Origin of the sequence: Gardnerella sp. 26-12, assembly GCF_001660745.1 — a bacterium.
GTDB lineage: Bacteria > Actinomycetota > Actinomycetes > Actinomycetales > Bifidobacteriaceae > Bifidobacterium > Bifidobacterium swidsinskii.
The window spans coordinates 1-57,504 of record NZ_LWSR01000001.1; the positions used below are offsets into that span (position 1 = coordinate 1).

Consider the following 57,504-nt stretch of genomic DNA (forward strand, 5'->3'; position numbering starts at 1 on the left):
AAATTCTCTTCTTCGGAACTTAGTTGGTCGAAAGTATCTTCAGTATTTTTTGAATCTTTCTTTATTTCTGTATAAAGTAAAGAAGAAACGGAATTCTCCCAATTAATAAAGTCTTCTACAGTTTTAACATGATGCAAGTCAATGCTTGCTAGCATTTCTTGAAAATTTTCTGCGTCAATATTTGATTGAGCACTTTGAGCTAGCTTATCATTATTAGCGTCACCTTCATACGTAGACGAAAACATTATACGCATATTATTTTCGATAGATTGTTGCATACCGTTGCTAAAAGTTTTGAGAATCTTTCTCTTTTTTAATTCGCCAAATTCAAGTTGAGACAGCAAGATTCCTAATTTTGCAGCATCAACATCACCAAAGCACAAATCATCTACAGTTACGCCTAAATCCAAATCGCAAACTAAAGCATTAACTTTACGGTTTAAACGAACTTGATCAATATTTTCTCTTAAAGCTTCTCCCTTTTTACCGCTAATCTCATTCGAATGTTCAATAATATTTTCTAGGCTGCCGAATTGATTAATCCATTTAGCAGCGTACCCATCTCCAACACCTGGAACTCCTGGAATATTATCTGCAGTTTCTCCTCTTAACGCTGCTAGATCAGGATATTGCTTAGGCGTAACATGATATTTTTCATAAACAGCATTCTTATCCATTTCTTTTAAGTCTTTAAAATGCTGTCCTGGATATAAAACAGTAATATTGTCATCTATAAGTTGGAATGCATCACGATCGCCAGAAAGTACTAAAGTTCTATAACCGGCATTCGAACCCATTACTGCAAGAGTGCCAATAACATCATCACCTTCATAACCGGGTTTCTCAATATAAGTGACACCAAGAGCTTTAAGCATCTGTTGAATGATAGGAAGCTGCGAAAGAAGCTCCTGTGGAGCAGCATCACGAGTACCTTTATATTGAGGCAGCATAGTATTTCTAAAAGTTCCACCTTTAACGTCAAAAGCAATAGCTAAGCGGTCAGGCTTCTCTTTTTTTACAACCTGTGAAAGCATAGTAATAAATCCCCAAATGGAATTTGTTGCTTGCCCAGAGCGAGTAGAAAAATTATCCGCAGATATTGCAAAAAAAGCACGGAACGCAAGAGAATGGCCNGATATAAAACAGTAATATTGTCATCTATAAGTTGGAATGCATCACGATCGCCAGAAAGTACTAAAGTTCTATAACCGGCATTCGAACCCATTACTGCAAGAGTGCCAATAACATCATCACCTTCATAACCGGGTTTCTCAATATAAGTGACACCAAGAGCTTTAAGCATCTGTTGAATGATAGGAAGCTGCGAAAGAAGCTCCTGTGGAGCAGCATCACGAGTACCTTTATATTGAGGCAGCATAGTATTTCTAAAAGTTCCACCTTTAACGTCAAAAGCAATAGCTAAGCGGTCAGGCTTCTCTTTTTTTACAACCTGTGAAAGCATAGTAATAAATCCCCAAATGGAATTTGTTGCTTGCCCAGAGCGAGTAGAAAAATTATCCGCAGATATTGCAAAAAAAGCACGGAACGCAAGAGAATGGCCATCGACAACCAACAACGTTCCTTTCTCATTCTTAAGTTCCGAAGAATGTTCTTCAACGATGTCGGTATTCACTGTTGACTACTCACCCACGTTCCGTAATTACTAATAAATAACTATGCACTTATATAAAAATGAATAAATATAACCCTACTAATTTTCAGATGAAGATTCTACTTTATCATCGCTATACTTTGCAATAATAGCCATTGCAAGACGCTTCTTAGGGATACGCTGATCCATAGAAGTTTTTTGAATCCAGCGGAAAGCACCCTGCTCAGAGAATCCAGCCTTATCCATAAGAAGACCTTTAGCACGGTCTACAAGCTTACGTTCTTCTAAAGTATCTTCAGCTTTCTTCAACTTTTCTTCTGTTTTCTTCAACTGATCTTCAGCATCGTGTAACTTGTTTTCTGCACGCTCAACACTATCTAATAAATCGTTGATTTCACTAAAGCGACCCATAGCAACTTCCAAAGCAGGAAGAAGTTTAGATTCTTCATATGGCTTAGTAACGTACGCCATCGCTCCAGCACCAGTTGCTTGTTTTACTAAATCTGACTGTGAAAAAGCAGTGAGCATTACTACAGGAGCAATATTCTCATCACAGATTGTTGCAGCGGCAGTAATGCCATCCATAACAGGCATCTTAACATCCATGCATACAACATCTGGATGATTTTCACGAGTCAACTCAATAGCTTCTTGACCGTTAGCAGCCTGACCTATAACTTGATATCCGTTATCTTCAAGCATTGCAACTAAATCCATACGATTAACTGATTCATCTTCTGCAACTACTACAGTACGAATATGATTGGCCTTTTTTTCTTTAGCTTCTCGCTGAACAGCTTCATCATCTGCAGCTTTGCGCAGCTCATCATCAGTAAGTACCTCAGGCATTGCTGGCTCTGTCCCTTCATTTTCATCCATACCTGGCATATCCAAAACCTCACTTCATTGCCACACATTCACAGGACAACATCGCCATGCATCTTTAACATGGCGTTCGCGCAACGGCACACTCACAAACACTAGCGAAAATTGCGCATCATAACACAATCTGCAAGTCATTAAAATACCGCATGCGCACCATGTTCGTGTCAATTAATAATATCATAAGAATTGCAAGACGCGCGAACAAGCACATACAATTAGCACTATTTTGCTTATTTTATATAATCGCAGATAATAATACAGCCAACGCACCAAGTATTGCCTGAGCAACGCACATAGGAAAAGCATCCTTATAGTCACCCATAAGCACACATTTAGTAAATTTATAGGCTTTAATAATAAGCGATAATAATAAACTTTTAAGCTGGCATAGTAATTAAACTACTGCAAGGATAATCGCATAACTCACTCATTCCACTAATACCAGTAAGTTCAATAACAAAACTAAAACCTGCAACTATTCCTTGAGCGCGCTTGACAATATTTGCAGCAGCTTTTGCAGTGCCTCCAGTTGCAATAAGATCGTCAACAATAAGCACACGTTGACCTGGCTTAATAGCGTCGCTTTCAATTTCAATACTTGCCTGACCATACTCAAGCATGTATGACTCAGTAATAACTGGAGGAGGTAGCTTACCAGCTTTACGAATAGCAAGAAAACCTTTGCCTAACCGAGATGCCAACAATGGTCCAAAAAGAAAACCTCGAGCTTCAAGCCCAGCAATCAAATCAATTGAATCAGCTGGCACAGGCAAGGCATCAATTAAAGAATCAATAAGAATTCGCGAAGAGCGCGCATTTGAAAATATAGGAAGAAAATCACGGAATATAATACTAGGATTGGGGAATCCTGGAACGGTACGAATCAAAGAAGCAAGATAAGCGGCATCATCGTTGCTTACTGTTTTCAACGTTTTCACTGTAATATCCGTTGCTGTCATAATCCTAACGTTCTTTTCTTCACAAGACTTGTTATTGGAATATGGAAAGAATGTCACATATTCGCGTGATGCGTGAGACATGTGCTGACTCACACATCACGACTTAAGTATTAAATTATAAATTTATGAGATAAAAGTTATTACTTTTCAGATTCTGCAGATTCTGATACTGGCTCGTTATCTTCGCTTACAGATTTATTTGCATCATCTTGCTTAGCTTCTTCAGCTTGTGCAGCTTCTTCTGCTTCTTCATCGCTAATAAACGCTGGACGCACATACAATCTGTTCACAGCGCGGAAAGATACTCGCATCAAACTACCTTCTGAATCGATAACAATCTCTTCATATTGAGTATCTACGCTTACAATCTTGCCGATAATGCCGCCGATTGTAATAATTTCAGTACCTGGTTCCAAAGATTCATGGAAGGAACGCATTTCAGCTTGACGCTTCTTAGCATTGCGAGTCTGGAACATCATCATGCAAACCATTGCTACAACGAGAATAATAAGCATGCCATACTGCTGGAAAAATTGAGGCAAAGTAAACTCCTTAAGTATCCAACCCTAAGACGGTCGAAATGCCGTCCAAGTTAATTATTTTAAGCTAGCTCACTGACATTACTAGGCTCTTTAAAGCCCAAATGTTTCCAAGCTTTACTAGTTGCAACACGACCTTTAGGAGTGCGAATTAAGAATCCTTCACGCACTAAATATGGTTCACATACTGTTTCAACAGTTTCAGCTTCTTCACCAACCATTGCAGCTAGATTATTAAGACCAACCGGTCCACCGTTAAACTGACAAACCATAGCCTTCAAAACTGCAATATCAAGTCGATCAAGACCTTGTGTATCAATCTGGTATAAAGCTAACGCTTCAACAACAGCTTCATGATTTACTTCTGACAAATCATGCACAATAGCCCAATCTCTGACACGTCTCAACAAGCGATTCGCTATACGAGGAGTGCCACGAGAGCGTAACGATAGCTCTTTAGCAGCTTGATCTATAAGGCGAATTCCTAAGACTTTAGCAGATCGCTCAATAAGTTTTTCAAGCTCTTCGTGAGGATAAAAATCAAGGTGAGCAGTAAAACCAAAACGAGCGCGCAATGGAGAAGGCAACATTCCTTCCCTAGTGGTAGCTCCAACTACAGTAAAACGAGGAAGAGTTAGCGGTATTGATGAGGCACCAGGACCTTTACCGACCATAACGTCAACGCGAAAATCTTCCATAGCAATATAAAGCAACTCTTCTGCAGCACGAGGCAAACGATGGATTTCGTCAATAAACAACACCTCACCTGCGTCAAGCGCACTTAGTATAGAAGCTAAATCTCCAGCATGCTGGATGGCAGGACCTGAAGTAATTCGAATAGGAACTTGCAATTCATTAGCAACAATCATTGCTAATGTAGTTTTTCCCAATCCAGGAGGGCCAGCCAATAACATATGGTCAGGCGCAACATCACGCTTTTTAGCAGCATCTAAAAACAGTTGCAATTGCGCTTTTAAAACTGGTTGACCAATAAAACCTTCTAATGCGCGAGGACGAAGTTCCTCATCACTGAGTTGCTCATTTCCTAAAGGCGTTGAAGAAACCATGCGTAAGGATTCTTCAGCAACACCAGTATTTAGCGCAGAAGTATACTCTTCACTCACTTCAACTCCCCCAATACTAGATTCTTTACAAACATGATTACCTACCCCTATCAAGTGAAGCTAATGCCATTCGTAAAACATTAGGCAAATCTGCATCAGATATAGGAGTAGAAATATTATTATCTGCACAAACTTGCTCAACTGCTCTTTGAGCGTCAACTTGTCTCCAACCCAATGAAACAAGACCCTCTATTACGCATTGCACGCTAGAATCAACAATCTGCTTATTAGATTGAGTAGAATCATTAGAACTATCTGCCAGTATTGAAGAATCAAGAGAACCCTTCAATTCCAAAATAATCTTCTGCGCACCCTTTTTCCCTAAACCAGGAGCAGAAGAAAGAGAAGTTACATCTCCCTCAGAAATAGCTTGTAAAAGACGATCAACATTCAAAGTTGAAAGCATAGAAAGAGCAACTTTAGGACCAATTCCACTAACTTTTTGCACTTGCAAAAACATTCGTTTAGCAGCTTGAGTTGTAAAACCATAAAGAGTTAAAGCATCTTGCGAAACTTGAAGCGACGTATAAACGCGAGCTTCCTGGCCTTCATGCAAAGAAGACAAATCTTGAGAAGGCATATAAGTCTCATAGCCAACTCCAGAAACAACAATAAGAGCAGAACGAGCATCAATTGACGCAACTTGTCCAACAAGCATTCCAATCATAAACTCACTCCCACTTAACAAAAACTCATAGCTTAAAGCACATAAAGTCAAATACAATTATAATAGAACATCTGTTCTATTAATATCCTACATGCCTCGAACGACAGAAGAAGATTTACGCGCCTGAGCTTGAGCTAAAGCCCACTGTTTCTGCGCAGCAGTTAGATGCTGCTCGCGCTCGCCACCTTGTAAAGCACCAGAAGGACGAAGAGCATGACAAATAGCTTGAGCTAAAGCGTCGGCAGCATCAGCAGGAGTAGGCAAAACATTAAGTCCAAGTAGTCGCGCGACCATGCGCTCTACTTGAGGTTTTTGAGCTTTTCCGTTTCCAGCTACAGCAAGTTTAACTTCAGTAGGAGTGTGTAAAGCAACAGGAATATTGCGCTGAGCTGCAGCAAGCATTGCAATACCTGCAACCTGTGCAGTGCCAAGAACAGTATTTCGATTTTCTTGCGCAAAAACACGTTCAATAGACACAGTATCAGGCGAAAAACGCTCAATTTTTTCAACTAATCCATTATAAATCTTTAAAAGTCGCAAATCTTGCGAAAGATCAGGCTCAGACCTCAACACATCGACGTGAATAAAAGAAAGCCGACGCGAGACGCCGGCTTCAATCACGCCGACCCCGCAGCGAGTAAGCCCGGGGTCAACGCCCAAAATCATCATAGGAGACTATTCATCTTCCTCAAGCTGAGCCATAACTTCATCTGAAGCGGTCCAGTTGCTGTAAATATTCTGAACATCGTCCAAGTCATCGAGATTATCGATTAAGCGAGAAACCTTTTGAGCATCTTCGAAGCTCAATTCAACCTCATTATTTGGATGCATAATGATATCTGCAGAATCATAGTCGAAACCAGCTTCCTGCAAAGCCTTACGCACAGTTACCAAATCACTGGAATTGGTGTAAACAGAATAAACATCGCCATCATCAGCAACATCTTCAGCTCCAGCTTCAGCTGCAACTTCGAAAAGCTTATCGTAGTCAACACCTTCGGATGGAACTTCAATCAAACCTTTACGTTCGAAGTTGAAGCTCACGGAACCGCTTGTTGCCAAAGAACCGTTGCCCTTAGTAAGAGTTGAACGCACATCAGCAGCAGCACGATTACGGTTATCAGTAAGGCATTCAATAATCAATCCAACACCTGCAGGAGCGTAACCTTCGTAAACAATCTCTTCATAGTTTGCGCCGCCAGCTTCTTCACCAGAACCACGCTTTACAGCGCGCTTGATGTTGTCAGCAGGCATGGAAGCCTTTTTAGCTTTAACGATGGCATCGTACAGCGTAGGGTTACCATCAGGATCGCCACCACCCAAACGTGCAGCAATTTCAATGTTCTTAATAAGCTTGGCAAAAAGCTTGCCACGCTTTGCGTCGATAGCGGCCTTCTTGTGCTTTGTAGTCGCCCACTTGGAATGACCTGACATGATACTCCTAAAACGTACAGTTAATCAAACGAAACGATTTTATTGCGCTTTCGCGACAAATTTTATTTATCTTTTATATCAAGCCCATGCTTTACTTCAAAAATACGCTGGAAAACTGTAATAATACCGCCAATAGCAAGCAGAATCATAGCAAAACTTAACCAAAAAAGTTGATTTGTAAGACCAACAAGCCCCATAGCAACAAGAATCACAGCAACTCTATCTGCACGAGTTATTAAACCTTTTTTAGAATCTACATTTATTGACTGACCGCGAGCGCGAGTGTATGAAGTTACGAAAGCTGCCATAAGAGCAACCAAACAGCTTAATAATCCTACACACTTTATTGCATTGCCATTCAAAGTTGAAATCCAAGTGCACATATCTTTTTCGTGAGCTTCATACAAACAAATGCATACAGAGGAAAATAATGACCAGTCTGCAATGCGATCGAGAGTTGAGTCAAGAAATGCACCAAATTTTGTGCCGCCTGTTGTCAAAGCAGCAACAGAACCATCTAAACTGTCCGCAAGCACAAAAATAGTTAAAAATATAGTGCCAACAACAAACTGTTTAGTAAAAGCAGTAACAAAAGCAATAATAACTACAGCTATTGTTCCGACAATTGTTACACAGTTAGCACTTATGCCTAATCGGACTAGCAATTTTGCAATTGGAGAAATAGTGCGCTTAAACCCGCTGCGTAATGATTCCAACATTGAATGCAACCTTCCTAGCGTAATCAAGCAAATAAAACTTGGGTTCAATAAACAATCTCATATTAGTCAATCGGCTGTAATACACACAAAAGCCCACACAACGTTAAGAAGTGTGGACTTTTGCTTATTTCGTTTATTTATTGCAATTTAGTTTTCAAGCGAAACTGTGCTGCTTAAGTAACGTTATTTAAATTACATAACTTAAATAGCTTATGCTACTTAGTGTAGCGCTCGAAATCTTCTGCAGTATTGACCTGAACGCGCTGCTTAATGATGAACAAAATCCACTCTTTAGCTTGCGAAACAGGAACGCCATTCAATTGGCTGCCATCGCGGAAGCGGAAGCTCACAGCATTGTTGTTCACATCCTCTTCGCCAGCAATCAAAGTGAATGGCACCTTAGACTTAGAAGCGTTACGAATCTTCTTGCCGAAGCGATCGTCAGAGTTGTCCATTTCGCAACGAACCATATTCTCTTCCAAATCGCTAATCAATTTTTGCAAGTGTGGAGCGAACTCGTCTGCAACAGGAACGCCAGTTACCTGAACTGGAGCCAACCATGCTGGGAACGCGCCCGCGTAATGCTCGAGCAAAATAGCGAAGAAACGCTCAATAGAGCCAAAGAGTGCGCGGTGAATCATCACAGGACGCTGGTGGCTACCGTCAGCCGCAATGTACTCCAACTTAAAGCGCTCAGGCAAGTTGAAGTCGAGCTGAATAGTAGAAACCTGCCAAGTGCGACCGATTGCGTCTCGAGCTTGCACGGAAATCTTCGGGCCGTAGAATGCAGCTCCACCTGGATCGTCCACGAGTTCCAAACCAGACTCTTTAGCAACCTCTGCCAAAGTATTAGTTGCTTCTTCCCAAATCTCGTCGGAACCGACGAACTTATGCTCATCCTTAGTGGAAAGCTCCAAGTAGAAGTCGTTCAAACCGAAGTCTTTAAGAAGACCAAGCACAAAGTTAAGCAAGCTCTTCAACTCATCGCGCATCTGCTCGCGAGTGCAGTAAATGTGCGAATCATCCTGAGTCAATCCACGAACACGAGTTAAACCATGCACAACGCCAGACTTTTCGTAGCGATACACAGTACCAAACTCAAACAAGCGCAAAGGAAGCTCGCGATAAGAACGCTGGCGAGACTTGAAGATCAAGTTATGCATTGGGCAATTCATTGGCTTCAAGTAGTAGTCAGCACCTTGGCGAGTTACGTTACCATTTTCGTCGCGCTCTTCGTCAAGCTTCATTGGAGGATACATGCCATCCTTGTACCACTGCAAGTGGCCGGAAGTCTCATATAAGCCACCCTTAGTAATGTGCGGAGTTTGTACGAAGCTGTAGTGATGCTTTCTGTGCTGCTCGCGCGAATAATCTTCCATTGCGTTAATAATTGCAGCACCCTTTGGATGGAATACGGCTAAGCCTGGGCCAATCTCGTCTGGGAAGGAGAACAAATCCATCTCTTGACCAAGCTTGCGGTGATCGCGCTTAGCAGCTTCTTCCATGCGAGTTGTGTAAGCTTTAAGCTCTTCCTTGCTAGGCCAAGCAGTGCCGTAAATGCGCTGAAGCATAGGATTCTGCTCCGAGCCACGCCAGTAAGCTGCAGCCACACGCTCAAGCTTAAAAGCCTTAATGTAACGCGTGTTTGGAAGGTGAGGTCCGCGGCACAAATCGCTCCAAACCTTGTTTCCTTCGCGATCTACATTGTCGTACATGCTAAGCTCATGCTTGCTGATTTCGCCAGAGGCAGCAGGATCAAGAGCTGCTTCCTTATCCCCAATCAACTCCAACTTATAAGGTTGATTTGCTTCTTCTTCGCGCGCTTCGTCCTCTGTTACAACGCGACGACGGAAGCTTTGAGACTCTTTAATAATGTGCTGCATATGCTTTTCGATTTGCTTCAAATCGTCTGGCGTAAATGGAGTATCAACATCGAAATCGTAGTAAAAGCCGTCTTTAATTACAGGACCTACGCCCAACTTTGCGTCTGGTCGAATTTCTTGAACAGCTTGAGCCATCACGTGAGTAGCGGAATGACGCATGATTGCGATGCCATCTTCACTATCAAGGGCCACTGATTCCACGGTATCGCCGTCATGAAGAGACGTGTACAAATCACGCAACTCGCCATTTAAACGCACAGCAATAATATTCTTATCTTCCGCGAAAAGTTGGGCGCCAGTGAAGCTTGCATCCACCTCCTTGCGTTCCTCGTTTACGGTGATGGAGATGGTATTTTCAGCCATAATTGTCCTTTTCTATCGGGGTCTTGCGTTACTAATGTGCAGACCTGGACTTGTGTGGCGTCGATAAACTTACGCGATTAAACAATCAACAAAACGCGCAAAAACGACGTCAATCGCGCGCATTTTTCACGCGCAATTCGTTGACATTCTAGGACAACAGAGCGACTTTTAAAACTCTTTTGCTAAATAGCGTTTTCGGCTACTTTTTCTCGCCTTGCATGCAATCTTGATGAAAAATCATTAATTTTTATAAAAATGCTTTCGCCAATCTTGACTATTAAGAAGAAAGCTCCAGCGCAAATAGCAATAGTGCCACCGGCAGAAAGCTTCAGTATTACAGCTAAAGCTAGTCCAATTAAAGCAATTGAAACAGCAGTAATTACGCATGCAAGTACGAATTTATTTATAGAAGCAATTCTTCCCTTTAATGCTGCAGCAGGAGCAGCAATAAGAGATACTGAAACAACTGTACCAACTGCTGGAATAATAACGGAAACAGTAATAATAATCAAAGCAAGAACCATGCCCTGTATAAAACCTGATCTTCCGCCTGCAGCACGGTAATTAATAGGGTCAAACGAGCAATGCACAAGATTAGCAGAATTAAAAATCCATAATCCCAAAACAAGCAAGAAAGCAACAGAGGCTGAAATTACGTCTGCAGGAGTGCAATTAAGCAATGATCCAGTTAAAAATCCCTCAATACGCAATGGCAATGGAGCAAACCACTTATTTAAAAAGTATCCACTAGCAAAGCCAACAGTTAAAGTAATACCAGCTGCAGCTTGCGAAGAAATGCCTTTAAGATGCGAAAGTGCATACATTACTAAAGAAAGTACAACACACGCAACAGCAGCACCGACAAAAAGCCCAAGCGACAAAATATTTTGATCTATTGTATAAGCAGAAGTTAAAACTACACCTAATACTGCTCCAGGAAAAGCAGCATGAGTAATAGATTCAGTAAAGAATATTCGCTGATTAAGAAGCGCGAGAGAGCCAACAAAACCACATAGAGCACCTACAACAATTGCTTCAACTATAGGTAGAGCAATAATTTGCCAAATACTTACCATCTATTCCCTACCTTTACAAGATTTTGCTAAAACATGCATATCGGTACCGCTTGTATGAGTTTTATGCGCAAAAACTATAGATGAAATGACTTGGAATAGCCAGCGTACAATAAGCACAACTACGAACATTGCACACATGCTTAATGCAATTGCAGCTTGAGGAGAAATAGGATGATCAAGCTCCAAATTCATAACGTACATACCAAGAACAACTCCAGCAATACCAACAAAGATACCAACTGCAACCATACGCCCAACTGTTCTAGACACTAAACGAGCACTAGCTCCTGGAATAATAAGGTACCCGATCACAAGAAGAACACCAACAGCTGAAGATGCAGAAACAACAACCGCAGCAATGCCAACGTTAAGAACAATATCGACAAAAAGAGTATGCACTCCCATTAATGGAGCACTTGCTCGATCGAAAGCAACAATAATCTGCTGTTTCCAAGTTGCCAAAAGCACAATAATTGCAAACAAGCAAATCCACATTGCTTGAGTCATTCGCTCATCAGTGACATCAAGCAGCCTACCAAACATCAATGCCTCGAGCTGACCTGACATATCACCTTTTTTTAGTGAAATTACTACACCAAGAGCAAAGAAAGTAGTTAAAACAGTTGCGATAATCGATTCATTTATGCGAGTTGAACGAGAAGCCCACACTAATGCAGCAACTAAAAATACTGAACAAATTGCAGCACCAGGAATAATTTGATCTATGCCACCGTATAAAGCGCCTACAACAATTCCAGGAAATATGCCATGCACAATAGCTTCCGCATTAAATTCAGCACATCTCAAGTTCACAAATACACCAACGATTCCGCTAGCTATAGATAGAACTATAAGTAAGCAGAACGGGCGAAAAATATAAGGAGCAGAAGCAATAAAATCAAAACCAGGAATTGGTTCCAGAACTTTTCTTAATGACTCAACTAATTGGGCAAGCATTGAAAATCAGCCTTCCGCAATTTCCGAAAAAGTAAGACCTGCAGAAGCAGCAGGCATGCTTCCACCATATGCACGAGTAATATTTTCTTTAGTCATTACTTCTTTAAGCGCGCCAAAAGCAATCTGCTTGCCAGCTAAAAGTAGCGCTTTTTCACAAATAGCATCTGCAATAACTAAATCGTGCGTAGATACAACAAAAGCAATACCTTCTTGCTTTGCTGATTTCATAATATTAAGAAGTTCTCGGCGATTCGGTTCATCAAGACCATTAAAAGGTTCGTCGAGCAAAATAAGCGTTGGCTTTGCAACAATCGCGCGCGCAAGAAGAATGCGCTGGCGCTGACCGCCAGAAAGGTCACCAAATCGCACATCTGCGCGATTGAATAAACCAACATGATTAAGAGCATCCTCAACAGCTTTTTTCTGATCTTTTTTAAGCAATCCAAGAAAACCTGTCTGTCTACTTAAGCCCATTGCAACAACTTGCCGTGCAGTAATCGGGAACGTTAAATCCAAATCAACCTGCTGTGGAACATATCCAATAGACAAAGCCTTAGGCATTTTCAGTTCACCGCGACTTACGCGCACGATACCAATAATAGCCTGCAAAAACGTTGTTTTCCCAGAACCATTTGGACCTATTAAAGCCAAAGCTTCCCCGGCTTGCACACTGCCATTAATACCAGTCACTACAGTTTTATAACCGTATGCCAGGTCGCAATTTTTCATTGCAAGGACGCTCTTATTCACTATATTTCCAGTCTTTTCAGTTTATTAATAAGTATTCGTAACAGTAACTTCTTGCTTTCGCTATTAAACTTTCGCTATTAAAGTTACTGTTACGATACTATTATTTTKAYTTATTGCTTAATGCTGAAAAATATCACTTTTTTGAGCTTGTTCAGCCATCCATGCTTCTACATCATCGATTTGCTTTGGAATGTCAATAGAAAGCCACTCTGGACCGCTTTCAGTCATTAGCACATCATCTTCAATACGAATTCCAATTCCGCGCATTTCTTCAGGAAGCATCAAATCGTTAGCTGCAAAGTATAATCCTGGCTCAATAGTGAATATCATTCCTGGAGTAATTTTTGCGCCCTGATAAGACTCGTAGCGTGCTTGTGCGCAATCGTGCACATCCAAACCAAGATGATGAGCAACGCCGCAAGCGTGCCAACGACGATGCTGTTGACCTTCTGGCGAAAGTGATTCTTCAACGCTAACTTTCAAAATTCCCCATTCGTGCAAGTGTTCGGCTAGAACGCGCATGCAAGCATGGTGAATATCGGAGTAGGTTGCACCTGGTTTAGCAGCCTCAAAACCGGCTTGCTGAGCGTCAAGAACGCACTGGTAAAGCTTCTTTTGTAAGTCAGTGAATTTGCCGTTCGTTGGGAAAGTTCGTGTAATGTCAGCAGTGTAGAGGCTGTTAACTTCAACGCCGGCATCAATAAGTAGCAATTCTCCGCTGGAAACAACGCCAGTGTTGCGCATCCAGTGCAAAATTGGCGCGTGCTTGCCTGAAGCAACAATAGTGTCGTAGCCTACTTCGTTGCCTTCTTCGCGAGCAACAGAATTAAAAGCACCCTCAATCATGCGCTCGGAATGCTCATGACCCAAAGCATTAGGCAAACGCGTAAGCATGCGGTCAAAACCAAGTTTTGTGGCGGCAATAGCTTTGCGCATTTCGCGAATTTCGTAGTCGTCCTTAAGCATTCGTGCTTCTGCAGCGAATTCGTGCAATTTATCGTCTGCGCAAGTGTTTGCATCTTCATCAGTAAATCCACTTGCTTCTCGCATTGTTTCAACTTTTGCAGTAAGCTCAGGATCGGTTTCTCGAACAATTCGCACGCGAATGCCTTCGCCATTAGCGTCGTCGCTTACGTTCTTTGCAATAGCGTCGTCAAGTTCTGCAATATCGCGCGTTTCAATGCCGGTCATTGCTTTAAGTTCTTTTAAGCCTGCGCGAGGACCAACCCAATATTCTCCGTAGTGAGGATCCTTGTAAAATGCTGAAGTGCTGTTATCTGCGCGTGGAGCTACAAAAAGTTCTGGCGTATGATTTTTACCGGCTTTTGCTTCTTCGCTATCTTTTTCAACCGGTTCCATAACAAGCACAGCACCAGCCTCATAGTCTTGACCTAAGCCAGTGTAGTAAGCAAATGTAGTGTCTGGACGGAAAGCATAATCGCAGTCGTTATTACGCACCTTTGGTTGTCCTGCAGGGATAACTAAACGTTCGCCTGGGAAACGCTTTGAAAGAGCCTCTAAACGAGCTGGAATGTACTTGCTAGATTCAAGAGCCTTAACTTCTGGCTCCTGGTTATCCCAGTTATTCGTCATAAAATCTTTAAAAGAATCACTGTTTGGACGAAGTGAACGGTTATTTACGCGATCTTCTGCCTTTTGTGTGCCGTCAGCTTTTAGCTCTTCGCCGTGCTCAGTTGGCGTATATTCTGCCATTATGAGACTCCTTAATTTTTGCTTGTTAATTTTTGCTTGCGCAAATTATACAAATAGTAAATAAACAGTCAATAAACTAACATAGTCTTATTTAGTGTTTTATGCGAGTTTTTTTTTAGTGCAAAATAGCAAGATTTTATACGCAATTTACAAAGTGCGTTTAAAACGCTTTTGCTATGTGAATATTGTCACAACATATTTATATGCGTGTGTTGTTGGTATCAACTAATCTAGATAGTTGGAAAATGAGTAAGCGAGCGTAAAAATTAGGGGGAGTAGTTATGTCTATTGAAAATCCAAATCGCAATAATGAGCGAATTGTTGATATCGAACGCAATATTATGAGTCGAGCTCCAGAACACAATAAAACTAATCTCGACTTGGATCGCATGCGTCTTATTCTCGATATTTTAGGTCATCCAGAGCAGTCTATGCGTGTTATTCACATAACTGGTACGAACGGCAAAGGTTCTACTGCTCGAATGGCTGAGTCGATTTGTCGAGCATACGGTTTGCGAACCGGATTATATACTTCTCCACATTTGGAGCGCGTAAATGAGCGCATTATGATTGATGGACAGGAAATTAGTGACGATCAGTTCGTCGATGTGTGGGATCAAATGAAAGACATTATCGACATGGTTGATGCTCGCATGGAAGCTGACGGTAAGCCAAAAATGAGCTTTTTTGAAGTGCTTACAGCCATGGCAATTTGGGCTTTTGCGGACGCTCCTGTTGATGTTGCTGTTATGGAAGTTGGCATGGGGGGCGAATGGGATGCCACTAATGTTATGAATGCTGATGCTGCAATTATTGGGCCGGTTGATATGGATCACATGCAATGGCTTGGAAACACTGTTGAAGAGATTGCGCGTACGAAGGCTGGTATTATTAAGCCAAATTGCACTGTTATTTTGGGTCCTCAGCCGCATGAAGCTAAGGTTTTGCCAATTATTAAGGAAGTTGCGGAGCGCAACCATGCTACATTATTGCGCGATTCTTCTTATGGCGATGGCGAACTTGAAGTTGTGTCTCGTACTCCTGCAGTTGGTGGACAGGTTGTTACTTTGCGTACGCCTCTTGGCACTTATGAGGATGTTCCGGTTGACAAGTTTGGCAAGCATCAGGCTCATAATGCTTTGGCAGCTCTTGCTGCTGCGGAGGTTGTGCTGCCTGTAAGTGGTGCTTTGGATGGCGATTTAGTTGCAGAGGCTTTAAGTCAGGTTAAGGTTCCTGGGCGTATTGAGCAGGTTCGTACTTCGCCGACAATCATTATTGACGGTGGACATAACGTGAATGCTGCCGAGTCTCTTCGTGAAACTATTGAAGAAAACTATCATTTTGAGCAGCTTATTGGCGTTGTGGCAATGATGGCAGATAAGCAAGTTGAAGAATACTTGGGTGTTCTTGAACCTATTTTGACGAAGATTATTGTTACGCGTAATTCTTGGCGTGACCGTGTAATGGATCCAGAAGAGCTCGAAAAGATTGCTGAAGGCGTATTTGGCGAGGATCGCGTAATTCGTGTTGACGAGTTGCCGGATGCTATTCAAACTGCTGTTGATTTAGTTGATGAAGACGATGAGCTTGGTGTGGGCTATGGTCACGGAGTGCTTATTTGCGGTAGTTTCGTCACTGCAGGAGACGCGCGCACAATGCTTGTTGAGCACGTGAATCCGGATTTAAAAAAGCCTAAAGATCAGCGCGTAGCAATCCACCCAAATATTGACGAATCTTGAAAATTAAGCTATTTGTGCTACTTAATTCGCAAAGATTTAGCTTTTTCTACAGTATTTTTTACAAGTACTGCTTGAGCGTCAACTAACGGTATTTGCGGAAGAGGAAAAGCTTCATTAAGTACGCTTAATTCTGTGCAACCCAAAATAAGTGCGTCGCAACGGCACGTTCCTGCAGGGTCGAGCATGTCGCTTAAAACGGACTCGTAACGGCGTAAATTAAGATTGCCTGTGCCTTTTACATCATCATAAATAAGTGATGTAATGCGTTTTTGCAAATCGTCGTCGGGTGCTACGAATGTGTATCCTGCTTCTTCTATAGCGCGCTGATACACTCCAGCTTTACGCGATCCTGCAGTACCTAAGAATCCAATACGGTTACATTTAGACTTTGGGTAACGTTTAGAAACTTCAGCTACAGCACCACGCGGCATATGTATAATTGGCACGTCGGTGAGTGCTTGGAACTTATCGTAAAAGTAATGCGCAGTATTGCACGTGAGCACAATAAATGAAGCACCTATTGCAGTTGCTTTAGCTATGTCGTCTGCAAGAGTAGGGAATGGGCTTTCGGATGATTCGCCAACAATATATGCTGTTCTATCTGGCACAGAAGCATCATTGAATACCACATAATCTAAAAACTCTTGATCGTTATGTGCATGCGTTTCTTTATTAAGTAAACGAATATAGCTTTCTGTTGCAAGTGTGCCCATGCCGCCAAGTACAGCAAAAAACGGACGTTTCATTGTCTCATATTCCCTTCAAAGTTACGTAATAATTTTCACGCTTTATTGCGGAAAAATTCTGCGTAACGCCTTGTGTAAATTGAAAACATATGACGAATCATCAACCAGCGTAGCAGATTCATATCTTTTTTATATTCTAGCGTAGTGCCCCAATCGCTGCGACGAATCATATTAAGACCGCGCTTCTTTTCATCGCCTTCTGCTACATAATTGCAAAATATCGATCGCGGAATCTCCATCCACAACTTTTCTCCACGACCGAACACAGTATTTCCGTCAAAAGGCTTATGGTCAATTAAATCTTCAACAAAATATTTAGCAATATTAAATCCGTTTAAAGTGACGAAATAGCTTGAACGGCCTTGGCGTAAATTGATTTCAAAAAGCTTATATTTTCCGTCTCTCTCATCGTATTTCATATCAAAATTAGCTACGCCAACGTAATGTATATCTTCCAAAAATGCTTTAATATTTTGGAAAACTTCTTCATTGTAGTCTGGAATAATAGCTGCATAATTTCCGATTGCTTCTGGAGTTGGATCCTCTAGTAGAGGGTGTCCTAGAAACATCATGCGCACATGATGATCGCTATCAACGTAAGCATTTAGCACACGCATGCGGCTGTCGTCTCCAGGAATAAAGTCTTGCAAAATCATTTCGTCATCGTAGCCAGCTTTGTACGACCGTTGAATAAGAGTATCAAGTTCTTGCGGAGTATTGATAATAAAAGCTTTTTTACGTCCCTCAAAATCAATATCAAGCCATTTAGTGCTATTCGCTGGTTTCATAGCAATAGGGAAGCTGAATGGCAAATCTTCATAAGCGTGCGCTGCTACTTCTTGAGCGTTTACAACTTTAGTTTTTGGATGAGGAAGATTGTATTTTTCACAAGTTTTATAGAATGAGCTTTTAAGGCTAAGCTGGCGATTGAGCGAATTTGGCAATGTGTGGAAAGCAAAATATTCGTGCAATTCATCACCGCATTGGCTTAGAAGGTTCGCATATACGTCGCCGCAAGGAATAAGCAGAAGTTTGGTATTAGGATGCTCTTGATGCCATGATTTAGCAAAATTAAGCATTGTATTGCGGAATGTAGGAAGTTCTCCAAAGCCTGGAACAATTCTCACATCGACAATTTTGCTAAATTTCGTAGGTGAAAGTTGGAAGTGCGCAAAAGCAATTGAAGTAATGCCATATTCTTCATGGAATGCTCGAGCCATGCCATATGCGTTTATATCGCTACCGAGTAACACAGGTTGGAATCGTTGATTATTCATTTGTATCTTCTTCATTTGTTTTAGTTTGTTAGCTAGCTTGTTATTTAGTTTATGTAGTAATTGCGTTTATTTTATTCGTATATTTTCATACTTTCGCATAAGCGTATTACAGACCAAAAAGACGCTTTATTACGAATGAATCACCCTCATACGGTACATGCTTTCGTTTGTTTTTAATCCAACGTTCATCGCCCTTACCAATAGCAAGAAGAATGTTTAATCTTCCATTTTCTTGTTCGCTGTTTGCAGCATCGTTGTAAGCGTATTCTATTGCTTCAGCTCTGTCGATAATAATGCGTGAAGAAACATTTGGGTTAGTAACATAACTTTGCATATCCTCGCAAATATGCATTACGTCTTCAGTATCAGTATCTTCAGTAGTGAAAATAAACTGTTCTATGCGGTTTTGCGCGGCTTCAACAATTTCTTTACGGCGGTCGACAGCTTTATCTCCTGTGGAACCAGTTATTAGCGTAATTCGAGGATTAAATTTGCCGTAGCGTTCTTCTACAAAGTCAAGAACTGATTTTGTAGAAATGTAGTTATGCGCATAGTCGACAACTGCAATCATGTTTGAGTGCGTGTCTTTGAAAACTTCCATGCGTCCAGAAATTTTCACGTTCTCAATAGCGTGTAGTGCGTGTAAATCAGTATCCTGATTAATTCCCAATTCTCCTGCAATAGCGATCGCAGCTAAAGCATTTTCGTAGTTAAAATCTCCTGCAATAGACAATGCGAATTCGTCAATAGGGCAGTAGTGCACGTCTTCTTCGTAGTTGTTATCTTCATAGTCGTCGTCTTCGCTTGAGTCTCGCATAGCGATGCAATGTGATTCACTATTTTCTACTGGCATTGCAATGTAGTCAGGAGTAAGTAATTCCGTGTAATCGTCATCGTTAGCAGGCGCGCAATAATTTATGCGATCGTCGTCAAGATCATCGAAATTGTCATTTTCGCAAGCATCGCCTTCTATTTCATCTTTTTTAATGCGAGCAAAAGTTGTTACGAGCACATTGTTGCGTTCCGCATCTTGTAAAAGAAGATCTGCATGATCTGTATCAGAATTTAGTACTAAACGCTTAGTATTTGCAATAATTTGTCGTTTGCAATACAAGTAATCTTCAAAAGTTGGGTGCTCAATAGGGCTAATGTGGTCTGGGCTAATGTTCAAGAATGCTGCAACATCGAATTTAAGACCGTATACGCGATTCACCTTATATGCTTGCGAAGAAACTTCCATAACAAGATACTTCATGCCGTTATCTACAGCTTCGCGCATCATTTTGAAAGCATCAAAACTTTCAGGAGTAGTTAAATTAGATTCAACGTAATTTTTTCCGTCTACGCAATTATCTACTGAAGAAAACAGTGCTGCTTTACCGTGCGAATGGGAGTTTAGAATAGCGTGAGTAAAGTAGGCTGTAGTTGTTTTGCCTTTAGTTCCAGTAATTCCAACAATAGTGAGTTTTTCTTGTGGATTTCCAAAGAATGCTGCTGCAAGCACGCTCATTGCTTTTTTAGCATCCGTAACAATTAAACCAACAGCTTTTGTGTATTGTGCGTAGCTTTGTTCAGCAACATATGCAGCAAGTCCTTTGTTGTCTGCATCTAAAAGATATTCCGACTGAAAATTGCCTTTAATAAACAGAAGTGTTCCAGGTGTAATATCGCGAGTATCGTAAGTTGCGTTAGTGAAGCACTCGTCTGCATCAATATTTGGGAAATAATACGGATTTAAAGACCATATTTCATTGCGAGAATGAGTAGAGTCTACAGTTTTTTCTTTAGTATTAGCAGTATTAGCACTATTAGTATCTTCTGCTTTACCATATTGAATCATTTCGCGCAACAAACCATAGTGTTGCAAAATTTCACTTGCGCTTGCTAATGACAACGTGTTATGCATGATCATAATTTACTTCTTTTCACCAAATGTTTTATAGCCATGTTCCAGTAATAGGCTCACGTCCGTGAGATTGCAGCCATTGATTGAAGCTATCTCGCCAATTAATATAAGCTTCGCGCTGCCAATCCATCATAGTATTCAGTCTCATGCAACTTACTGACTCATATAGTTTGCTCATTGGAGCAATCAAATCAAGAGCTGCAACTGTGTCTGCTGTAGCATCGTGGAAATCTCCGATTGGTTCAACTCCATAAAATTGAGATGTAATAGTGAGAGTACGCTTGCCGGATCTTCTAGAAACAGCTCTATCGATAACAAGAGGGTCAACAGTAAGAATGTCATTAGCGTTTAGTGCATGTATTGAACAAGTTGCGCGTTCTTCTAGCGCAGTAAGATGCCAACGCTTCAAGTCGTGACGTAACATTGCAATATCAAATGGAGCGTTATAAGCAAGTAGTGGAATATTCTTAGCTTGAGCCATGCTTACTGCGCGTGCAAGGAATTCAAGTTCTTCTTCAGGCTCTCCGCCGTGTTCTTGAAGGTATTCGTCTGTGAAACCATTTACTTCGCTTGCCTTAGGATTCATAGGCTGATGAGGGTTAATTAACCAAGTTGATACCACATCTCCAGCGTGAGCTAGTTCAGGATTGCGTAATACTAGAGTTGCAGAAACAATGGCATCTTTACCAATATTTGCACCTGTAGTTTCAGTGTCGAAACCAAGTAACCATGATTCAGCAAGTAATGTATTTTCATCTTGCTTAGGTGCTAAATCTAAAGCATTTAACAATTCTTGAATATGAGTTGGCATAGTCACAATACTACCGCAATGTCACGCAATGTCACACTATGCCGCGCTGCGTTATTGTGCTGCGATGTGTTATCATCTTGCGCTGCGCTACAGTATGCAACACGACAAATTAGTAGCTATATGTGCAAAATGAAAGTATTATTGACTATATGAGTGAGCAAATCGAGAAGACAAATGTTATGTGCTCTAAAAGCGTAAGAGCTAAAAAACAAAGTGCAAAAAATTGTAATGCTCGCTTATTTAGTGATCGTTTAGTAAATACTAAGCAAAGTTCTGCAATGGAAAGTCGACGCAAAAGATTTGAACAACTTGTATCTACTTGCGTTGATCCTTTATACACCCAAGCTATGCGTCTTACGCAAAATGCGCAGGATGCGCAAGATTTAGTGCAAGATACTTTTGAGCGCGCTCTTAAATCTTTTGAAACTTTTCAGCCTGACACAAATTTTGCTGCTTGGATTAACAGGATTGAACGAAATTTGTATTTTAATCAGTACGCGAAAGCAAAACGAAGCCCTAAACGTGCTAACGATGAAACTGGTGACTACAATGATTGGGATATTTATGAGGCTTCTAATCATTGCGCAAAAGGAATGCTTTCTGCTGAACAAGAATATTTAGAAGGGTTTGCTCCACAAGAGATTATTGCGGCGCTTAGTAAGTTGCCACCTGAGCGTAGAAAAGTTTTTATTGAAGTTGCTATTCGAGGTAAATCTTATAAACAAATTGCGCAAGAAGAAGGCGTAAAAATAGGAACTGTTATGAGTAGACTTAACCGCGCTCGCATGCAACTTAAACGTGAGCTTTCTGATTATTCTAGTGAATAAAAGTATGTTAAAACGAAAAAGCCCACGATTGACGTGGGCTTTACAGTATGTATAAGCGAATTTATAGCTTAAGCATTTGGTCTTTTGCCATGATTCGCTGCTTTTTTACGACGCGCCTTGCGCTTGCGGCCACGCATACCCATAATGCACTCCTTAACGATTAATGAACAACCTTAGGGATTATCGCACGTTGCCAAGACGTTATATTTGTCAACGTACTAATCTCGTGCGAGCAATCACTTGTTGGTAGCAATATTTGCAGTGATAAAGCTTATGTTGCTTATGCTGCTATATCAGCTACAGTTGCGTTTAATAATGTTACGATATCTTGAGGATTAAGAACTACGTCCAATCCTCGTTTTCCTCCAGAAACAAGAATCTCATCAAATTGCATTACGCTACTATCTAGTACTGTTTCATGATGCGTTTTTTGTCCGAATGGTGAAATTCCGCCAACTACGTAGCCGCTTTCTCGTTGCGCGACTTCTGGGCTTGTCATACTTGCTTTCTTTGCGTGTACGGCTCCTGCAATTGCTTTCATATTGAGACGTCCGTTTACTGGAACAATTCCAACTACTCGCTTTTCACCAGTGTCAACCATGAGAGTTTTGCAAACTTGAGCTGCGCTTACGCCTAGCTTCTCAGCAGCCTCAATTCCGTAGCCGTCGTCCATGTGATTAGCGTCATGCTCGTATTGCGCTATGCGGAAGGTGATGCCTGCGTTTTCGAGTTGCGCAATAGCAGGAGTTGCTTTTCCGGTTTCTGCATGTTTTTTACTCATTTGTTACCGTGCCTTATACTCAGCCATCAAATTGTGTTACATGATATGCTATACCGACTGTTGACTTAATGTATATTAAACATATAAACCCCTTGTGGAGCTTAGAAAGCAGCACAAGGGGTTTTTGATATATTAAATATTCGCACAAGCAACTATTGCTAATCGATGCTTAGCGAAATCACTCGGAGATTTCAGCGAAGTAAAGAAGGGTGCGAATCATGTTGGAAGTGAAGCCGTACTCGTTGTCGTAGAAGGTAACGGTACGAGCCAAAGTTACACCGTCAACAGTGTTCACATCGGTCTGAGTTGGATCGAAAACGCCACCGTGGGTGTCGCCGATGATGTCAGAAGACACGATGCTGTCTGCATTGTAACCGAAGTACTCGCAGTTTTCGAAAGCCTTCTTGAAAGCATCGTTAATTTCTTCAGTGGTTGCTGGCTTCTCAAGAACAGTAGTTAACTCGGTAACAGAGCCGTCTGGAACTTGAATGCGCTGTGCGTGACCCTGGAGCTTGCCGTTAACTTCTGGCACAACCTTGCCGATTGCCTTAGCAGCGCCGGTGGAGTGCTCAATGGTGTTGCAAGCTGCGGAACGGTTGTTGCGTGGCTTGGAGCCGCGTGGGCCGTCGAGAATCATCTGAGTGCCGGTGTATGCGTGAATTGTGGTCATGAAGCCGGACTTGATTCCCCAGTTATCTTGAAGCAACTTCACCATTGCGGCCATGGAGTTGGTGGTGCAAGAACCAGCGGAAACAATGTTGTCAGAAGCCTTCAAGATTTCGTGGTTAACACCGAACACAACTGTTGGAGTGGTTTCGTCCTTAGCAGGAGCAGAAATAAGAACCTTCTTAGCGCCTGCGTTCAAGTGAACCTGGGACTTTTCTGCAGAAGTGTAGAAACCGGTGCATTCGAGAACGAATTCAACGCCATCGTTCTTAACCCATGGAATGTTATTTGCGTCTTTTTCGGCGTAAACCTTATAAGTCTTGCCATCTACAACGATTGCGTCTTCGGTGGAGGTTACCTCAACTGGGGTGCCGTCATCGTGGCGGAATGTGCCGTGGGTGCTGTCATACTTGAGCAAGTAGGCGAGCATCGAAGGGGTGGTCAGATCGTTGATGGCTGCGACTTCGATGTCACCTGCTTGACCGCCGCGAGCTTGAAGCTCAAAAATACGACGGAATGCGAGACGACCGATACGACCGAAACCATTAATACCAATCTTGACTGTCATGTGGTTCTCCCTTGAGTGAGACCTCGTGCGCAACGTTTTAAGCCGCGCTATTTTCGCGATGAAAACTCACGCATTTAGGTCATCGTTATTTGAATTAACGGTGTTCATTTTAGTGTGCGGTATGTACGAAGAGTTGTAATATAGCTCACTTTTATTGCAATAATGCATTGTGAGAACAGTGAGCGTTAACATGCTGTGTTTTATGAGTGTTTTTGTGAATTTTTTGATAGTTTCCAGTTGCGTTTTTGTATAACATTTTACGAATCAATATTGTTCAATTGAACAACGCATGTAATGTTAAAAAGAAAAAGGCTGACGAGTTTTCAAGTAAAAGAACCTCGTCAGCCATTTGTGCAAACTAAAGTTTGCGCTATTCGTTATACGTCATTGCTTCAGCAGCTGCAGTAGTCGAATATGTTGGAGTAGTTTCGCTTTCAAGAGGAACTGCTAATGCCTCAGATATAGAAGTATCGACTTCGCCTAAATCTCCAATTGGTCTTTTAAACCAGCTCACCTGTGGTAATGGAGCATTAATAGGGAAGGTTACAATAAGTGTTCCTTCATGAACGTCAATATGAGCAGGCGTATCATTTAATAATTCGTTACTTAAACCTTGTACTGCATCTCCATGCATGGTTGCGTGTTTAAGCTGATACTTTAATCCAACTTCATTTACATCATTAGAAACTGGAGTATGAGAAAAAACGGAAACTATGCGCAAATCATTTCCAGATGATGCTGGAAAATCAAGAGATCCATCATGTATTGCTGTAACAATTTGACCGTCGCCGTACAAGAATCCAATTCCACCGCGACGCGCTAAACGAACCATAAGTTGAATATTAGAAATAGTATGGTCAACTCGACCACCTAATCCTCCGAAAATATGAAATTCTCGAGAGCCTTTAGCCCAACCGACTTTCAACGCAGAAAGTAAGTCCGGATCATCTTTTTCTGCAGGCAATCTAGTAATAACTGCATCAGTAGGGAGCTTTAATCTAACAGAGTCAAAATCGCCGATGAGCGCATCCACATGCAAACCTAATTTACATGCATGATCCCAGCCTCCATCAGCTGCAATTGTTAAAGCGCGATCTGGCACATGCTCACGCGTATGGTCGTAATAATCTCCTGCTGCTAATACTACGCAGCGTTGCAAAGGTTCCATAGCAACATAATAACGCTGCATTTGTACTGATACCATACATTTACAACAAGAGTTTATAAGCGTAGTTGTTAACCAACATTTGACTATGTTTTATGCCATTTTTGGATTTGATATTAACGTATTTTATTGCTTTTATTCCGGCAAATACAGGAATTTTTAGACTAATACTCGCTTAACATAAAGTGCTTGGTGTAATATTGCATGGCAAGTTAGATTTTCCAAGTTATTATGGATTTTCGTTAATTATTTGCTAGTAGACTAACGTAATGCTGTGTTGTATATTCTACGAGGAGAAATAAATGTGCGGAATTGCAGGGTTCATTAATGACACCCCAATTAACGTCAAAAGCCAAATTGTAAAAGATATGACAGATGTGATTGCGCATCGTGGTCCTGACGAGTATGGAACTATGATTGACGAACACGCAGCACTTGGTTTTCGTCGACTTAGCATTATAGATCTTCACGGTGGATCCCAACCTATGTACAACGAGGATGGGAATCTTGCAGTTACTTTTAATGGCGAGATTTATAACTACAAGCCACTTCGCGAAGAACTTATTAAAGCTGGTCACACTTTCCATACTGATTGCGATACAGAAGTATTAGTGCACGGATACGAAGAGTGGGGTAAAGGCTTACTTAATCGTTTACGCGGAATGTTTGCATTTGTTATTTGGAACAAGAGTACTCAAGAATTGTTTGGCGCTCGCGACCATTTCGGTATTAAGCCTTTTTATTATGCGCAAATGAACGGTACTTTTATGTACGGATCCGAAATTAAATCTTTACTGCGCCATCCAGATTTTAAGAAGGAACTTAACGAAAATGCGCTTAAGCCGTTTATGACATTCCAATATCCTGCAATTAACGAAACTTTCTTCAAAGGCGTTTTTAAGCTTCGTGAAGGTAATTGCTTTACGTATAAGAATGGCGAAATGAAGATTGAGCAATATTATGATCCTAATTTCAAAGAAACAAAGCAACGCTTGAATGAATTAGTTGATTCTATTGATAAAACAGTTTGTGATTCTGTTCAAGCTCACCAAATTGCGGATGTTGAAGTTGGTTCGTTCCTTTCTTCTGGAGTTGATTCAAGTTATGTTGCCGCTGTTGCACGCCCTGAACACACATATTCTATTGGTTTTGCCGGTGGAAGATACAATGAATCCAAACAAGCAAGCGAATTGGCAAAAATTATTGGCTTAAACAATAAATCTGAAATTATTGACGCCGCTGACGCATTCCGTTATTTCCCACAAATTCAGTGGTATTTGGACGAACCTGATTCTAACTTCTCTTGCGTCCCATTATTCTTCCTTGCAAAATTAGCTTCGCAAGATTTACGCGTTGTGCTAAGCGGTGAGGGAGCAGATGAATTATTTGCAGGATACATTGATTATGGTGTTCACACGCGTTCTAAACTTATTAAAGTTGTGACTCGCATGCTTGCAAAGTTGCCAAAAAAGTTGCGTTACGCGATTGGTCGAGCTGCAAAAGGAAAGCATTTCCACGGAGCATGGCATTTGTACGCTAATTTGGCTCCAGCTGAGGAGCATTTTATCGGTCAGTCAAAGGTTTTCAATGAGGAAGATGCTGTAAAACTTTTGAAACCTGAGTATCGCAAAGGTCCTAGCGTTCGCAGCATCGTCGATGCTATTTACAATAGAATTGCTGGTAAGGGACTTTCTGAAGTCAAGAAAAAGCAATATCTTGATATGCATCAATGGATGCCAGGAGATATTTTGCTTAAGGCAGATAAAATGACTATGGCACATTCTTTGGAGCTTCGCGTGCCTTTGCTTGATCGCGTTCTTATGGATGTTGCAGAAAAAGTTCCTACTAAATATTTAATTACTGACGAAAATACGAAGTTTGCTTTCCGACAAGCTGCGTCCCGTCATTTGCCAAAAGCTTGGTATGACAGAGAAAAGCTTGGTTTCCCTGTGCCAGTTAAGGATTGGTTGCGCGAGGAACGTTTTTATAAGATTGTGCGTAAGACGTTTGAAAGTGACGATGCTGCTAAATTCTTCGATAGAGATGCTTTACTTCGTATGATTGACGATAATTATGCAAAGAGAAATGACGATCGTCGTAAGATTTGGACAGTTTACACATTCCTGACTTGGTATGATGTGTACTTTAATCATGATGGATTGAAGCCTGAGCCGATGCAGTTAGCGTAGAAATCGCATAGTTCTAGCTTTGATTTGCGGCAGTCAAAACACATTTCGTGTGTTGGCTGCCTTTTTGTCAAGGCTTCTAGTAAAATAGATATTCGGCTTGAGTAATCAAGAAAGTGGGATGTCCCCACCTGGAAGCCTACTGTGGTTTCGGGTTCATGACTTCGGTCACGCAAGTTAGCTCTTGTGCTGCTTGCTGCGCTGTTATATAGCGTTTTATTGATATGAAGTGGTGAATCTTAAGCTCTTGGACTTCTTGGTGTATTACATCTTACAAGTATTTAGAAGGATTGGAGTCATCATTAGCGACGAACCACGCATTAACGAGGAAATTCGAGTCCCTCAGGTGCGCCTTATTGGTCCAAAGGGCGAGCAAGTGGGAGTTATCGCAACCTCTGTCGCGTTAAACCTTGCAAGGGAAGCTAACCTCGATCTTGTCGAAGTTGCACCTACTGCTAAGCCTCCAGTAGCCAAGCTTATTGACTACGGTAAGTACAAGTACAACGAAAAGATTAAGGCTCGTGAAGCACGTCGTAATCAGACCGTCGCAGAAGTTAAGGAAATTCGTTTCCGTCTCAAGATCGACGATCACGATTTCGATGTGAAGAAAGGTCATGTGCTTCGTTTCTTGAACGGCGGAGACAAGGTAAAAGTAACTATTATGTTGCGTGGCCGTGAGCAATCTCGTCCGGTTGGTGGCGTTGAATTGTTGCGCCGACTTGCAGATGAGGTCTCTGAAAGTGGCACAGTAGAGTTTGCGCCAAAGCAAGAAGGTCGAAATATTATTATGACTCTTGCTCCAAAAGGCAAGAAAATTCATACACAGTCTGAGCAGCGTCGTCGTGGCGCTGAATCTCGCGCTGAGCGTCAAGCTCGTCAGGCTGCTCGTCTTGCAGCTAAGCAAGAGGTTCAGTCACAAGCTGCAGCTGCAGTAAATGCTATGCAATCCGATCAACATCATAAGGAGGGCAGCAATGCCGAAGATGAAAACTAATTCCGCAGCGTCCAAGCGCGTTCGTCTTACCGGTACCGGTAAGGTGATGCACGATGGTAGCGCCATGCGCCACAACTTGGAGCACAAGTCGGCTCGTAAGCGTCGTGCTCTTTCTGAAGATAAAGTATTGGCTACTGCGCAGAGCAAGAAGCTTAAGGGCTTGCTCGTTAAGTAAGTAACAAGTAAGAATTGCTCGTAAACGAATACGCAATCGAAAATTTTTAAGAAAGCTGAGGAATACTTATGGCACGAGTAAAGCGCGCAGTAAACGCTCACAAGAAGCGTCGCGTTGTTCTTGAGAGGGCTTCTGGTTACCGCGGTCAGCGCTCCCGTCTTTATCGCAAGGCAAAGGAACAGCTGCTCCACTCATTTACTTATAACTTCCGCGACCGCAAGGCTCGCAAGGGTGATTTCCGCAAGTTGTGGATTCAGCGCATTAACGCAGCAGTTCGCGCTGAAGGCATCACTTACAATCGCTTCATTCAGGGATTGCACTTGGCAGGCATCGAATTGGATCGTCGCGCTCTTGCTGAGCTCGCAGTTTCCGATATTGAAGCTTTCAAGGCTGTTGTCGAAGCTGCTAAGGCTGCATTGCCAGCTGATGTAAACGCTCCAGTTGAAGCCTGATTTTGCTTTAATAGAGTTCTATTTTAAGCCCACCAATTTAGGTGGGCTTTTTCTTTTAAATCAACAAATTTACTTATTAGCTATAATTGTTTATATGCGCTCAAATCTTGATTCTGACAATAGGAAAAATAATATTCCTGAAGAGTTTGCACTTCATATTCAACGCTTTATTGCGCATATTGATATTGAGCGTGGTCTTTCTAAAAAAACAGTATCTGCATACGCTTCAGATTTGCAAGATTACACATGCTGGCTTTACAACGAACGAAAAATAAAAGATATTACTACTATTTCTCAATTAGATATTGAATCATACATTCGAACTTTGAATGAATTAGGGTTGGGAACTAGAACAGTTGCGCGTCGACTTGCAAGTATTCACGAGTGGCATCGCTTTATGCTTGCGCATGGCGACATACAAGCTGACGTTTCAGCGCAAGTAAAAGCTCCAAAACAAGCCGAGTATTTGCCAGATGTTTTAAGTATTGAAGAAGTAAATAGAGTTATTGAAGCTGCAGGGAATTTTGGAAGTTCCGATGCTATTTCGATTAGAGATACCGCGCTTCTCGAGTTTTTATACGCTACTGGAGCGCGAATTTCGGAAGCAGTTGGCGTAAAATTCGAAGATATTGATTTAAATGAGTCTGTTGTAAAACTTACTGGTAAAGGCTCTAAGCAGCGTTTAGTCCCGATTGGTGGGTGTGCTGTTCGTGCTCTTCGTAACTATATGGAGAAATCTCGCCCAGAATTAGCGTTAAAGGGTAAACGTGAATTGCACACAATTTTCTTAAATAAGAGAGGTAATGCACTTTCTCGCCAATCAGCATGGGAAATAGTAACGCAAGCTGGCGAGCGCGCAAAACTTGACAAACCATTGTATCCGCATACGTTGCGGCATTCTCTCGCTACGCATCTTATTGCAGGTGGTGCTGATGTGCGCACAGTTCAAGAGTTGCTTGGACATGCTTCAGTTACAACAACTCAAATTTATACGCATATTAGCCCTGACGCATTAGTTGAAGCTTACGTAATGAGCCATCCTCGAGCTAAATAATTTTATGCTCAGAGTTTCGTGAGTATACCTGTTGATAAAGTGGGGAACATGCCTACTGATTTACTTGGACGCGAATACGAGACTTTTCATGCACCAGAGCCGTTAACTTCACACGGTCCTGCTCGCATTATTGCAATGTGCAACCAGAAAGGTGGAGTTGGTAAAACTACAAGCTCCATTAATATTGCTGGCGCACTAAGTCAGTATGGTCGTCGCGTTTTGATTGTTGATTTCGATCCGCAAGGTGCAGCAACAGTTGGACTTGGAATTAACGCAAATGCGCTTGATAATACAGTTTATACGGCATTATTTGATTCGTCTGTAGACGTTCACGACGTAATTCGTCATACTGAAACAGAAAATATTGATATTATTCCTGCAAATATTGATTTATCCGCAGCTGAAGTTCAGTTAGTAACTGAAGTAGGACGAGAGCAAATATTAGCAGGTGTATTACGCAAAGTGCGCGACGAATACGATGTTATTATAGTCGATTGTCAGCCTTCTCTTGGCTTGCTTACTGTAAACGCGTTAACGGCAGCTGATGGTGTGATTATTCCACTTGCTGCAGAGTTCTTTGCTCTTCGAGGCGTGGCTCTTCTTATGCAATCAATTGAGAAGGTACAATCTCGTATTAATCCAAATCTTAAAGTATTTGGAGTTCTTGTCACTATGTACACTCGCACACTTCATAGTGAGGAAGTGTTGCAGCGCATTTATGAAGCTTTCCAAGATCGCGTTTTGCACTCTGTGATTTCGCGATCTATTAAGCTGCCAGATTCTACAGTTGCTGCAGTTCCTATCACTATTTTTGCTCCTGAACACAAGACTGCAAAAGAGTACCGCGAAGTTGCGCGTGAGCTTATTGCTAAAGGTGTTGTTGCTTAAGTTCTTGTTGTTCTGCGTTAGTGTGTATTAAAAGCTGTCTGCGCTCGCTAGTAAAATCGGTGCGGTTTGGCAGTTTACCTATTTGGGTGCTTGTCAATAATGTATATAGCTACTGTTTCAGCCGATATTTATAGCTTAAGCGGTTGCATGTTAATAATTACTTAAACGCGAAGAAATGGAAGAGGTTTGTGATGACTGTTCGCGGTGATATTCGAAATGTGGCAATTGTGGCGCACGTAGACCACGGTAAGACCACTCTGGTAAACGCCATGCTTCAGCAGTCGCACGTATTTTCTGAGCGCGAAGAAGTTCCAGATCGCGTTATGGATTCCAATGATTTGGAACGCGAAAAGGGCATTACTATTCTTGCTAAGAACACTGCTGTGCAGTACACAGGTCCATTAGCTGAAAAGTATGGCCATCCAGAAGGTATCACTATTAACGTTATTGATACTCCAGGTCACGCTGATTTCGGTGGTGAGGTCGAGCGTGGTATCTCTATGGTTGACGGCGTTGTTTTGTTGGTTGACGCTTCTGAAGGTCCTCTTCCACAGACTCGCTTTGTGCTTCGTAAAGCTTTGGAAGCTAAGCTTCCTGTTATTTTGTGCGTAAATAAGGTAGATCGTCCAGATGCTCGTATTGAAGAAGTTGTTGGCGAATCTACAGATTTGCTTCTTGGCTTGGCTCAGGATGTTGTTGAGGAAGGTATTGACCTCGATCTCGACGCTTTGCTTGATTTGCCAGTGATTTATTGCGCTGCTAAAGCTGGTTATGCTTCTGTTAATCAGCCTGAAAATGGTGGTTTGCCAGATAACGATAATTTGGAGCCATTGTTTGATTCTATTATTTCGAACATTCCAGCTCCTGAATACGAAGAAGGTGCTCCTCTTCAAGCTCATGTTGCAAACATTGATTCCTCTGACTTCTTGGGGCGTCTCGGTTTAGTGCGAATTTACAACGGAACTTTGGAAAAGGGCAAGACTTACGGTCTTTCTCGCGTCGACGGTTCCATTGAAAACTTCCGTGTTTCTGAGCTTCTTCGCACTCAAGGTTTGGAGCGCACTCCTGTAGCTTCTGCAGGTCCTGGCGACATTGTTGCTGTTGCTGGCGTAAACGACATTATGATTGGCGAAACTATCGTTGACCAAAACGATCCAAAGCCGCTTCCATTAATTCATGTCGACGATCCTGCAATTTCTATGACTTTCGGAGTAAACGATTCTCCTCTTGCTGGAACTGAAGGCAAGGATCATAAGCTTACTGCTCGTATGATTAAGGATCGTTTGGATCGCGAGCTTATTGGTAACGTTTCTATTAAGGTTATTCCAACTGAGCGTCCAGATGCTTGGGAAGTTCAAGGTCGTGGCGAGCTTGCTTTGGCTGTGCTAGCTGAGCAGATGCGTCGCGAAGGCTACGAGCTTACAGTTGGTCGTCCTCAGGTTGTTACCAAGACTATTGATGGTCAAATTAATGAGCCTATGGAAAGCACTACGATTGACGTCCCAGAAGAGTACATGGGTACCGTCACTCAGCTTATGGCTGATCGCAAGGGTCGCATGGATTCTATGAGCAACCACGGTTCTGGTTGGGTTCGTTTGCAATTTACTGTTCCTTCGCGTGGTCTTATCGGTTTCCGCACTGCTTTGCTTTCTGCTACTCGCGGAACTGGTATTGCAAGCTCTATTTCCGCCGGTTATGCTCCATGGGCTGGTCAGATTGTGACTCGTCAGAATGGTTCCATGGTTTGCGACCGTAAGGGTGTTGCAACTCCTTATGCTATGCAGCGTTTGCAAGCTCGTGGCGTCTTCTTCGTTGACCCACAAAGCCCGGTTTACGAGGGACAAATCGTTGGTATTAACAACAAGCCAGACGAGTTGGATGTAAACATTACGCTTGCTAAGCACATGACTAACATGCGTTCTTCAACCGCTGATGTTCTCGAGACCTTAACTCCGCCAATCAAGATGAGCTTGGAAGAGTCTCTTGACTTTGCTAACGAAGACGAATGCGTGGAAGTTACACCTGAAGCAATTCGCGTGCGCAAGATTATTTTGAGCCGTGACGAATGGTATAAGTGGCGTGCTAAGCAGCGTCGTCAAAACAACAACGCTGCATGATAATCGCAATATACCAATTAGTAATGGAACGTTAGGTTTTATTATGTCGTCGAAACCGTGGTCGCATCGCTTGCCTTCGTGGGGCAGGTATGCGACCACGTGTGTTTCTGCGCTAATATGCGCGTTGATTGGTACTTTTGCTCATCACTGCGGTGCAGTGGATAATATTCCTTACGGATTCGTATTGTCTATGCTTTTGCTGTTTTTGTCTGCTTGGTGTGCAAGATCTCGTAGTGGTTGGAGTGGATTACTTATTCACGCAATAGTTTTCTCCGCGTTTGCTTGGATTCTCGCATTAGATTTTATTGGCAGTGCAATTCTAGTACCTGTTGGTTTCACAATACCGTTGCCATGGTGTTCGCAATATGTGGGATATTTGTGGCTTTACGGTGTTCTTGTTGCTCACTTAATTTTGCTTTGTATACCTCAGCGTTGGTTTGTTATTGAATAGTGAAATGAGCAAAGAATTTGCAATAATTTAAGCGTGACTTCGCTGTGAATTTTGCATACAAAGAAGTATTAAGCAGTATTTTTTACAATAGTCTTGCTTACAATATTCTTAACTGCAACAGTTTTTAAGGAATACTCATGAATAGTAGTAACAGTAAGTGCTCACGTAAATTATGCTATTTAGGGCCGGAAGGTTCTTTTACTCATCAAGCAGCTTTAAAAGTTCAGCAGCAGTTACAATCATTTGAGAATTTGCAACTTATTCCAACTGCTTGCGAGAATGTTCTTAGTATTGCTAGTGAAATCGAAGAGCATCACCATTGGGGTGTTATTGCGTGGGAAAACAATATTGAAGGCGTTGTAATACCTAATTTAGATTTACTCATTGAGGCAAAAAATATGGTTGGTATTACTCGAATAGGCGTCGATATTAGTTTTGATGCTGTTGTTTGCAAATCAGATTCAATCGATAACTGTTCTACTATTGTTGCTCACCCTCACGCGTTGGCGCAATGTCGTAAGTTTGCTCAAGAGCGCGGTTTACAAGAAAAAACTGCGTCTTCAAACGCTGCCGCTTGTAGGGATTTAGTTCCTGGCGAAGTTGCTTTATGTCCTAAAATTTGTGCTGATTTATACAATAGGCAGATTGTGAGTGAAGCAGTTGAAGATTTTTCTGGCGCGCGCACTGAGTTTTTAGTGCTAGCTCCTCGAGATCAGGCTTTAAATTTTGTTAATACGCAGCGAGAAAACTTTTCATCATTTTCCTCAATTATTGCGTTTATTCCTCGTTACACAGGTGCTGGAGTGTTAGCAAATTTGCTTGACGTTGTGCGCGATCATGGTCTTAATATGACTTCCTTTATGTCTAGACCGATTAAAGGGCAAGGCGGTTTATACAGTTTTATTGCAACTGTTGATGCTGCTCCTTGGGATTCTACGTGTAAAGCTATGATTCAAGAGGTTGTTGAACATGGTGATTGGGTTCGAGTTTTAGCAGTGTATTCTTCTGATAAACGCAAGAATCCGGTGATGGATGATTGGATGCTACCTCATGGTGGAGTGTGTGTTGAGCCTTCAGTTGATGCTTTGCGTAATTTGAACGTATTGCGTGCAGAAAGAGAATTATTATGGTAGAAGATGCTGAATTTTCGCAAAAATTTTCTGTTGGCATTGTAGGTCTTGGTCTTATTGGTGGATCTCTTGCAAAACGACTTGCTAAACTGGCAAATTGCAACGTATATGCATGGAATCGTCATAATGAGCCTTATGACGAAGCTAAAAGTTTAGGAATTACTTGCGTAGAAAAAGTGCAAGATTTAGCAAAACTTCGTCCAAATGTTTTGATTTTATGCAATGCTTTAGCCGCTATGCCAAGTATTTTGCATGAAGTTGCACCTTATATTGACAAATCTTGCACAACTATTAGCGATGTTGGCAGCGTAAAAACTTTAGTTCGAGAGCAAGTAAAAGATGCAGGTTTGCAAGATTGTTACGTTGGTGCGCATCCGATGGCTGGTAGTGAATTTACTGGTTGGAAAGCTTCTAGTGATGAGCTTTTAAATGGTGCTTTGTGGGCTTTAACTGTTGATGATTCTACTGAGTTTTGGCGAGTTTGCAATATTTTGCAAATGATTGTTTCGCTATGCAAGAATCGCGCAATAGTTTTGGATGATGCAACGCACGATAATTCTGCAGCTCTTATTTCTCACATGCCTCATGTTGTTGCAACAGCTCTTGCAAACGTATTATGTGAACAATCTAATCGTGCTATTGCTTTACAACTATCTGCAGGTTCCTGGCGAGATATGACACGAGTTGCTCTTACTGATCCTCAACGCACTCGTGCTATGGTAAGTGAAAATCGGCATAATACTGCGAAATTATTGCGTTCCGTAATTTCTGAGCTAACTTTTGCTGCAAATATGTTAGATAATGATGTTGAAACCGCGGATGCTTTAGAGCAAGAGTTTTTTGCTAAAGCTCAATCTTGGAGAGAATATAAATACTTGCAGCGCAACTCGTCTAAAACTAGTATGCAACAAAGCGATGCTGCAAATAGCAGATTGTGGAAGTATGATTCTCAAATCAATTGGCAGCAGGAATTATTAGAATCCGCGCGCTTAGGAGAATCCATTGTTGAACTTTCCGGATTTAACACCAACGAATCTTCGCAACTGCTGTTGCGTTCAGATAGTTCCTTGAGAAATGTGTAAAACTTGCTCCTTATCAGACAATTCTACAGACTAAGCGGCTTTTGGAATTTGCGCTCTGGCATTGGCTTTAAACGGTAAATAGTTTTGGCATCAATGAACATTTCTTCGGCAGCTCTAGTGCCGTTTGCTGCAGGATCTCGAAGCAAATGAAGCATTGCCCCATCCCACTCGAGCACGTGCCCAATTACATCGTGATACTCTATTTTTTGCGTTCCATCGTTATTTTCTTCTATAATTTTGTATGTTCTTACTACTATGCGCGTGCCTGCAGGTATTCGCTGTGGTAGTGTAGTCAAGTTTTTTATACGTGTTTCCATAACATGCTCCTTGTTGTATTATGCATGTGACTGACGCGTATGGCAAACGTTTATAAAGTTACGCAAGGGTGATTAAGCATGGAAAATAAGCGAGTGGCTTCCAATAGTTTCGTAAATTTTCCTGCCAAATATGCGAGTTTAGTAGATGATTATATTGAGTACGCTAAGGCAAATAAAGGCTTAGGGGAGCGCACGAATCGGGCTTACGCAAGTGATATTAAACAGTGTTTAGCATGGTGTAATCGCCACGGTTTTAAAAATATTTCAGATCTTACTACAGATGATTTGCGCTCTTGGATGGCAGACGCTTCTAGAAATCATGCTCGTTCAAGCTTGGCTAGAAAAGTTGTTGCTGTGCGCGGATTTTTCGCATGGTGTCAGCATGTTGAATACATAAGCGGTAATCCTGCAGAAATTTTAATGACGCCAAAAATTAAAAATATGCTACCATCTGTTTTGGATGAATATCAAGCAGAATCATTAATGAATAATGTTGATTCTAAAGCTAATGTTTCAACTTCGTGTCCCAAAAATCAGAAAGCTGTAGGACTTCGCAATGCTGCAATTCTGGAGCTTTTATATGCGACTGGTATTCGTGTTGGTGAGCTTACTAGTTTAAATATTCAGGATATTAATTTTTCCTCGCACACTATAAAAGTTACTGGTAAGGGAAATAAGCAGCGTGTTGTGCCTTTTGGGGTTCCTGCTTATAAAGCTTTATCTGCTTGGATTTCTAAAGATGGACGAGAAATTTTATTGCGAAATTCTGTTGAAGAGGCAGTATTTCTTGGTACTCGCGGAAAGCGTATTGATCAGCGTTTGGTAAGGCAGATTGTGCATGACGAGGCTAAAAGTGCGCATGTTCCGGATATTTCTCCTCATGCTTTGCGGCATAGTGCTGCTACGCATATGTTGAATGGTGGAGCAGATCTACGCGAAGTGCAGGAATTATTGGGTCATTCATCGCTTAATACTACTCAGCGTTACACTCATGTTTCTATTGAATCTTTAAAACGTAAGTATTCTCAAGCTTTTCCGCGTGCATGATAGTAAATGTTTTAAGTATTCAATTATTYNATAGCTAAAGTTTCATAGCTAAAGTTTTATAGTTTTGGATTAACTACAGACTTTTCAATAGCAACATCTTCAACGCCCCACTTCTTCAAGATATCCTTGTAGACGCCGGACTTCATAAGCTTATCAATGCCAGCTTTTACAGCCTTCAGCATCGCTGCATCACCCTTTTTAACAGCCGCTCCCATTGGTTCAGAATCCTTGCTGTTTTCCAAAATTTCAAGCTTTCCAGGATTTTTAATTGAAGCGTAACCTGCAACAGGAGTATCTGCATACATAACATCAGCGCGACCGGAAAGAAGTGCAGTAGTTGCGTCAGTTTGCTCCTTGAAGCTCATGATTTCAAGAGGCTTATTTCCTTTAGCTGCGCACTGTTTCTTTGCTTCTTCCATAATAGGTTCGCCAACAGTTCCAGTTTCCAAAGTTACTTTCTTGCCACAAAGGTTCTTTGGATCTACTTTAGTAGGATTTCCCTTACGCACTTCAAAAGACAAACCTGCGTTTGCATAAGTAATAAAGTCTACAGACTTCATACGTTCAGCATTTACTGTAAAACCAGAAATACCGACATTATATTTGCTTCCTATTGCTGGAATAATTGAGTCAAACTGAGCATGCATAATTTTTGCTTTTAAGCCCATGACCTTTGCAAGAGCCTTCGAAAAATCAATTTCGTAACCTACAGGAGTTTTACCGTCTGCAGCAAAGAATTCTGCAGGGGCATAACTTACGTTTACACCAACAGTTAACTCTCCTGTTTTTGCAACTGGTGCTGGTACCAAGGCTGCAACAGCATCATCTTTTTGCACATGACTTACATCATAGCTACGAGCAACATCAGGGTCTGCTTCTTTAGAATCAGCAGGTCCACATGCAGCAATACTGCCAATCATTACTAAAGATGCAACAATAGCAACAGGCTTCATAGATTTAAACATAGTTCTTCTCCTCATGTATGTACTAAGAATCTATAATTTGCATTAATGTGTATAACTATACACGATAACCCTACAAATTCAACAGCCTTTTATACGATTATTGAATATACAAAGATACTCATGCGGTACATCTGCACAATAATTATGCTTTTCATAAACAAAAACTGCATATTATTCGCAATAATGTATAATATGTGCGTGTCGCATTGCCTCACTTTTTATCACGTGCGAAGCAAGCAAGTGTTTCACAAACGCATAAAAAAGAAGCGTCAACTCTTAATCAATACTACGAGAACGCAGATTACGGTAACGCATTTCACGCAAAGCCTCTCGCTTATCTTGCTCCTCACGCAAAGCCTGACGCTTATCAAATTCCTTTTTACCGCGCGCTAAAGCAATTTCTACTTTTACGTAGCTTCCCTTAAAATACAAACGCAAAGGCACAACAGTGTAGCCTTTCGCCTCAGTTTGCCTAGAAAGCTTAGCAATCTCAGCAGCGTGAAGCAGAAGCTTACGCTTGCGCTTAGGAGCATGATTATTCCATGTGCCGTTTAAATATTCAGGAATATTTGCTCCTTCAAGCCACATTTCACCACGACGATCAATATTCACAAATGATTCAGCTAAAGAAGCACGCCCTTCGCGAAGTGACTTAACTTCAGTACCAGTAAGAGCAAGACCTGCTTCATAACAATCTTCAATTACATAATCATGATGCGCTTTACGGTTTTGTGCCACAGTAACAGTGCCATCTTGCGCAGGCTTATTTGCCATAATTCCCCTCCAGTACACATCACACACAAAAGAAACTTGCCATAAGATACTACTATCTTATGGCAAGAACAATAAGTCGTAAACTTACAAAGTTTTCAATTTCAACAAATTGAAAACTTTGAAGTACTTATATTTAATAATGCACATACTCGTAATCGCCTGGATTATAAATAGTTTCATAAGCAGGGAATGTCGAAAAACCAGTTCCACCTTCAGAAATAAGAACTGATCCATCAGCATTCACACGTTCCACAACCGCAACATGTCCATATTGCCAATCAGCATTCCAATTACCAACACGTTGACCACGAGCAAACACCATAACAGCACCAACATGTGGAATTCTATTAACTAAATATCCAAACCTACGACCAGTATTCGCCCACTCAGCACCATTACCCATGTAGGAGCCAACAGGCAAACCAAGTTGCGAACGACGCAAATAAGCCCATAACGTGCATTGACGAGCAGGATAAGCAGAACCACCAACAGTGTTTCCAGTATTATGCCCGTAGCAGAACTTAGAACCTTCTGCGCAATTTCCAGGAACAGTATAATTCATACCATTAGCAGCACCATTAGAAAGTTGCATCGGAGGAAGGTAAACATTCTTTCCAGAGCTTCCATTCAATTGCTGGCGATTACCAGCATTCGGATCAGCCTTAGCGAATGACTTATTAGCAAGAGCACGCGCTTGAGCATCGATGGCAGATTTCATTGCTACAATTTCTGCAGCCTCACGCGCAGACTGAGAAGTCAAACTACTCTTTTGACCTTCCAGCTGCTTACGAATCTCTTCACCATGATCTCGCAAACTTTGCAAGGACTTTTTGCGATCATTGGCGGCTTTCGCAGCGATTTGAGCACTTTGCGCTTGAACATCCGCCTGCTGCTTTAACTTGGTTATTTCTGCTTCAATAGCAGCCAAACGCTGACGACGATTCATAGAAGTATTCAACTTAATAGCAGCATCATTAGCAGCATTTGCTTCACTTCTAGCAACAGCAGCCTCGGATTGTAACTTTCCAACAAACTGTTCTGTAGTAGTTGATTTAGTCACAATATCCATAACATTAGATGCCTGAGAACCATGGAAACTCTTACGAGCAAGCTGTGCTACAGCAGCCTTAGCATCATCAAAATCTTCACCAGTTTTTTTAATTTTCTCTTCCAAATCACGCTTATCTTTTTGTGCAGACTCTAGACGCTGCTGCGTTGATTCTACAAGACTGCGCGCCTGAGAAGCTTGCTCTTCTGCTTGTTGAGCAGCTCGTATTTGATTTGGAATTTTATGCTCATTTAAATCATTCAATTCAATGATCTTATTTGCAAGTTGTTTACTTACACCAGCAAGTTGGTGCTTCAAATTCTCGTTTCGTTGTATTTTGCGCCTATATTCCTTCATGTTGACAGCACTTGCTGTAGACGCATTAAATAATGCACCAGCAACACCAGCAAACATCATTGAAATAGCAACTATTAAACTCACTACAGTGTGAGTGCGTCGAATTGCATACATGCTATGTCGATCTTCGCTCATATCACTTCCCTTTCAACATCACTATTGCGAATTATACCGTAATGCAAGGAATCACGCGAGTTTCTACTTCAAATCTTCTAAAATATTACTTTCACAATGCTCATGCGAAAATAACGCAAATAATTACGCACCTATTATTTTGCATTTTAAGCTTTTAAGTATCGCCTCAAAGCAATAGCAGAAGCAACTATAGATAACACTACTGCACCAGCTACAAGTATTGGAACGCATAGCCACACAGTTGTTTGAGTAACAAATGGCATCCAACGCACATTCTGCGCAAGCCAATCAGTTACAAAAACTTTAACTACTAAACTTAGCGCAGCACCAGCAAGTAAAGAACCCACAAACGACGCGAACGCTCCTTCAAGAAGAAACGGCATACGAATAGTCCAGTTAGAGGCACCAACTAAGCGCATAATTTCGGTTTCTTGACGACGGCTAGCAGCAGACATTCGAATCGTAGTGCCAGTAAGCATAATCGCTACAACAACCATAACTGCTGCAAGCACAATTGTCACAACAGTAGCGCGATTAAGCACACTGAAAACAGGATCAAAAATCTGACGCTGATCAACAACTTCTTCCACACCATCGCGTCCAGAAAGAACTTCTGAGACAACCTGATATTTCATAGGATTAGTAAGCTTCAAGCGCAACGAATCTTGCATGTCTGCCGCAGTTAAAGTACGTCCTTGATACATTCCGTTAGGATATTGCTTTAAGAATGTGTTTTTATAAAATTCATTGCGGCTAACATAAGTGATATTTGAAACATCATCGCCTAATTCTTGGTGAATAATATGCTCCAATTTTACAATTTCGGCATCAGTAGGTGCTTTTCCAGAAGCACAAGAAGGAGATTGGCTAGTTCCATCCGGGCACAGCCAGGCAACCACTTCTACTTTGTCATACCAGTCACCTTTTGCCTTGGTAATCTGCGCTTGCATAAGCACTGAAACACCAATAAAAAGGAAAGAAATGAACGTTACAAGCATAACCGAAAGAATCATCGAAACATTACGACGCAAACTAATGCAAGTTTCGGAAAAAATAAATCGTAAACGCATTACTCTGCTCCTTCAGTTTTATTAATGTCATTATTGCTATCGTCAACACTAATGTTCTCATTATTAGTATTTTCAGCTGCAACAGGTGGCTTAGGCGGAGCTGGAGGCATAGGAGGAAGCTGAGATTTACGCTCAGATTCAACATCGGATTGTAACTTACTTTCTGCTTCTGACTGCAACTCATCGCCGGTTTCGGATTGTGATTCTTCGCTCACTTCAGAGTTTTCAGTAGATTCAGTAGATTCATTAGTTTCAGCAGTTTCGTGAGATTCGTGAGATTCATTAGTTTCTGCAGTTTCGTGATTATCAGTAGTCTCAGTAGTCTCAGTAGTATTAGCAGTTTCTGCAGTTTCAGAATTTCCGGCAACTTCAGAGGATTCTTTATTATCTTCCGAAATCTCAACTTCTGAATCATTCTCTTCAACATCTTCATTATCGTTTGAAGAAATCAATCCTCGTCCCCAAGTCATCGTTGTTTCCAAAGACTGGAACACTTCGCCGTAACGACCAGTTCTGCCAGAATGAACAGACTGAGCCAAACGTGCGATTCCTTCATTTTCTGAAGTGTCACTCTTCAACGATTGCGTTACCATGTCAACAACTTCACGCGCCTGAGCAGCACGTTGAGCTTTTTTAGAAAGCCTCTTATGACGTTCAGTATGCTCAGATTGAGCAATTGACTTTTGAGCATCGCGATCTGATTGATCTTGAGAATTTTCAACAGTTTGTTGTGCTTTAGAATTATGCTCAACTTCACTATCTGGGAAATACAATGCAGAATCATATGATCCTTCACGCTCATCACGCACAATTTTTCCAGCATGAAGCTCCACAACTCGCTTACGCATTGAGTTCACAATTTCCTCATTATGCGTAGCCATAACAATCGTTGTGCCAGTTCGGTTAATAGCATCCAAAACTTCCATAATTCCAAGAGAAGTAGTTGGATCCAAATTACCAGTAGGCTCATCTGCAAGAATAATTTGAGGGTGATTGACGTATGCGCGAGCAATTGCAACTCGCTGCGCCTCACCGCCAGAAAGCTCGTGTGGGTAATTATTTTCTTTACCAGTCAAACCAACCGTTTCAAGAACACGAGGAACAAGTGAACGAATCGTAGACCGACTCGTGCCAATCACTTCCAAAGCAAAAGCAACATTTTGGTAAACTGTTTTATTATTAAGCAGCTTATAATCCTGGAAAATAAAGCCAAGAGATCTACGATACTGCGGCACTTGTCGGTTAGAAAGTCTGCGCAAATCGTTACCAGCTACGTGAATTTCCCCACCATTTGCTTCTTCTTCACGAAGCAGCAAACTAAGCAATGTAGTTTTACCAGAACCGGAAGCGCCAACAAGAAACACAAAATCTCCGCGATCTACATGCAAAGACACATCGTCTAATGCAGGACGTGTACCTCGAGGATATATTTTTGACACATGATCTAATGAAATCAGCGACATTGTTTCAATTCCTTCCGAAGATTATGTGTAATTGTTGGTTTTTAGTTCTAGCTTTAGTTTTATTTAAGATTCTGCTTCAGCTTCTTTTTGAGCTGCAACTCGCTGCTCGTGACGCCAACGAATGCCAGCTTCAATAAAACCGTCAATATCGCCGTCAAAAACAGCTTGAGTTTGTGAAGTTTCGTAACCAGTGCGCAAATCCTTCACCATCTGATAAGGGTGAAGCACGTAAGAGCGCATTTGATCTCCCCAACTTGCCTTAATATCTCCAGCAAGTTCCTTCTTTTTTGCAGCTTCCTCAGCATGCTTAAGCACAAGCAAACGCGATTGCAAAACTGCCATTGCAGCGGCGCGGTTCTGAATCTGACTTCGCTCATCTTGCATAGAAACAACCAAGCCGGTTGGCAAATGCGTAATACGAACAGCAGAATACGTAGTGTTCACGCCCTGACCTCCTGGCCCTGAAGCCTGGAAAGTATCCACGCGAATATCCGAATCTGGAATATCAATATGATCTGTAGCTTCAACCAAAGGGATTACTTCCACTGCGCTAAAGCCAGTCTGTCGACGGCCTTGATTATCGAATGGCGAAATACGAACCATTCTGTGAGTACCGCCTTCTACAGAAAGACGACCATACGCGTACGGGGCATCCACTTGGAAAGTAGCGGATTTAATACCAGCTTCTTCCGCATAAGACGTGTCCATCATCTTAGTTTTGTAACCGTTTCGCTCAGCCCAGCGCAAGTACATACGAAGAAGCATTTGAGCAAAATCAGCAGCATCCACGCCGCCCGCACCAGAGCGAATCGTAACAACTGCAGAACGAGCATCATATTCGCCGTCAAGAAGAGTCTGAACCTCCATATCGTCCAACTCGTGAGCAATATTTCCAAGCTCTTCTTGAGCCTCGCTCATAGAATCAGCATCGCCTTCTTCTTGGCCAAGCTCAATTAAAGTCTTAGTATCTTCAATGCGCTGATCTACAGCTTGCAAACGCTTCAACTGAGACTGAGCCGCGGAAAGCTTACTCGTAACCTGCTGAGCATGCTCAGAATCATCCCAAAGTCCAGGCTCTGCAGCCTGCTTTTCTAAATCAGCAATCGTAGCCTTCAACGAATCGACGTCTAGTGCTTTAGAAATCGAAGAATACTTTGCTTCAACATCATTTAATGCTTGGGAAAAATCAAATTCCGCCATTTACTTAAAGTACCTCTTTACATACCTGTTTTACGCAATTACTACTCGCAAAATACTTACAAAATCAACTATTGATAAGTTTAGCGCACGGTCAAAATCTCAGGACCGTTTTCCGTAATTGCAATCGTGTGCTCGCTGTGAGCACCGCGAGAACCATCAGCAGAGCGAAGAGTCCAACCATCCTTAGGATCCTGGTAAATTTCGTCAGTAGTCTTTAAGAACCATGGCTCAATTGCAATAACTAAACCTGGGCGAAGCTTGTAGCCGTGGTGAGCAGTGCCATCGTTAGGAACGTGCGGATCGCCATGCATAATATGACCGACTCCGTGACCGCCAAACTCAAGATTTACGCTGTAGCCGTACTCGTGAGCAACGCAACCAACAGCTGCAGAAATATCGCCAAGACGGTTGCCAGGCTGAGCCATGTTAATGCCAGCCTCCAAAGCTTCCTCAGTGCACTTAATCAAGCGCAAATCCTCAGGATCTGCATGCTTTCCAACAACGAAACTAATAGCGGAATCTCCAACCCAGCCGTCTACGTTAATTGCCAAATCAAGAGTCAACAAATCGCCGTCTTTAAGGTTATAATCAAAAGGAACTCCGTGAAGAACAGCATCGTTTACAGACGTGCAAATATAGTGCGCAAAAGGACCTGTACCAAAATCAGGAGCGTAATCAACATAGCAAGAAGACGCACCTTTGCGGCTCATAATACGCTGGCGAACGAAATCATCAATCTCAAGAAGATTCGTGCCAACTTTGGTCATTGCTTTCAAGTCTTTAAGAATACTACCGACGAAGCGACCTGCAGGCTTCATCGCTTCAATTTCAGATGGAGTTTTAAGTTCAATCATGCTTCAAGACTAACGCGCAGGCACGAAAATAAAGCAAAATATAGCGAAAATACTAGCTAAATGATGTCGCTTAATACATGTAATCTAGGCACATGTCTAACAACAATGAAAATAATAGTAATAATAAGGAATCACAGAAGGAAATTTCTGCTGTAGATTTCGACCCTGCATCCTTCTCTTCGGTTACTCGACCACAAGACGATTTATTCCGTTACATAAACGGTCCTTGGATTGACACTTACACTCTCCCAGAAGACAAACCAATGTATGGTGCTTTCCACAAGCTTGCGGAAGATGCAGAAAAGCAAATTCGAGATATTTTAGAAAACGAAAATTGCCCAGCCAAAAAGTCGCAAACCTTATACCGTAACTATTTGGATACCGCATCTATTGAAAAAGCTGGAATTACGCCAATTAAGGGCGATTTAGACGCTGTGGATTCAGCAGAAACTAAGGAAGATTTGGTTCGCACTATTGGCGCGCTTAATCCGTACGGCGGTCCAGATGCAATGTTTTATTTTGGCGTTTACGGAGACCCTAAAGATCCTAAGACGAATATTATGCATATTGAGCAATCGGGATTGGGCTTGCCAGACGAAGCATACTATCGCGAAGATAACTACGCTCCAATTCGCACTGAATATGTAAAAATGGTAGCTTCTTTGCTGCGCTTAGCAGGCTACGGAGACGCAACTACTACACAAGCGCAAGCCGAGCGTTTCTTGAATGTTGAAACTAAAATAGCGAGCTACCATTGGGATAACGTAGCAACTCGCGATTCTCAAAAAACCTATAATCCTTACAATTATGCCGATTTAGCAAAAACTCTTGAAGCGCTTAATCTCGACGCTTTCTTAGACGCTACTCAAAAAGCGTACGATAATTGCGAAGAAGCAACAAATCAGCCAATCAACCTTCGTGAAGCTTTTAACAAAGTTGTAGTTCACGAGCCAAGCTTTATGGAAGGTTTGAATAAGATTTGGCAAGAAGCCGACTTAGAAGATTTAAAGCTTTGGGCGCGCGTGCACGTGATTTTGCGCTGGGCAAGCTTACTTAGTGAAGATTTTGCACAAGCGCGATTCGACTTCTACGGCAAAGTGCTTTCTGGTGCCACAAAGCAGCGCGACCGCTGGAAGCGAGCAGTCGGAGTTGTTGACGATGCCTGCGGCGAGGAAGTTGGACGCGAATACGTGCGATTGCATTTCCCTGAGTCTTCTAAGGAATATATGCAAGGCTTAGTTGACAATCTTATTAACGCTTACCGCGAGTCGATTTCTCACAGCAGCTGGCTTGGTGAGGAAACTAAAGCGAAGGCTTTGGAAAAGATTAGTAAATTTGAGCCAAATATTGGTTACACAAACCATTGGGTTGACTACTCTGCGTTAAATATTAAGGAAGACGCTGGTTTAGTTGAAAATATGCGCGAAGTTTATCGATTTGGCTTCGGTAAGAATACTGCGAAAGCTGGAAAGCCCGTGGATCGCGAAGAATGGCAGATGACTCCGCAAACTGTGAACGCTTACTACGATCCATTGCTTAACGTAATCGTATTCCCTGCTGCAATTTTGCAACCACCATTCTTTAACCCGAGCGCTCCAGACGCAGCAAATTATGGCGCTATTGGTGCAGTGATTGGCCACGAAATCGGCCACGGTTTTGACGACCAAGGTTGCGAATACGACGGCGACGGCATGCTTAACAATTGGTGGACTGAAGAAGACAAAACCAACTTCACTGAGCGCACTAAGAAGCTTATTGAGCAATACAATGCTTTCACACCAACGCAGCTTATTGTTAAGTACTCTCACTTGAAGAGCAAAGAAGAGCGCAATGCGATGCCTCACGTAAACGGTGCTTTAACAATCGGCGAAAATATTGGCGATTTAAGCGGCGTGACTATTGCGCTTAAAGCATACGCTTTCGCTTTGCAAAAGAGTGAAGGGCATGAAATTGACGGAAGTGAAGATGCGATTCGCGAAACTTTGCTGAACGCTCCTGAAGTAGATGGTTTCACTGCTTTGCAGCGATTCTTCTTAAGCTACGCGTTAGTATGGCGTTCCAAGGCTCGTAATGAAATTGCGGAACAGCTGCTTCAAATCGACCCGCACTCCCCAGCCGAATGCCGCACTAACGGCATTGCTCGTAACGTAGACTTGTTCTACGATGCCTTCGACGTTAAAGAAGGCGACGAGATGTGGCTCGACCCTGCTGAGCGCGTGCACATTTGGTAAGTTGCGAATAAATCGCAAATAAATCGCAAATAAGTCGCGAATAAGTCAAAAATAGAAGCCTGCAGACGCTTAATAAACGTTTGCAGGCTTATTATTTTCTATTTTTAGAAATCATTCTTCGTCTTAAGAAAATCCAAGCCACCACTGCAATAGTGCACAAAACCAGCACGCTTAAAATCGCAAAAATAATCACAATAAATTTATACGTTGAAGCATTTTTCTTCATAGCTTTCGCCAACTTTTTATGATGCTTATGCTTCAAATGCTTCTTTTTAGCCAAAGCTTTTTTCTTCTTAGCTTCCTCGTCTTTACGCTTCTGCTCTTCCTTCTTCTTTCGCTCCTCTTCAGCACGCTTTTTTGCTCTTCGGGAGATTCTGGGCCAATCTTGCCATCCAGATAATCAATATCACCGTTATATTCCGACAGTGTCAACGCTCCAACAACACCATAAGGGCCGCCCGAAGCCTCTCCGTAACCGAAAGAAATATTGCTAGGATTCAAAATCTGATACAAATGACCATTATCTTCGTTAAAACTTTCGCCGGTTGCGCGCAAAGCCGACTCTTCATCTTGAATCCACAATTGCATAGAACCAGCAAGATCCACACCCCAACTTAAATTTTCACCCCACGCCTTTCGGCCAGTGTAATCAGGCTCACTAACACCATCTGGGCCAAAATGGCCAAACTGCCCATGCTGAGCGGTTTCTTGCGCGCGACGGAAAAGCATCCTCTTCATTTGCAGAATCCTACTGAATATTATTAACATACGCTTCTTTAGTAAGACCGTAGCGGCTCACGTAATCTTGCAAAGGAACGCCATTAAAATACGTGCTGCGATCATCGTAAAGCCTAGATCTTGCGTTTTGAATAGACGAAAGAACGTAACGCGCTACATTACTTGACTGAATAAAAGCTGCAGAAGAAGCAGAATTAGTTGTTTGAATTATTGGATTTTGATGATATTCGTGATGATATTCGCGATTATACGCCTGATGATACGCCTTAGAATGTTCTAAAGTAAAATCAGCAAAATTTTGCGATATTGCACACACAGTTAGGCATACAGCCGAAATAACAAGAATACTAACCTAACTTATGCGCATATTAGATTTATGCTTCGCATATTGCTGATTACTTTCCACCATAAATATCTTCTTCACTACATTCAATATTTTCAATACGTTTGCTCAATACTACCCTGCAATGAGGAATGATTACGCATGTACAGTTAATTGTTGAGCTTTTACTAAATATTTTTCTGTAGTCAAGAGATTAATTACATTGTGGATAAAACCTAGGTTTTAACCACAATAGAAAAGTTTGCTGGCAAAGTTGTTGCGCAAAGTTCATAGTTGTTATTACTGCGGCATTTCCTCGTGGCTGCGAAGCTCAGAGGCAATGATGGCTCTGTATTTCGGGGCTGAAATGGCTGCAGTCCAAATTGTGAAAGGACTATGAAATATGGCACAACAACAGTCGACCGTGACTATTAGTGGATACGTAGGCGCTGAGCCTGTAAACTTTGGGCGAAGTGAAAATTCTCCGGCTTGTTCGCTACGAATCGCGAGCACGCAATCATATTACCGCAACGACGAACAGCAATGGCATGAGCGTCCAACTACTTGGATGACTGTGAAAGCGTATAGGACTTTGGCTTCAAACGTGCTAAAAAGCGTTCATAAAGGCGATGCAATCGTTGTATATGGCAATTTGAGTACAGAAAGCTGGACAAAAGATGGAAACGATTATAATCGCGTAATTTTGGAAGCTTCTGCTATTGGGCACGATTTAAATCGCGGAACTACGCAATTTACAAAGCGAAACGCTGATTCCGCTAAAAATGATCATACGAAAGAAAGTAATCAAGTACAGCAGAAGAACAATGCACAACAAAATAACTCTAACGCAAACATTTCGAATGACGAATTTGGAGGCGAAACTGATATTTAAGGAAAATAAAATCGCAATTCGAGAAATCCACTAAACTCACACCACAATAAATTAATATGAATACAATAAAATAATGCCGCCAAGAATAGTAGTATTCCTGGCGGCAAATTGTAAAACAGGTCGTTACTTAAGCAAATCGTTTATGCGAGATACGATTCGAGCAGCAGCCTCGTCAACTGGAACTGCCTCAACGTTTGAGCCATCGCGATTGCGGATTTCAATAGTTCCATTGTTCACTGTATCGCGACCAGCAACAGCAATCAGCGGCACGCCAACAAGCTCAGCATCCTTAAACTTTACGCCTGGAGAAACCTTTGGACGGTCGTCAAAGATTACTTCGATTCCCTGCTTACTAAGCTCTTCAACAACCTTTTCAGCAGCGTCGAAAGCAACTTGATCTTTGCCTGTTGCAACAACATGAACTTGAGCTGGAGCAATCGCCATAGGCCATGCGAGACCAGCGTCGTCGTGATGTGTTTCTGCCAAGCATGCGATCACGCGGCTAACGCCAATACCGTAGCAACCCATCCAAACTGGCACAGCTTTACCATTTTCGTTAAGAACGCTTAAGCCCAAAGCCTTAGAATACTTTAAGCCAAGCTGGAACACCTGGCCGATTTCCACACCGCGTTCGAAGCTCAACGGACCGGAACCATCTGGGCTCATATCGCCATCGCGAACCTGGGCTGCTTCAACAACACCGTCCGCCTCAAAATCGCGGCCGTAAACAGCGTTGTAAACGTGCTTTCCGTCTTCGTCAGCTCCTGTAATCCAGGCACTTCCCTTTGCAACGTGAGCATCCATCAAGTAGCGGACAGGATTTGCAATACCCCTACCCTCTTTGCGAGCTTGAGGACCTAATACGCTAAAACCAATGTAGCCCTTAACGAACTCAGGATGAGACTTCAAATCATCCTCAGTTGCTTCTTCGATTTCTGCAGGAGCAAACTGAGCTTCAAGACGCTTCATATCTACTTGGCGATCCCCTGGAATACCAATCGCCACGATTTCGCGCCATGGCTCCTCATGCTCGCCGCCTTCAGCATCTGCCGGATGCTTAACAGCAATAATCAAGTTCTTCAAAGTGTCGTCTGCTTGCCATTCGCGACCATCTTTACGCGGATGCAAGTCGTTAGAAACCTTAACCAAAGCTTCAATCGTCTTAGCGTCTGGAGTTTCGAGAGATTGCGCTGCAGGAGTTGCTGAGTAATCAACATCTTGCATTTCTGGAGTGGTAAGAGCCTCAACATTCCAAGCTTTTCCTGAAGGTGCGAGCGCAAAAGTATCTTCACCAATTGGCATTGGAGCCAAGAATTCCTCGGAATCAGAACCACCCATTGGGCCGGAAACAGCGTGAACAATCACGTATTTAATTCCTAAACGGTCGAAAATTCGAGCGTAAGCAGCGCGCTCCTCAACGTAAGCAGATTTCAAACCATCTTCGTCAATCGAGAACGAGTAACCATCCTGCATAATAAACTCGCGGCCGCGAATAAGGCCAGCGCGCGGGCGAAATTCGTCGCGATACTTCGTTTGAATCTGGTACAAAGTAACTGGTAAATCCTTGTACGAAGAATACATATCCTTAACAAGGAGCGTGAAAACTTCTTCGTGCGTTGGAGCAAGAAGATAGTCAGCTTGGTGGCGATCCTTAAGACGGAAGATATTGTCGCCATATTCTTCCCAACGGTTGGTAGCCTCGTAAGGCTCGCGCGGAAGAAGTGCCGGGAAGTGAACTTCCTGCGCACCGATACCGTTGATTTCGTCGCGAATAATCGCCTGAACCTTGTTCAAAACCTTAAGTCCTAGCGGAAGCCAAGTCCACACACCTGGTGCAGATTTACGAATATAGCCTGCGCGCTGCATAAGTTTTGCGGAAGTCACGTCCGCGTCTGCAGGATCCTCGCGCAGCGTACGAAGGAATAGCTGAGACATACGAAGTACATTGGAATTCATGCGTTCCAATCTATTTGCGCATGAGGACATAAACACTTGTCTACACGCATCAACAAAAGTAATACTCGATTAAATCATAACGTGCAAAAATATAACAAAGCGACCAAAACAACTCAGGTGTGAGTAGTTTATGCCGCTTCTAAGGCAAAATCCGACCAAAACGACTCAGCCGCGAGTAGTTTATGCCGTGCGCAAGGCAAAAACTTATAGAATATTAAAACTCGTCGTCGAAAGAAAATTCGTCCGTAACGCCATCACCGGCATTTTCAAAAAGACTAAACTCCTGCTGATCCGCAAAATCACCATCTGCTTTTTTGGCAACAAACGAGGAAGCCCCATCGCTAGCAAGCAGCTCACTTGCGCACCTTGACGCCTCACGCAAAGATCCGTCTAGCAGTACAGCATCCGCCGAAACACTAAACGCGCGATCGTTAATACCTTCCAAATAAAGACCGCCCAGATTTTCCACGCGAGAAAGCGCAACATATCCCATTCCGGGAGCGAAAGTTCTACGCAAATCCATTACCGCACTATCGAGAGTCATACCTTGCGACTTATGAATCGTAATTCCCCACGCGCAACGAAGAGGCACTTGATTTACGCTAGCAAGTACAGTCTCACCGTCCGTCATTTCCCACGCTGCAGGCTTAAGAGTTACAATATTGCCGTTTTCAAACTCAACAATCGGCCATCCGCCCTTAGATTCAGGCGCAAAACGCAACACACGCCCAACAGAGCCGTTTACATACTGCTTTTCCTGATCGTTTCGCAACGCCATCACAGCAGCCCCAGCCTTTAAAACTAAACGCTCCGGAGCAAGCATATTCTTTTTTAAGCGATCAACAAGATTTTTAGGCCCGGCTTCTGTTGCAACGAATTCGTGAGGCTCAGAATCAATTTCCGCAAGCTGCATATTATTTAAGCCATCTGCTTGCGAGTTCGTTGGGAAAAGATGTACTGCAACTTCGTCATCTTGCGGATACTCACCAAGGCGGCTAGCAAGCACTTGCTTATCGTCGTCACTCACGAGACCGCTACGAATATCCGTCAAAACTTCTAGCAACTTGCCGTCATCCTGACGATGTTGCTCAGTTAAATAGCACACAACAGGTTTCAAAGCGTCCCATGCAAACGATTCCGTAATATAGCCTTCCGGATTTTTTCCAGCTGCAGTATACTTTTCGCGCGACGAAATAAACTCCGAGCTCGGCTCGAACACGTCACGATTTCGCATAGAAGTGCTAACAGGCGGCAATTGGAAGAAGTCGCCCGAAATAACTACTTGAAGCCCGCCGAAAGGAGCGGGATTTTTGCGCACCTTCCGGCAAACTTCATCAACCATGTCAAAAAGCCACGCGTGAATCATGGAAACTTCGTCCAACACGAGCACGTCCGTGGCTTTTATGCGCTTTCCTCGCCTAGCTCTAATTGTTTTAAGAAGCGTATCCGTAAGCGCGTTTGAAACTCCAACTCCACTCCACGAGTGAATGGTTTGACCGTTTAAGTGCGTTGCCGCAATACCGGTAGAGGCAGTTACAGCAACGCTTAAACCGTTCTTTCGCATTGCGCGAATAGCTTCGTTTAATACGTAGGTTTTACCTGCACCCGGAGCGCCGGTAATGAACGCGCTCGCGCCAGCGTTGATTATGGTTAAGGCTTCGGATTGCTTCATTGGCAGTACCTTTTATTGCGTTTAGTAGTCGCGCTTTATTTAATAGTAGCGTTGTGTTTAGTAGTCGCGCTTTTCTGCGGAATTTACGTCTTCTAGCGCCTCTCCGCGACGCTCATAGTCACGAAGCAAGCTCGTGCTTTCAATGTGTTGCGCACCGGCTTTTGCTTGAGACTCGCTTGGGCCTGGAGCTGGAACGAACATCATATCGCGGTAGTAACGAAGCTCATCAATCGACTCAATAATATCCGCGAGCGCGCGGTGACCGCCGTGTTTTGCCGGCTTATTGCGGTAAACGTCCGGGTAAAGCCTGCGCGAAATTTCCTTCAACGTACTTACGTCGATTACACGATAGTGCAGATTTGCCATTAAATCTGGCATGTAACGGTCGAGGAACTTTTTGTCGGAACCAACGGAGTTTCCAGCAAGATGAGCTTTTCCGCGAGCCGGCAGGAAGCGCTTTACGTATTCAACTACCTGCTTTTGCGCTTCTTCCAAAGGCAAACCGTTTTTATTCCACTCGTCAACAAGTCCAGAAGAAGTGTGCATATTGCGCACAAAATCGTTCATATGAGCCACAGCGGCGTCGCTTGGCTTAATCACTAAATCAATTCCGTCGTCCAAAACTTTCAGATTAAAATCAGTTGGAACTACAGATACTTCGCATAATTCGTCATGGAAAATATCGAGTCCAGTCATCTCGCAATCAATCCAAATTAAGCGCGACTCTTCCGGCGTAAACGTAAGATCTTCCTTAGCTTCAGCCATTTTCGTTCCTTTCCTAATATTTTTTCGAACCCATCAGCCTACATCTTCGTACCGACGAGACGCGTATTAAAAACGACGAAAAGCAGGCAAGTTGTAGATAACTTGCTTAACTTTTCGTCGTTTAATGCAAAATTACTTGCGATTTATACGCGACTTATACGCGATTTAATCGCGCAACTTACGCACCACGCGACTTAGTTGTGGAAACCGCTGTAGTTTGGTGCTTCTGCAGTCATCACAATATCGTGAGGATGAGATTCGCGAAGGCCAGCATCAGTAATGCGAATAAAGCGGCCGCGCTCTTGCATTTCCTTAATATTGTGCGCACCAACGTAGAACATTGACTGGTGTAAGCCGCCGAGAAGCTGGTAAAGCACAGCGTTAAGCGGACCGCGATATGGAACTTCGCCTTCAACGCCTTCTGGAACCACCTTGTCGGAGCTGGTAACGTCTGCCTGGAAGTAACGATCCTTCGAATAAGACTTCTTACCGCGAGGAGCCATTGCACCAAGCGAGCCCATGCCGCGGTAAAGTTTGTACTGCTTGCCGTGAAGAAGAACCTTCTCGCCTGGAGCTTCCTCACATCCAGCCAAAGTGCCGCCGAGCATAACAGTGTCCGCGCCTGCAACCAAAGCCTTAGCAATATCGCCGGAATAGTGAATACCACCGTCTGCAATGCATGGAATTCCAGCAGCCTTGCAAGCCTGAGCCGCATCGTAAACTGCGGTAAGCTGAGGCACGCCAACGCCTGCAACAACACGCGTAGTGCAAATAGAGCCTGGACCAACGCCAACCTTTACAGCGTCAACGCCAGCGTCAATCATAGCCTGTGCGCCTTGGCGAGTTGCAATATTTCCGCCAATAATTTGCACGCCGTCGAAAGCCTTATCTGCCTTAATGCGACGAATCATGTCGAGAGCCAAGCGAGCCTCGCCGTTTGCGGTATCGACCACAAGCACGTCAACTCCAGCTTCCATAAGAGCGCACGCACGCTGCCAAGCATCACCCAAGAAGCCAATGCCAGCAGCAACGCGCAAGCGACCCTGATCATCCTTAGTAGCATCCGGATACTGTTCAGTCTTCACAAAGTCCTTAACAGTAATCAAGCCTGTAAGCTTACCTTCAGCATCAACCAAAGGCAACTTTTCAATCTTGTTATCCGCAAGCAAGCGGTGAGCATCTTCCTTAGAAATATTTGAAGGACCGGTGACGAGATTTTCGCGCGTCATCACGTCCTTAACTTTCAAGCAATCGTAGTCTTCGGAAGCAATGAAACGCATATCGCGGTTGGTAATAATACCAACTAAACGATTTTCGCTATCCACTACCGGAAGACCAGAAATATGGAAACGCCCGCACAATTTATCTAAATCGGCGAGCGTAGCATCTGGGTGAACAGTAAGCGGGTCGGTAATCATACCGGATTCACTGCGCTTAACAATATCAACCTGCGCAGCTTGATCATCAATAGAAAGATTGCGGTGAAGTACTCCAATGCCACCGTTACGCGCCATGGCAATAGCCATATCGGACTCGGTAACAGTATCCATAGCTGCCGAAATAGTCGGCACTTTCATGGTAATTTCGCGAGTCAGACGAGTGGAAGTATCCACTTCGGACGGAATAACATCAGTTTCGTTTGGAAGCAAAAGGACATCGTCATAAGCGAGACCGAGCTTCTCGAAAATTGGTGGAACAGGAGCATACACGGATTCCGTGTTCATATCAGTTGTAGCCATAGGGTTACTATACGTTTTTGCTATGACGTTTGCCGAAACGCACCCTCCAAACGCGGGCGCGACGACATGCTTGAGCGCAGCACAGCGCGCGCGAAAGCAATTCGGAGCGGAAACTCGCTCAAGTTGGAAGTCCAGTGGACTTCCAACGCGAGTTTCGTAGCGAGCGCTTATAGCGCGAGCGTACTCGCACGTTTTGAGCGCCACGCCACATTAAGAAAAACAAAATTAAGCAGTTGTTACGAATTGCGAAGTTCGGGCAGGCGACAACGCAAGTACGGCATCATTGTGAGCACAGTAAGTAGCGCAGCAGCAAGAATCATTCCAACAAGCACATACACAGCTTTAAAGAACAAAATCATAATAGAGCCAAACGCAATTAGCGCAGCCCATCCCCACAAAATCAGCACAGCACCCTGCACAGAATGCCCAATGCGCAGCATGCGATGATGCAAGTGCATGCGATCCGGATGCATTGGCGACTGCCCTTTAGCAACACGCCTAAAAATAGCCAAGCACATGTCAAGAACCGGCAAAAACAGCACAAGAATCGGCAACAAAATCGGCATAAATACAGGCAAATAAATACTCGTATGAACGGCGGAAGGATCCAAATGGCCGGTCATAATAATCGACGCGCAAGTAATTAAGTAGCCGATTAACATGGAGCCTGAGTCACCCATAAAAAGTTTTGCTGGATGCCAATTGTGCATAATAAATCCAACGCACATACCTACCATTGCAACGTCAATAAGAGTTGCCATTGAAGCGTAGGATGGCGACGTGCGCGCAAGCATGTATGAGTATGTTGCGAAGGCAATGCCGCCGATTGCAACGATTCCAGAAGCCAGTCCGTCCAGCCCATCTACAAAATTTACTGCATTAATTGAAGCAACGATTAGTATTGCAGTTATTGCGATTGACACGCTTGGAGATGCCGTTACGAGCGATCCTAGCGGCAAAGTTACGATTTGCAACCCTCCCCACGCTACAAAAACAGCTATAAGCAGCTGACCGGCAAGCTTTAGCATCCAATCTAGATCCCAAATGTCGTCGCATACCCCAAGCAGGCATATCATAACGGCTCCTGCTAGTACAACCCACGGCTGGTGCGTTCCTGCAAAAAGCCCGGAAATAAATGGCATAGAACTAGCGAAAGCCATCGCAACTGCGAAACCAAAAAGCATACCTACACCACCCATACGTGGCGTTGGAATAGTATGCACATCGCGCGCGCGAACTTTGCCAACAGCACCCATACGGATTGCAAGGTGACGAACAAGCGGCATAATAAGCCACGTAGCACCGCCTGCAATTGCTGCAATAAACAGGTATACCCTCATGAATGCGTCCTTTGCTATGCGATTACTTCGTTGGTTTTAGCAGCGTTTGCTAAATTTTCGCTTGCTTATTTTGATTGTAGCGATTTGTTAGTACCAGAAATTTAGTACCAGAAATAAGTTAATAAACTTACTCACTTAACGCATTACGAATTTCACTCTCCGAAATCACACCTTCGCGCAAAATCACAATACCGTCTTTATCGCTTGAATCCGCGCCAACTACCGTGCTTGCCACGTGCGAGCAAGTCGGGCCTGCGTTCAAATACAGCGGAATTTCGTTGCCGAAAGCTGCAAATGCTTCTTCTACACTGTCTGCACTTTCGTTACCGCTGCGATTCGCGCTAGAAGCAGCCAGTGGACCGGTGACTCGCAAAATTTGCATTAATTCAGGGCAATCCGGCACGCGCACGCCTTGAGTTGCTTGAGTTTTCGCATCGTTTTGAGCATCAGTTTCATTCGTTTTGCACAGCGTTGCAAGATTTGAAGCAACTGAATCCTTCTTCGCACGCGCAATCGGAGAATATCCGCCCGGAAGGAACTTTTTACCTAGAATATCCAGCGGAGAAGGCAAATAAAGCCCAAGTTTTTCTAAATCTTCCACTCCACTCATTAAAATTTGCAGCGCCTTTGTGTGCGGTCTGCGCTTAAGCTCGTAAATTTTTGCAACAGCAGCTTCATTGAATGGATCGCAAGCAACGCCGTACACGGTGTCAGTCGGCACTACGATTACGCCGCCTTCGTTAATAATTTGCGCTGCCATTTGCAGGGATTCTTCGTTGATATTGCAAATTTTGCTCATTTTTGCCTCTTTTATTGCTTATTTTGCTTATTTTGCTTATTTTATTCTGTTTGAGTCAAGTTTTATTTTTGATTAAAATTTTACTTTTCCGCAAAAGTGTACCGCCTGTCTCTTATACACATCT

General features: G+C 42.7%; 54 protein-coding genes. 15 read left to right on the forward strand and 39 right to left on the reverse strand.

Features of this window, described 5'->3' with window-relative positions; translation table 11 throughout:
- The 15 genes from A5295_RS00005 to A5295_RS00070 all read right to left on the reverse strand — a co-directional run.
- Positions 1-1,100, reverse strand: a 1,100-nt coding sequence (locus tag A5295_RS00005; protein ID WP_304438971.1) for a 5'-3' exonuclease H3TH domain-containing protein, incomplete at its 3' end; no start/stop codon positions are given.
- A complete protein-coding gene (locus tag A5295_RS06410) occupies positions 1,016-1,633 on the reverse strand; it encodes a hypothetical protein (RefSeq protein WP_082915428.1) in 618 nt (205 codons plus the stop codon). The genes A5295_RS00005 and A5295_RS06410, both read right to left, overlap by 85 nt.
- Positions 1,634-1,711: 78 nt before the next feature.
- On the reverse strand, positions 1,712-2,500 hold the full coding sequence (locus tag A5295_RS00010; RefSeq protein WP_004111325.1) for an ANTAR domain-containing response regulator: 789 nt from the start codon (positions 2,498-2,500) through the stop codon (positions 1,712-1,714).
- Between the two features lie 374 nt (positions 2,501-2,874).
- On the reverse strand, positions 2,875-3,456 hold the full coding sequence (locus A5295_RS00015) for an adenine phosphoribosyltransferase (RefSeq protein WP_012914213.1): 582 nt from the start codon (positions 3,454-3,456) through the stop codon (positions 2,875-2,877).
- Positions 3,457-3,596: 140 nt separating this feature from the next.
- Complete coding sequence (yajC, locus tag A5295_RS00020) at positions 3,597-3,998, reverse strand: preprotein translocase subunit YajC (RefSeq protein ID WP_064621375.1); 402 nt, start codon at positions 3,996-3,998, stop codon at positions 3,597-3,599.
- A 59-nt stretch (positions 3,999-4,057) separates the two neighbouring features.
- The gene (ruvB, locus tag A5295_RS00025) at positions 4,058-5,062 is read right to left on the reverse strand and encodes a Holliday junction branch migration DNA helicase RuvB (protein ID WP_217431467.1); all 1,005 of its coding nucleotides are present in this window, start codon (positions 5,060-5,062) and stop codon (positions 4,058-4,060) included.
- A 94-nt stretch (positions 5,063-5,156) separates the two neighbouring features.
- Positions 5,157-5,786, reverse strand: coding sequence for a Holliday junction branch migration protein RuvA (gene ruvA, locus A5295_RS00030; protein ID WP_064621376.1), 630 nt, complete (start codon positions 5,784-5,786; stop codon positions 5,157-5,159).
- Between the two features lie 87 nt (positions 5,787-5,873).
- On the reverse strand, positions 5,874-6,455 hold the full coding sequence (gene ruvC / locus A5295_RS00035) for a crossover junction endodeoxyribonuclease RuvC (protein WP_012914216.1): 582 nt from the start codon (positions 6,453-6,455) through the stop codon (positions 5,874-5,876).
- 6 nt (positions 6,456-6,461) lie between these two features.
- The gene (locus A5295_RS00040; protein WP_004106544.1) at positions 6,462-7,220 is read right to left on the reverse strand and encodes a YebC/PmpR family DNA-binding transcriptional regulator; all 759 of its coding nucleotides are present in this window, start codon (positions 7,218-7,220) and stop codon (positions 6,462-6,464) included.
- Between the two features lie 62 nt (positions 7,221-7,282).
- The gene (locus A5295_RS00045) at positions 7,283-7,939 is read right to left on the reverse strand and encodes a CDP-alcohol phosphatidyltransferase family protein (RefSeq protein WP_064621377.1); all 657 of its coding nucleotides are present in this window, start codon (positions 7,937-7,939) and stop codon (positions 7,283-7,285) included.
- Between the two features lie 215 nt (positions 7,940-8,154).
- On the reverse strand, positions 8,155-10,185 hold the full coding sequence (thrS, locus tag A5295_RS00050) for a threonine--tRNA ligase (protein WP_064621378.1): 2,031 nt from the start codon (positions 10,183-10,185) through the stop codon (positions 8,155-8,157).
- 182 nt (positions 10,186-10,367) lie between these two features.
- Positions 10,368-11,261 carry a metal ABC transporter permease gene (locus tag A5295_RS00055; protein WP_004108805.1) on the reverse strand — a complete coding sequence of 298 codons (894 nt, stop codon included), beginning with the start codon at positions 11,259-11,261 and terminating at the stop codon, positions 10,368-10,370.
- Positions 11,262-12,218 (reverse strand): metal ABC transporter permease, encoded by a 957-nt coding sequence (locus tag A5295_RS00060; RefSeq protein ID WP_012914218.1) that lies wholly within the window; start codon positions 12,216-12,218, stop codon positions 11,262-11,264. It abuts the gene before it with no gap.
- A 6-nt stretch (positions 12,219-12,224) separates the two neighbouring features.
- Entirely contained in the window at positions 12,225-12,947 is a 723-nt protein-coding gene (locus A5295_RS00065) for a metal ABC transporter ATP-binding protein (RefSeq protein WP_041160582.1), read from the reverse strand.
- A 138-nt stretch (positions 12,948-13,085) separates the two neighbouring features.
- Positions 13,086-14,681, reverse strand: a complete 1,596-nt coding sequence (locus A5295_RS00070; protein WP_064621379.1) for an aminopeptidase P family protein — start codon at positions 14,679-14,681, stop codon at positions 13,086-13,088.
- A 281-nt stretch (positions 14,682-14,962) separates the two neighbouring features.
- On the opposite strand from A5295_RS00070, the gene A5295_RS00075 reads away from it, so the two are divergent.
- The gene (locus tag A5295_RS00075) at positions 14,963-16,420 is read left to right on the forward strand and encodes a folylpolyglutamate synthase/dihydrofolate synthase family protein (RefSeq protein WP_064621380.1); all 1,458 of its coding nucleotides are present in this window, start codon (positions 14,963-14,965) and stop codon (positions 16,418-16,420) included.
- Positions 16,421-16,437: 17 nt separating this feature from the next.
- On the opposite strand, the gene A5295_RS00080 is transcribed toward A5295_RS00075, so the two are convergent.
- The 4 genes from A5295_RS00080 to A5295_RS00095 form a co-directional block, all read right to left on the reverse strand.
- Entirely contained in the window at positions 16,438-17,166 is a 729-nt protein-coding gene (locus A5295_RS00080; RefSeq protein ID WP_064621381.1) for an aspartate/glutamate racemase family protein, read from the reverse strand.
- Between the two features lie 35 nt (positions 17,167-17,201).
- Complete coding sequence (locus A5295_RS00085; RefSeq protein ID WP_064621382.1) at positions 17,202-18,443, reverse strand: hypothetical protein; 1,242 nt, start codon at positions 18,441-18,443, stop codon at positions 17,202-17,204.
- Positions 18,444-18,549: 106 nt separating this feature from the next.
- The gene (locus A5295_RS00090) at positions 18,550-20,355 is read right to left on the reverse strand and encodes a UDP-N-acetylmuramoyl-L-alanyl-D-glutamate--2,6-diaminopimelate ligase (protein WP_064621383.1); all 1,806 of its coding nucleotides are present in this window, start codon (positions 20,353-20,355) and stop codon (positions 18,550-18,552) included.
- A 25-nt stretch (positions 20,356-20,380) separates the two neighbouring features.
- A complete protein-coding gene (locus A5295_RS00095) occupies positions 20,381-21,160 on the reverse strand; it encodes an exonuclease domain-containing protein (protein ID WP_064621398.1) in 780 nt (259 codons plus the stop codon).
- Positions 21,161-21,309: 149 nt separating this feature from the next.
- Between A5295_RS00095 and A5295_RS00100 the strand changes: the two genes are divergently transcribed.
- Positions 21,310-21,987, forward strand: a complete 678-nt coding sequence (locus tag A5295_RS00100; protein WP_064621399.1) for a sigma-70 family RNA polymerase sigma factor — start codon at positions 21,310-21,312, stop codon at positions 21,985-21,987.
- 280 nt (positions 21,988-22,267) lie between these two features.
- On the opposite strand, the gene ybaK is transcribed toward A5295_RS00100, so the two are convergent.
- From ybaK to A5295_RS00115, 3 genes are all read right to left on the reverse strand, one after another.
- Positions 22,268-22,768, reverse strand: a complete 501-nt coding sequence (ybaK, locus tag A5295_RS00105) for a Cys-tRNA(Pro) deacylase (protein ID WP_064621384.1) — start codon at positions 22,766-22,768, stop codon at positions 22,268-22,270.
- A gap of 178 nt (positions 22,769-22,946) precedes the next feature.
- Positions 22,947-24,002: a type I glyceraldehyde-3-phosphate dehydrogenase gene (gene gap, locus A5295_RS00110; RefSeq protein WP_064621385.1), complete on the reverse strand. Its 1,056-nt coding sequence runs from the start codon at positions 24,000-24,002 to the stop codon at positions 22,947-22,949.
- Positions 24,003-24,372: 370 nt separating this feature from the next.
- Complete coding sequence (locus A5295_RS00115) at positions 24,373-25,170, reverse strand: thiamine diphosphokinase (protein ID WP_064621400.1); 798 nt, start codon at positions 25,168-25,170, stop codon at positions 24,373-24,375.
- Between the two features lie 299 nt (positions 25,171-25,469).
- Here A5295_RS00115 and asnB point away from each other — a divergent pair, with 299 nt between their 5' ends.
- The 10 genes from asnB (at position 25,470) to A5295_RS00165 (ending at position 35,696) form a co-directional block, all read left to right on the forward strand.
- The gene (gene asnB / locus A5295_RS00120; RefSeq protein ID WP_064621386.1) at positions 25,470-27,356 is read left to right on the forward strand and encodes an asparagine synthase (glutamine-hydrolyzing); all 1,887 of its coding nucleotides are present in this window, start codon (positions 25,470-25,472) and stop codon (positions 27,354-27,356) included.
- A 253-nt stretch (positions 27,357-27,609) separates the two neighbouring features.
- Positions 27,610-28,347, forward strand: a complete 738-nt coding sequence (infC, locus tag A5295_RS00125; RefSeq protein ID WP_064621401.1) for a translation initiation factor IF-3 — start codon at positions 27,610-27,612, stop codon at positions 28,345-28,347.
- Positions 28,328-28,522: a 50S ribosomal protein L35 gene (gene rpmI / locus A5295_RS00130; protein WP_004128670.1), complete on the forward strand. Its 195-nt coding sequence runs from the start codon at positions 28,328-28,330 to the stop codon at positions 28,520-28,522. The genes infC and rpmI overlap by 20 nt, the downstream gene beginning before the upstream one ends.
- Before the next feature lie 68 nt (positions 28,523-28,590).
- Entirely contained in the window at positions 28,591-28,974 is a 384-nt protein-coding gene (gene rplT / locus A5295_RS00135; protein WP_004105106.1) for a 50S ribosomal protein L20, read from the forward strand.
- 94 nt (positions 28,975-29,068) lie between these two features.
- Positions 29,069-30,028, forward strand: a complete 960-nt coding sequence (xerD, locus tag A5295_RS00140; protein ID WP_064621402.1) for a site-specific tyrosine recombinase XerD — start codon at positions 29,069-29,071, stop codon at positions 30,026-30,028.
- A 48-nt stretch (positions 30,029-30,076) separates the two neighbouring features.
- The gene (locus tag A5295_RS00145) at positions 30,077-30,916 is read left to right on the forward strand and encodes a ParA family protein (protein ID WP_004110398.1); all 840 of its coding nucleotides are present in this window, start codon (positions 30,077-30,079) and stop codon (positions 30,914-30,916) included.
- A gap of 191 nt (positions 30,917-31,107) precedes the next feature.
- Positions 31,108-33,033, forward strand: coding sequence for a translational GTPase TypA (gene typA, locus A5295_RS00150; protein WP_064621387.1), 1,926 nt, complete (start codon positions 31,108-31,110; stop codon positions 33,031-33,033).
- A gap of 43 nt (positions 33,034-33,076) precedes the next feature.
- Positions 33,077-33,484 (forward strand): hypothetical protein, encoded by a 408-nt coding sequence (locus A5295_RS00155; protein WP_064621388.1) that lies wholly within the window; start codon positions 33,077-33,079, stop codon positions 33,482-33,484.
- Between the two features lie 137 nt (positions 33,485-33,621).
- Positions 33,622-34,617: a prephenate dehydratase domain-containing protein gene (locus A5295_RS00160; RefSeq protein ID WP_064621389.1), complete on the forward strand. Its 996-nt coding sequence runs from the start codon at positions 33,622-33,624 to the stop codon at positions 34,615-34,617.
- Positions 34,611-35,696, forward strand: a complete 1,086-nt coding sequence (locus tag A5295_RS00165) for a prephenate dehydrogenase/arogenate dehydrogenase family protein (protein ID WP_064621390.1) — start codon at positions 34,611-34,613, stop codon at positions 35,694-35,696. Before A5295_RS00160 ends, A5295_RS00165 begins: the two co-directional genes overlap by 7 nt.
- A 23-nt stretch (positions 35,697-35,719) precedes the next feature.
- Here A5295_RS00165 and A5295_RS00170 read toward each other — a convergent pair whose 3' ends face one another.
- The gene (locus A5295_RS00170; RefSeq protein WP_064621391.1) at positions 35,720-36,013 is read right to left on the reverse strand and encodes a DUF6725 family protein; all 294 of its coding nucleotides are present in this window, start codon (positions 36,011-36,013) and stop codon (positions 35,720-35,722) included.
- A 78-nt stretch (positions 36,014-36,091) separates the two neighbouring features.
- Here A5295_RS00170 and A5295_RS00175 point away from each other — a divergent pair, with 78 nt between their 5' ends.
- Positions 36,092-37,060, forward strand: a complete 969-nt coding sequence (locus A5295_RS00175; protein ID WP_064621392.1) for a tyrosine recombinase XerC — start codon at positions 36,092-36,094, stop codon at positions 37,058-37,060.
- 56 nt (positions 37,061-37,116) lie between these two features.
- On the opposite strand, the gene A5295_RS00180 is transcribed toward A5295_RS00175, so the two are convergent.
- From A5295_RS00180 to map, 7 genes are all read right to left on the reverse strand, one after another.
- Entirely contained in the window at positions 37,117-38,025 is a 909-nt protein-coding gene (locus A5295_RS00180) for an ABC transporter substrate-binding protein (RefSeq protein ID WP_004108432.1), read from the reverse strand.
- A gap of 276 nt (positions 38,026-38,301) precedes the next feature.
- The gene (smpB, locus tag A5295_RS00185) at positions 38,302-38,799 is read right to left on the reverse strand and encodes an SsrA-binding protein SmpB (protein ID WP_004107461.1); all 498 of its coding nucleotides are present in this window, start codon (positions 38,797-38,799) and stop codon (positions 38,302-38,304) included.
- A 133-nt stretch (positions 38,800-38,932) separates the two neighbouring features.
- On the reverse strand, positions 38,933-40,339 hold the full coding sequence (locus A5295_RS00190; protein ID WP_064621393.1) for a CHAP domain-containing protein: 1,407 nt from the start codon (positions 40,337-40,339) through the stop codon (positions 38,933-38,935).
- Positions 40,340-40,485: 146 nt separating this feature from the next.
- Positions 40,486-41,409 carry a permease-like cell division protein FtsX gene (ftsX, locus tag A5295_RS00195; RefSeq protein ID WP_012914381.1) on the reverse strand — a complete coding sequence of 308 codons (924 nt, stop codon included), beginning with the start codon at positions 41,407-41,409 and terminating at the stop codon, positions 40,486-40,488.
- Complete coding sequence (ftsE, locus tag A5295_RS00200; RefSeq protein WP_012914382.1) at positions 41,409-42,872, reverse strand: cell division ATP-binding protein FtsE; 1,464 nt, start codon at positions 42,870-42,872, stop codon at positions 41,409-41,411. Before ftsE ends, ftsX begins: the two co-directional genes overlap by 1 nt.
- Before the next feature lie 63 nt (positions 42,873-42,935).
- Positions 42,936-44,072, reverse strand: coding sequence for a peptide chain release factor 2 (gene prfB / locus A5295_RS00205; protein ID WP_012914383.1), 1,137 nt, complete (start codon positions 44,070-44,072; stop codon positions 42,936-42,938).
- A gap of 80 nt (positions 44,073-44,152) precedes the next feature.
- The gene (map, locus tag A5295_RS00210) at positions 44,153-44,926 is read right to left on the reverse strand and encodes a type I methionyl aminopeptidase (protein ID WP_004120872.1); all 774 of its coding nucleotides are present in this window, start codon (positions 44,924-44,926) and stop codon (positions 44,153-44,155) included.
- Positions 44,927-45,018: 92 nt separating this feature from the next.
- Here map and A5295_RS00215 point away from each other — a divergent pair, with 92 nt between their 5' ends.
- A complete protein-coding gene (locus tag A5295_RS00215; RefSeq protein WP_064621394.1) occupies positions 45,019-47,157 on the forward strand; it encodes a M13 family metallopeptidase in 2,139 nt (712 codons plus the stop codon).
- Positions 47,158-47,248: 91 nt separating this feature from the next.
- Here the strand turns inward: A5295_RS00215 and A5295_RS06415 are convergent, their stop codons facing one another.
- The 3 genes from A5295_RS06415 to A5295_RS06425 are packed head-to-tail and all read right to left on the reverse strand — an operon-like array spanning position 47,249 to position 48,211.
- Complete coding sequence (locus tag A5295_RS06415) at positions 47,249-47,437, reverse strand: hypothetical protein (protein ID WP_219705501.1); 189 nt, start codon at positions 47,435-47,437, stop codon at positions 47,249-47,251.
- Entirely contained in the window at positions 47,416-47,895 is a 480-nt protein-coding gene (locus A5295_RS06420) for a hypothetical protein (RefSeq protein ID WP_231875255.1), read from the reverse strand. Before A5295_RS06420 ends, A5295_RS06415 begins: the two co-directional genes overlap by 22 nt.
- A 10-nt stretch (positions 47,896-47,905) precedes the next feature.
- Positions 47,906-48,211: a hypothetical protein gene (locus A5295_RS06425; protein ID WP_231875256.1), complete on the reverse strand. Its 306-nt coding sequence runs from the start codon at positions 48,209-48,211 to the stop codon at positions 47,906-47,908.
- Positions 48,212-48,620: 409 nt separating this feature from the next.
- Here A5295_RS06425 and A5295_RS00225 point away from each other — a divergent pair, with 409 nt between their 5' ends.
- Complete coding sequence (locus tag A5295_RS00225; protein ID WP_033888461.1) at positions 48,621-49,109, forward strand: single-stranded DNA-binding protein; 489 nt, start codon at positions 48,621-48,623, stop codon at positions 49,107-49,109.
- A gap of 123 nt (positions 49,110-49,232) precedes the next feature.
- On the opposite strand, the gene A5295_RS00230 is transcribed toward A5295_RS00225, so the two are convergent.
- From A5295_RS00230 to A5295_RS00255, 6 genes are all read right to left on the reverse strand, one after another.
- A complete protein-coding gene (locus tag A5295_RS00230) occupies positions 49,233-51,065 on the reverse strand; it encodes a proline--tRNA ligase (protein ID WP_064621395.1) in 1,833 nt (610 codons plus the stop codon).
- A 214-nt stretch (positions 51,066-51,279) separates the two neighbouring features.
- Positions 51,280-52,737 carry a PIF1 family DEAD/DEAH box helicase gene (locus A5295_RS00235; protein WP_064621396.1) on the reverse strand — a complete coding sequence of 486 codons (1,458 nt, stop codon included), beginning with the start codon at positions 52,735-52,737 and terminating at the stop codon, positions 51,280-51,282.
- Between the two features lie 57 nt (positions 52,738-52,794).
- On the reverse strand, positions 52,795-53,502 hold the full coding sequence (gene orn / locus A5295_RS00240; protein WP_004107431.1) for an oligoribonuclease: 708 nt from the start codon (positions 53,500-53,502) through the stop codon (positions 52,795-52,797).
- A 194-nt stretch (positions 53,503-53,696) separates the two neighbouring features.
- The gene (gene guaB / locus A5295_RS00245; RefSeq protein ID WP_064621403.1) at positions 53,697-55,241 is read right to left on the reverse strand and encodes an IMP dehydrogenase; all 1,545 of its coding nucleotides are present in this window, start codon (positions 55,239-55,241) and stop codon (positions 53,697-53,699) included.
- Between the two features lie 236 nt (positions 55,242-55,477).
- Positions 55,478-56,581 carry an MraY family glycosyltransferase gene (locus A5295_RS00250; RefSeq protein ID WP_004108465.1) on the reverse strand — a complete coding sequence of 368 codons (1,104 nt, stop codon included), beginning with the start codon at positions 56,579-56,581 and terminating at the stop codon, positions 55,478-55,480.
- 127 nt (positions 56,582-56,708) lie between these two features.
- Positions 56,709-57,380 (reverse strand): L-threonylcarbamoyladenylate synthase, encoded by a 672-nt coding sequence (locus A5295_RS00255; RefSeq protein WP_064621397.1) that lies wholly within the window; start codon positions 57,378-57,380, stop codon positions 56,709-56,711.
- Positions 57,381-57,504 lie beyond the last annotated feature (124 nt).

What these genes read in the sequence shown, in the direction of transcription:
- A5295_RS00010 (WP_004111325.1), bottom strand. Translation starts at nt 2,500, where the DNA reads ATGCCAGGTATGGATGAAAATGAAGGGACAGAGCCAGCAATGCCTGAG.
- A5295_RS00015 (WP_012914213.1), bottom strand. Translation starts at nt 3,456, where the DNA reads ATGACAGCAACGGATATTACAGTGAAAACGTTGAAAACAGTAAGCAAC.
- ruvB (WP_217431467.1), bottom strand. Translation starts at nt 5,062, where the DNA reads ATGGTTTCTTCAACGCCTTTAGGAAATGAGCAACTCAGTGATGAGGAA.
- ruvA (WP_064621376.1), bottom strand. Translation starts at nt 5,786, where the DNA reads ATGATTGGAATGCTTGTTGGACAAGTTGCGTCAATTGATGCTCGTTCT.
- ruvC (WP_012914216.1), bottom strand. Translation starts at nt 6,455, where the DNA reads ATGATGATTTTGGGCGTTGACCCCGGGCTTACTCGCTGCGGGGTCGGC.
- A5295_RS00040 (WP_004106544.1), bottom strand. Translation starts at nt 7,220, where the DNA reads ATGTCAGGTCATTCCAAGTGGGCGACTACAAAGCACAAGAAGGCCGCT.
- A5295_RS00045 (WP_064621377.1), bottom strand. Translation starts at nt 7,939, where the DNA reads ATGTTGGAATCATTACGCAGCGGGTTTAAGCGCACTATTTCTCCAATT.
- thrS (WP_064621378.1), bottom strand. Translation starts at nt 10,185, where the DNA reads ATGGCTGAAAATACCATCTCCATCACCGTAAACGAGGAACGCAAGGAG.
- A5295_RS00055 (WP_004108805.1), bottom strand. Translation starts at nt 11,261, where the DNA reads ATGGTAAGTATTTGGCAAATTATTGCTCTACCTATAGTTGAAGCAATT.
- A5295_RS00060 (WP_012914218.1), bottom strand. Translation starts at nt 12,218, where the DNA reads ATGCTTGCCCAATTAGTTGAGTCATTAAGAAAAGTTCTGGAACCAATT.
- A5295_RS00065 (WP_041160582.1), bottom strand. Translation starts at nt 12,947, where the DNA reads ATGAAAAATTGCGACCTGGCATACGGTTATAAAACTGTAGTGACTGGT.
- A5295_RS00070 (WP_064621379.1), bottom strand. Translation starts at nt 14,681, where the DNA reads ATGGCAGAATATACGCCAACTGAGCACGGCGAAGAGCTAAAAGCTGAC.
- A5295_RS00075 (WP_064621380.1), top strand. Translation starts at nt 14,963, where the DNA reads ATGTCTATTGAAAATCCAAATCGCAATAATGAGCGAATTGTTGATATC.
- A5295_RS00080 (WP_064621381.1), bottom strand. Translation starts at nt 17,166, where the DNA reads ATGAAACGTCCGTTTTTTGCTGTACTTGGCGGCATGGGCACACTTGCA.
- A5295_RS00085 (WP_064621382.1), bottom strand. Translation starts at nt 18,443, where the DNA reads ATGAATAATCAACGATTCCAACCTGTGTTACTCGGTAGCGATATAAAC.
- A5295_RS00090 (WP_064621383.1), bottom strand. Translation starts at nt 20,355, where the DNA reads ATGATCATGCATAACACGTTGTCATTAGCAAGCGCAAGTGAAATTTTG.
- A5295_RS00095 (WP_064621398.1), bottom strand. Translation starts at nt 21,160, where the DNA reads ATGCCAACTCATATTCAAGAATTGTTAAATGCTTTAGATTTAGCACCT.
- A5295_RS00100 (WP_064621399.1), top strand. Translation starts at nt 21,310, where the DNA reads ATGAGTGAGCAAATCGAGAAGACAAATGTTATGTGCTCTAAAAGCGTA.
- ybaK (WP_064621384.1), bottom strand. Translation starts at nt 22,768, where the DNA reads ATGAGTAAAAAACATGCAGAAACCGGAAAAGCAACTCCTGCTATTGCG.
- gap (WP_064621385.1), bottom strand. Translation starts at nt 24,002, where the DNA reads ATGACAGTCAAGATTGGTATTAATGGTTTCGGTCGTATCGGTCGTCTC.
- A5295_RS00115 (WP_064621400.1), bottom strand. Translation starts at nt 25,170, where the DNA reads ATGGAACCTTTGCAACGCTGCGTAGTATTAGCAGCAGGAGATTATTAC.
- asnB (WP_064621386.1), top strand. Translation starts at nt 25,470, where the DNA reads ATGTGCGGAATTGCAGGGTTCATTAATGACACCCCAATTAACGTCAAA.
- rpmI (WP_004128670.1), top strand. Translation starts at nt 28,328, where the DNA reads ATGCCGAAGATGAAAACTAATTCCGCAGCGTCCAAGCGCGTTCGTCTT.
- rplT (WP_004105106.1), top strand. Translation starts at nt 28,591, where the DNA reads ATGGCACGAGTAAAGCGCGCAGTAAACGCTCACAAGAAGCGTCGCGTT.
- xerD (WP_064621402.1), top strand. Translation starts at nt 29,069, where the DNA reads ATGCGCTCAAATCTTGATTCTGACAATAGGAAAAATAATATTCCTGAA.
- A5295_RS00145 (WP_004110398.1), top strand. Translation starts at nt 30,077, where the DNA reads ATGCCTACTGATTTACTTGGACGCGAATACGAGACTTTTCATGCACCA.
- typA (WP_064621387.1), top strand. Translation starts at nt 31,108, where the DNA reads ATGACTGTTCGCGGTGATATTCGAAATGTGGCAATTGTGGCGCACGTA.
- A5295_RS00155 (WP_064621388.1), top strand. Translation starts at nt 33,077, where the DNA reads ATGTCGTCGAAACCGTGGTCGCATCGCTTGCCTTCGTGGGGCAGGTAT.
- A5295_RS00160 (WP_064621389.1), top strand. Translation starts at nt 33,622, where the DNA reads ATGAATAGTAGTAACAGTAAGTGCTCACGTAAATTATGCTATTTAGGG.
- A5295_RS00165 (WP_064621390.1), top strand. Translation starts at nt 34,611, where the DNA reads ATGGTAGAAGATGCTGAATTTTCGCAAAAATTTTCTGTTGGCATTGTA.
- A5295_RS00170 (WP_064621391.1), bottom strand. Translation starts at nt 36,013, where the DNA reads ATGGAAACACGTATAAAAAACTTGACTACACTACCACAGCGAATACCT.
- A5295_RS00175 (WP_064621392.1), top strand. Translation starts at nt 36,092, where the DNA reads ATGGAAAATAAGCGAGTGGCTTCCAATAGTTTCGTAAATTTTCCTGCC.
- A5295_RS00180 (WP_004108432.1), bottom strand. Translation starts at nt 38,025, where the DNA reads ATGTTTAAATCTATGAAGCCTGTTGCTATTGTTGCATCTTTAGTAATG.
- smpB (WP_004107461.1), bottom strand. Translation starts at nt 38,799, where the DNA reads ATGGCAAATAAGCCTGCGCAAGATGGCACTGTTACTGTGGCACAAAAC.
- A5295_RS00190 (WP_064621393.1), bottom strand. Translation starts at nt 40,339, where the DNA reads ATGAGCGAAGATCGACATAGCATGTATGCAATTCGACGCACTCACACT.
- ftsX (WP_012914381.1), bottom strand. Translation starts at nt 41,409, where the DNA reads ATGCGTTTACGATTTATTTTTTCCGAAACTTGCATTAGTTTGCGTCGT.
- ftsE (WP_012914382.1), bottom strand. Translation starts at nt 42,872, where the DNA reads ATGTCGCTGATTTCATTAGATCATGTGTCAAAAATATATCCTCGAGGT.
- prfB (WP_012914383.1), bottom strand. Translation starts at nt 44,072, where the DNA reads ATGGCGGAATTTGATTTTTCCCAAGCATTAAATGATGTTGAAGCAAAG.
- map (WP_004120872.1), bottom strand. Translation starts at nt 44,926, where the DNA reads ATGATTGAACTTAAAACTCCATCTGAAATTGAAGCGATGAAGCCTGCA.
- A5295_RS00215 (WP_064621394.1), top strand. Translation starts at nt 45,019, where the DNA reads ATGTCTAACAACAATGAAAATAATAGTAATAATAAGGAATCACAGAAG.
- A5295_RS06420 (WP_231875255.1), bottom strand. Translation starts at nt 47,895, where the DNA reads ATGAAGAGGATGCTTTTCCGTCGCGCGCAAGAAACCGCTCAGCATGGG.
- A5295_RS00225 (WP_033888461.1), top strand. Translation starts at nt 48,621, where the DNA reads ATGGCACAACAACAGTCGACCGTGACTATTAGTGGATACGTAGGCGCT.
- A5295_RS00230 (WP_064621395.1), bottom strand. Translation starts at nt 51,065, where the DNA reads ATGAATTCCAATGTACTTCGTATGTCTCAGCTATTCCTTCGTACGCTG.
- A5295_RS00235 (WP_064621396.1), bottom strand. Translation starts at nt 52,737, where the DNA reads ATGAAGCAATCCGAAGCCTTAACCATAATCAACGCTGGCGCGAGCGCG.
- orn (WP_004107431.1), bottom strand. Translation starts at nt 53,502, where the DNA reads ATGGCTGAAGCTAAGGAAGATCTTACGTTTACGCCGGAAGAGTCGCGC.
- guaB (WP_064621403.1), bottom strand. Translation starts at nt 55,241, where the DNA reads ATGGCTACAACTGATATGAACACGGAATCCGTGTATGCTCCTGTTCCA.
- A5295_RS00250 (WP_004108465.1), bottom strand. Translation starts at nt 56,581, where the DNA reads ATGAGGGTATACCTGTTTATTGCAGCAATTGCAGGCGGTGCTACGTGG.
- A5295_RS00255 (WP_064621397.1), bottom strand. Translation starts at nt 57,380, where the DNA reads ATGAGCAAAATTTGCAATATCAACGAAGAATCCCTGCAAATGGCAGCG.